The 54,962-nt window shown below is 59.9% G+C and carries 60 protein-coding genes and 3 tRNA genes (1 of these 63 running past the window's edge); 41 read left to right on the forward strand and 22 right to left on the reverse strand.

What is annotated here, in order from left to right; translation table 11 throughout:
* Positions 1-177: 177 nt before the first annotated feature.
* Positions 178-254: transfer RNA gene (locus AOA59_RS11420), tRNA-Asp, on the forward strand.
* Between the two features lie 182 nt (positions 255-436).
* Here AOA59_RS11420 and AOA59_RS11425 read toward each other — a convergent pair.
* On the reverse strand, positions 437-1,720 hold the full coding sequence (locus AOA59_RS11425) for an FAD-binding oxidoreductase (RefSeq protein WP_099487401.1): 1,284 nt from the start codon (positions 1,718-1,720) through the stop codon (positions 437-439).
* 184 nt (positions 1,721-1,904) lie between these two features.
* Here AOA59_RS11425 and AOA59_RS11430 point away from each other — a divergent pair.
* Positions 1,905-1,981: transfer RNA gene (locus AOA59_RS11430), tRNA-Val, on the forward strand.
* Positions 1,982-2,109: 128 nt separating this feature from the next.
* On the opposite strand, the gene AOA59_RS11435 is transcribed toward AOA59_RS11430, so the two are convergent.
* Positions 2,110-2,514, reverse strand: a complete 405-nt coding sequence (locus tag AOA59_RS11435) for a helix-turn-helix domain-containing protein (protein WP_099487402.1) — start codon at positions 2,512-2,514, stop codon at positions 2,110-2,112.
* 100 nt (positions 2,515-2,614) lie between these two features.
* On the opposite strand from AOA59_RS11435, the gene AOA59_RS11440 reads away from it, so the two are divergent.
* The 5 genes from AOA59_RS11440 (at position 2,615) to pcp (ending at position 7,153) form a co-directional block, all read left to right on the forward strand.
* A complete protein-coding gene (locus AOA59_RS11440; protein ID WP_099487404.1) occupies positions 2,615-3,736 on the forward strand; it encodes an NADH:flavin oxidoreductase in 1,122 nt (373 codons plus the stop codon).
* Positions 3,737-4,172: 436 nt separating this feature from the next.
* Positions 4,173-4,598, forward strand: a complete 426-nt coding sequence (locus AOA59_RS11445) for an N-acetyltransferase (RefSeq protein WP_065911803.1) — start codon at positions 4,173-4,175, stop codon at positions 4,596-4,598.
* Between the two features lie 242 nt (positions 4,599-4,840).
* Complete coding sequence (locus tag AOA59_RS11450) at positions 4,841-5,557, forward strand: DUF969 domain-containing protein (protein WP_058419829.1); 717 nt, start codon at positions 4,841-4,843, stop codon at positions 5,555-5,557.
* A complete protein-coding gene (locus AOA59_RS11455) occupies positions 5,554-6,504 on the forward strand; it encodes a DUF979 domain-containing protein (RefSeq protein ID WP_065911808.1) in 951 nt (316 codons plus the stop codon). The genes AOA59_RS11450 and AOA59_RS11455 overlap by 4 nt, the downstream gene beginning before the upstream one ends.
* Positions 6,505-6,511: 7 nt before the next feature.
* Entirely contained in the window at positions 6,512-7,153 is a 642-nt protein-coding gene (gene pcp, locus AOA59_RS11460) for a pyroglutamyl-peptidase I (protein WP_099487406.1), read from the forward strand.
* Positions 7,154-7,168: 15 nt separating this feature from the next.
* Here the strand turns inward: pcp and AOA59_RS11465 are convergent, their stop codons facing one another.
* The 4 genes from AOA59_RS11465 to AOA59_RS11480 all read right to left on the reverse strand — a co-directional run bounded on the left by AOA59_RS11465 (position 7,169) and on the right by AOA59_RS11480 (position 10,421).
* Positions 7,169-8,569: a heavy metal sensor histidine kinase gene (locus AOA59_RS11465; protein WP_099487407.1), complete on the reverse strand. Its 1,401-nt coding sequence runs from the start codon at positions 8,567-8,569 to the stop codon at positions 7,169-7,171.
* Positions 8,566-9,237 (reverse strand): heavy metal response regulator transcription factor, encoded by a 672-nt coding sequence (locus AOA59_RS11470; protein WP_065911817.1) that lies wholly within the window; start codon positions 9,235-9,237, stop codon positions 8,566-8,568. The genes AOA59_RS11465 and AOA59_RS11470 overlap by 4 nt, the downstream gene beginning before the upstream one ends.
* A gap of 42 nt (positions 9,238-9,279) precedes the next feature.
* Positions 9,280-9,540, reverse strand: coding sequence for a DUF2790 domain-containing protein (locus tag AOA59_RS11475; protein WP_065911818.1), 261 nt, complete (start codon positions 9,538-9,540; stop codon positions 9,280-9,282).
* Positions 9,541-9,650: 110 nt separating this feature from the next.
* Positions 9,651-10,421 carry an alpha/beta fold hydrolase gene (locus AOA59_RS11480; protein ID WP_099487409.1) on the reverse strand — a complete coding sequence of 257 codons (771 nt, stop codon included), beginning with the start codon at positions 10,419-10,421 and terminating at the stop codon, positions 9,651-9,653.
* 223 nt (positions 10,422-10,644) lie between these two features.
* Here AOA59_RS11480 and AOA59_RS11485 point away from each other — a divergent pair, with 223 nt between their 5' ends.
* Entirely contained in the window at positions 10,645-11,322 is a 678-nt protein-coding gene (locus AOA59_RS11485; RefSeq protein ID WP_065911826.1) for an HAD family hydrolase, read from the forward strand.
* Between the two features lie 19 nt (positions 11,323-11,341).
* On the opposite strand, the gene AOA59_RS11490 is transcribed toward AOA59_RS11485, so the two are convergent.
* The 3 genes from AOA59_RS11490 to csrA all read right to left on the reverse strand — a co-directional run bounded on the left by AOA59_RS11490 (position 11,342) and on the right by csrA (position 12,400).
* Complete coding sequence (locus tag AOA59_RS11490; RefSeq protein WP_099487411.1) at positions 11,342-11,638, reverse strand: hypothetical protein; 297 nt, start codon at positions 11,636-11,638, stop codon at positions 11,342-11,344.
* Positions 11,639-11,732: 94 nt separating this feature from the next.
* Entirely contained in the window at positions 11,733-11,996 is a 264-nt protein-coding gene (locus AOA59_RS11495) for a hypothetical protein (protein ID WP_065911830.1), read from the reverse strand.
* Positions 11,997-12,205: 209 nt separating this feature from the next.
* Positions 12,206-12,400: a carbon storage regulator CsrA gene (gene csrA / locus AOA59_RS11500; RefSeq protein WP_003192511.1), complete on the reverse strand. Its 195-nt coding sequence runs from the start codon at positions 12,398-12,400 to the stop codon at positions 12,206-12,208.
* Between the two features lie 262 nt (positions 12,401-12,662).
* Between csrA and AOA59_RS11505 the strand changes: the two genes are divergently transcribed.
* Complete coding sequence (locus tag AOA59_RS11505) at positions 12,663-13,028, forward strand: SPOR domain-containing protein (protein ID WP_069786629.1); 366 nt, start codon at positions 12,663-12,665, stop codon at positions 13,026-13,028.
* 31 nt (positions 13,029-13,059) lie between these two features.
* Here AOA59_RS11505 and AOA59_RS11510 read toward each other — a convergent pair whose 3' ends face one another.
* The 3 genes from AOA59_RS11510 to AOA59_RS11520 all read right to left on the reverse strand — a co-directional run bounded on the left by AOA59_RS11510 (position 13,060) and on the right by AOA59_RS11520 (position 15,276).
* Positions 13,060-13,749, reverse strand: a complete 690-nt coding sequence (locus AOA59_RS11510) for an endonuclease (protein ID WP_058419836.1) — start codon at positions 13,747-13,749, stop codon at positions 13,060-13,062.
* Between the two features lie 4 nt (positions 13,750-13,753).
* Positions 13,754-14,002 carry a DUF1654 domain-containing protein gene (locus AOA59_RS11515; protein WP_017138765.1) on the reverse strand — a complete coding sequence of 83 codons (249 nt, stop codon included), beginning with the start codon at positions 14,000-14,002 and terminating at the stop codon, positions 13,754-13,756.
* A gap of 185 nt (positions 14,003-14,187) precedes the next feature.
* On the reverse strand, positions 14,188-15,276 hold the full coding sequence (locus tag AOA59_RS11520) for an asparaginase (protein WP_056861272.1): 1,089 nt from the start codon (positions 15,274-15,276) through the stop codon (positions 14,188-14,190).
* Positions 15,277-15,770: 494 nt separating this feature from the next.
* On the opposite strand from AOA59_RS11520, the gene AOA59_RS11525 reads away from it, so the two are divergent.
* The 7 genes from AOA59_RS11525 to AOA59_RS11555 are packed head-to-tail and all read left to right on the forward strand — an operon-like array spanning position 15,771 to position 22,738.
* Positions 15,771-16,730, forward strand: a complete 960-nt coding sequence (locus AOA59_RS11525) for a sugar ABC transporter substrate-binding protein (RefSeq protein ID WP_099487412.1) — start codon at positions 15,771-15,773, stop codon at positions 16,728-16,730.
* 57 nt (positions 16,731-16,787) lie between these two features.
* Positions 16,788-18,341: a sugar ABC transporter ATP-binding protein gene (locus tag AOA59_RS11530; protein WP_065911833.1), complete on the forward strand. Its 1,554-nt coding sequence runs from the start codon at positions 16,788-16,790 to the stop codon at positions 18,339-18,341.
* Positions 18,338-19,315: an ABC transporter permease gene (locus tag AOA59_RS11535; RefSeq protein ID WP_017138769.1), complete on the forward strand. Its 978-nt coding sequence runs from the start codon at positions 18,338-18,340 to the stop codon at positions 19,313-19,315. Before AOA59_RS11530 ends, AOA59_RS11535 begins: the two co-directional genes overlap by 4 nt.
* Positions 19,316-19,318: 3 nt before the next feature.
* Positions 19,319-20,341, forward strand: a complete 1,023-nt coding sequence (locus AOA59_RS11540; RefSeq protein ID WP_099487414.1) for a LacI family DNA-binding transcriptional regulator — start codon at positions 19,319-19,321, stop codon at positions 20,339-20,341.
* 23 nt (positions 20,342-20,364) lie between these two features.
* Entirely contained in the window at positions 20,365-21,282 is a 918-nt protein-coding gene (gene rbsK / locus AOA59_RS11545; protein WP_069786632.1) for a ribokinase, read from the forward strand.
* Positions 21,279-21,683, forward strand: a complete 405-nt coding sequence (rbsD, locus tag AOA59_RS11550) for a D-ribose pyranase (RefSeq protein WP_056861276.1) — start codon at positions 21,279-21,281, stop codon at positions 21,681-21,683. Before rbsK ends, rbsD begins: the two co-directional genes overlap by 4 nt.
* 26 nt (positions 21,684-21,709) lie before the next feature.
* Entirely contained in the window at positions 21,710-22,738 is a 1,029-nt protein-coding gene (locus tag AOA59_RS11555) for a nucleoside hydrolase (RefSeq protein WP_017138773.1), read from the forward strand.
* A 33-nt stretch (positions 22,739-22,771) separates the two neighbouring features.
* On the opposite strand, the gene AOA59_RS11560 is transcribed toward AOA59_RS11555, so the two are convergent.
* Positions 22,772-22,984: a hypothetical protein gene (locus AOA59_RS11560; RefSeq protein WP_056861277.1), complete on the reverse strand. Its 213-nt coding sequence runs from the start codon at positions 22,982-22,984 to the stop codon at positions 22,772-22,774.
* A 172-nt stretch (positions 22,985-23,156) separates the two neighbouring features.
* Between AOA59_RS11560 and AOA59_RS11565 the strand changes: the two genes are divergently transcribed.
* Both AOA59_RS11565 and AOA59_RS11570 read left to right on the forward strand, forming a co-directional pair.
* Positions 23,157-23,465, forward strand: coding sequence for a hypothetical protein (locus AOA59_RS11565; protein WP_065911918.1), 309 nt, complete (start codon positions 23,157-23,159; stop codon positions 23,463-23,465).
* Between the two features lie 143 nt (positions 23,466-23,608).
* Positions 23,609-23,929 (forward strand): I78 family peptidase inhibitor, encoded by a 321-nt coding sequence (locus AOA59_RS11570; RefSeq protein ID WP_099487416.1) that lies wholly within the window; start codon positions 23,609-23,611, stop codon positions 23,927-23,929.
* Between the two features lie 73 nt (positions 23,930-24,002).
* On the opposite strand, the gene AOA59_RS11575 is transcribed toward AOA59_RS11570, so the two are convergent.
* Both AOA59_RS11575 and AOA59_RS11580 read right to left on the reverse strand, forming a co-directional pair.
* Positions 24,003-24,215: a cold-shock protein gene (locus AOA59_RS11575; RefSeq protein WP_003234260.1), complete on the reverse strand. Its 213-nt coding sequence runs from the start codon at positions 24,213-24,215 to the stop codon at positions 24,003-24,005.
* Positions 24,216-24,504: 289 nt separating this feature from the next.
* Positions 24,505-24,819 carry a hypothetical protein gene (locus AOA59_RS11580; RefSeq protein ID WP_099487418.1) on the reverse strand — a complete coding sequence of 105 codons (315 nt, stop codon included), beginning with the start codon at positions 24,817-24,819 and terminating at the stop codon, positions 24,505-24,507.
* A gap of 365 nt (positions 24,820-25,184) precedes the next feature.
* Here AOA59_RS11580 and thrS point away from each other — a divergent pair, with 365 nt between their 5' ends.
* The 9 genes from thrS (at position 25,185) to AOA59_RS11625 (ending at position 32,637) form a co-directional block, all read left to right on the forward strand.
* Positions 25,185-27,107: a threonine--tRNA ligase gene (thrS, locus tag AOA59_RS11585; RefSeq protein ID WP_065911849.1), complete on the forward strand. Its 1,923-nt coding sequence runs from the start codon at positions 25,185-25,187 to the stop codon at positions 27,105-27,107.
* Positions 27,107-27,658, forward strand: a complete 552-nt coding sequence (gene infC / locus AOA59_RS11590) for a translation initiation factor IF-3 (RefSeq protein ID WP_015884933.1) — start codon at positions 27,107-27,109, stop codon at positions 27,656-27,658. Before thrS ends, infC begins: the two co-directional genes overlap by 1 nt.
* 59 nt (positions 27,659-27,717) lie before the next feature.
* Entirely contained in the window at positions 27,718-27,912 is a 195-nt protein-coding gene (rpmI, locus tag AOA59_RS11595) for a 50S ribosomal protein L35 (RefSeq protein ID WP_002553160.1), read from the forward strand.
* Between the two features lie 27 nt (positions 27,913-27,939).
* Positions 27,940-28,296 carry a 50S ribosomal protein L20 gene (gene rplT / locus AOA59_RS11600; protein WP_003174975.1) on the forward strand — a complete coding sequence of 119 codons (357 nt, stop codon included), beginning with the start codon at positions 27,940-27,942 and terminating at the stop codon, positions 28,294-28,296.
* Positions 28,297-28,405: 109 nt separating this feature from the next.
* Positions 28,406-29,422: a phenylalanine--tRNA ligase subunit alpha gene (gene pheS, locus AOA59_RS11605; RefSeq protein ID WP_034117607.1), complete on the forward strand. Its 1,017-nt coding sequence runs from the start codon at positions 28,406-28,408 to the stop codon at positions 29,420-29,422.
* A gap of 26 nt (positions 29,423-29,448) precedes the next feature.
* Positions 29,449-31,827: a phenylalanine--tRNA ligase subunit beta gene (gene pheT, locus AOA59_RS11610; RefSeq protein ID WP_099487421.1), complete on the forward strand. Its 2,379-nt coding sequence runs from the start codon at positions 29,449-29,451 to the stop codon at positions 31,825-31,827.
* 3 nt (positions 31,828-31,830) lie between these two features.
* Positions 31,831-32,133: an integration host factor subunit alpha gene (ihfA, locus tag AOA59_RS11615; RefSeq protein WP_002553164.1), complete on the forward strand. Its 303-nt coding sequence runs from the start codon at positions 31,831-31,833 to the stop codon at positions 32,131-32,133.
* Positions 32,114-32,470 (forward strand): MerR family transcriptional regulator, encoded by a 357-nt coding sequence (locus AOA59_RS11620; RefSeq protein ID WP_003174972.1) that lies wholly within the window; start codon positions 32,114-32,116, stop codon positions 32,468-32,470. Before ihfA ends, AOA59_RS11620 begins: the two co-directional genes overlap by 20 nt.
* Positions 32,471-32,560: 90 nt before the next feature.
* Positions 32,561-32,637, forward strand: a tRNA-Pro gene (locus AOA59_RS11625).
* Between the two features lie 322 nt (positions 32,638-32,959).
* Here AOA59_RS11625 and AOA59_RS11630 read toward each other — a convergent pair.
* Both AOA59_RS11630 and AOA59_RS11635 read right to left on the reverse strand, forming a co-directional pair.
* The gene (locus AOA59_RS11630; protein WP_371919065.1) at positions 32,960-33,247 is read right to left on the reverse strand and encodes a type II toxin-antitoxin system RelE/ParE family toxin; all 288 of its coding nucleotides are present in this window, start codon (positions 33,245-33,247) and stop codon (positions 32,960-32,962) included.
* Complete coding sequence (locus AOA59_RS11635) at positions 33,237-33,524, reverse strand: type II toxin-antitoxin system Phd/YefM family antitoxin (RefSeq protein WP_099487423.1); 288 nt, start codon at positions 33,522-33,524, stop codon at positions 33,237-33,239. Before AOA59_RS11635 ends, AOA59_RS11630 begins: the two co-directional genes overlap by 11 nt.
* 315 nt (positions 33,525-33,839) lie before the next feature.
* On the opposite strand from AOA59_RS11635, the gene AOA59_RS11640 reads away from it, so the two are divergent.
* A complete protein-coding gene (locus tag AOA59_RS11640) occupies positions 33,840-34,481 on the forward strand; it encodes a glycoside hydrolase family 25 protein (protein WP_099487424.1) in 642 nt (213 codons plus the stop codon).
* Between the two features lie 5 nt (positions 34,482-34,486).
* Here the strand turns inward: AOA59_RS11640 and AOA59_RS11645 are convergent, their stop codons facing one another.
* On the reverse strand, positions 34,487-35,116 hold the full coding sequence (locus tag AOA59_RS11645) for a CatB-related O-acetyltransferase (protein WP_099487426.1): 630 nt from the start codon (positions 35,114-35,116) through the stop codon (positions 34,487-34,489).
* Positions 35,117-35,282: 166 nt separating this feature from the next.
* On the opposite strand from AOA59_RS11645, the gene AOA59_RS11650 reads away from it, so the two are divergent.
* The 12 genes from AOA59_RS11650 to AOA59_RS11705 all read left to right on the forward strand — a co-directional run bounded on the left by AOA59_RS11650 (position 35,283) and on the right by AOA59_RS11705 (position 50,673).
* Positions 35,283-37,688 (forward strand): TonB-dependent receptor, encoded by a 2,406-nt coding sequence (locus AOA59_RS11650; RefSeq protein ID WP_099487429.1) that lies wholly within the window; start codon positions 35,283-35,285, stop codon positions 37,686-37,688.
* A gap of 252 nt (positions 37,689-37,940) precedes the next feature.
* Positions 37,941-38,855 (forward strand): Fe(3+) dicitrate ABC transporter substrate-binding protein FecB, encoded by a 915-nt coding sequence (locus AOA59_RS11655; protein ID WP_371919066.1) that lies wholly within the window; start codon positions 37,941-37,943, stop codon positions 38,853-38,855.
* 2 nt (positions 38,856-38,857) lie between these two features.
* Positions 38,858-39,847 carry an iron-dicitrate ABC transporter permease FecC gene (gene fecC / locus AOA59_RS11660; RefSeq protein WP_065911865.1) on the forward strand — a complete coding sequence of 330 codons (990 nt, stop codon included), beginning with the start codon at positions 38,858-38,860 and terminating at the stop codon, positions 39,845-39,847.
* Complete coding sequence (locus tag AOA59_RS11665; RefSeq protein ID WP_099487432.1) at positions 39,844-40,812, forward strand: iron chelate uptake ABC transporter family permease subunit; 969 nt, start codon at positions 39,844-39,846, stop codon at positions 40,810-40,812. The genes fecC and AOA59_RS11665 overlap by 4 nt, the downstream gene beginning before the upstream one ends.
* 4 nt (positions 40,813-40,816) lie before the next feature.
* A complete protein-coding gene (gene fecE, locus AOA59_RS11670; RefSeq protein WP_099487434.1) occupies positions 40,817-41,608 on the forward strand; it encodes a Fe(3+) dicitrate ABC transporter ATP-binding protein FecE in 792 nt (263 codons plus the stop codon).
* 503 nt (positions 41,609-42,111) lie between these two features.
* Complete coding sequence (locus AOA59_RS11675; RefSeq protein ID WP_099487436.1) at positions 42,112-44,505, forward strand: TonB-dependent siderophore receptor; 2,394 nt, start codon at positions 42,112-42,114, stop codon at positions 44,503-44,505.
* 25 nt (positions 44,506-44,530) lie between these two features.
* Positions 44,531-45,496 carry an amino acid ABC transporter permease gene (locus tag AOA59_RS11680; protein ID WP_056861288.1) on the forward strand — a complete coding sequence of 322 codons (966 nt, stop codon included), beginning with the start codon at positions 44,531-44,533 and terminating at the stop codon, positions 45,494-45,496.
* Positions 45,489-46,262, forward strand: a complete 774-nt coding sequence (locus AOA59_RS11685; RefSeq protein WP_099487437.1) for an amino acid ABC transporter ATP-binding protein — start codon at positions 45,489-45,491, stop codon at positions 46,260-46,262. Before AOA59_RS11680 ends, AOA59_RS11685 begins: the two co-directional genes overlap by 8 nt.
* A gap of 18 nt (positions 46,263-46,280) precedes the next feature.
* Positions 46,281-47,204 (forward strand): ABC transporter substrate-binding protein, encoded by a 924-nt coding sequence (locus AOA59_RS11690; RefSeq protein WP_099487439.1) that lies wholly within the window; start codon positions 46,281-46,283, stop codon positions 47,202-47,204.
* A 10-nt stretch (positions 47,205-47,214) separates the two neighbouring features.
* The gene (locus AOA59_RS11695; protein ID WP_099487441.1) at positions 47,215-48,798 is read left to right on the forward strand and encodes an FAD-dependent oxidoreductase; all 1,584 of its coding nucleotides are present in this window, start codon (positions 47,215-47,217) and stop codon (positions 48,796-48,798) included.
* Between the two features lie 10 nt (positions 48,799-48,808).
* A complete protein-coding gene (locus AOA59_RS11700; protein WP_099487443.1) occupies positions 48,809-49,231 on the forward strand; it encodes a RidA family protein in 423 nt (140 codons plus the stop codon).
* A 281-nt stretch (positions 49,232-49,512) separates the two neighbouring features.
* The gene (locus AOA59_RS11705; RefSeq protein WP_256593045.1) at positions 49,513-50,673 is read left to right on the forward strand and encodes an EAL domain-containing protein; all 1,161 of its coding nucleotides are present in this window, start codon (positions 49,513-49,515) and stop codon (positions 50,671-50,673) included.
* A gap of 32 nt (positions 50,674-50,705) precedes the next feature.
* On the opposite strand, the gene AOA59_RS11710 is transcribed toward AOA59_RS11705, so the two are convergent.
* A complete protein-coding gene (locus AOA59_RS11710) occupies positions 50,706-51,212 on the reverse strand; it encodes a hypothetical protein (RefSeq protein ID WP_178076259.1) in 507 nt (168 codons plus the stop codon).
* Positions 51,209-52,123: an NAD synthetase gene (locus AOA59_RS11715; RefSeq protein WP_099487447.1), complete on the reverse strand. Its 915-nt coding sequence runs from the start codon at positions 52,121-52,123 to the stop codon at positions 51,209-51,211. Before AOA59_RS11715 ends, AOA59_RS11710 begins: the two co-directional genes overlap by 4 nt.
* A gap of 185 nt (positions 52,124-52,308) precedes the next feature.
* On the opposite strand from AOA59_RS11715, the gene AOA59_RS11720 reads away from it, so the two are divergent.
* The gene (locus tag AOA59_RS11720; protein WP_099487449.1) at positions 52,309-52,797 is read left to right on the forward strand and encodes a type VI secretion system tube protein Hcp; all 489 of its coding nucleotides are present in this window, start codon (positions 52,309-52,311) and stop codon (positions 52,795-52,797) included.
* 15 nt (positions 52,798-52,812) lie between these two features.
* Here the strand turns inward: AOA59_RS11720 and AOA59_RS11725 are convergent, their stop codons facing one another.
* Both AOA59_RS11725 and AOA59_RS11730 read right to left on the reverse strand, forming a co-directional pair.
* Positions 52,813-53,649, reverse strand: coding sequence for a 5'-nucleotidase, lipoprotein e(P4) family (locus AOA59_RS11725; RefSeq protein WP_099487450.1), 837 nt, complete (start codon positions 53,647-53,649; stop codon positions 52,813-52,815).
* 179 nt (positions 53,650-53,828) lie between these two features.
* Positions 53,829-54,962, reverse strand: partial view of a fimbria/pilus outer membrane usher protein gene (locus AOA59_RS11730; RefSeq protein ID WP_099487452.1) — the 3' portion only. It continues 1,377 nt past the right edge of the window; the window shows 1,134 of its 2,511 coding nt (coding positions 1,378-2,511); the start codon falls outside the window, past its right edge — the gene reads right to left on this strand; its stop codon occupies positions 53,829-53,831.

The following is a 54,962-nucleotide window of genomic DNA, read 5'->3' on the forward strand; positions in this document are numbered from 1 at the left end:
GGTAGTTCAGTCGGTTAGAATACCGGCCTGTCACGCCGGGGGTCGCGGGTTCGAGTCCCGTCCGCTGCGCCATATTTTCCAGGTCCGATTTATCGGGTTTGAGATTGAACAGCTTGGGCTGATCATTCAGATGTTTAAAGACGGTTGAGCGTTCAGGCTCAGCTGGTCAAGCGATACGCAGCGGTAGTTCAGTCGGTTAGAATACCGGCCTGTCACGCCGGGGGTCGCGGGTTCGAGTCCCGTCCGCTGCGCCATATCTGTTTCAAGGCCCACTGAACGCCTTGGAACACAAAGTAAGCGTTAAGCTGCTTTGATCCGATAGCAAACACCCTGGTCGAAAGACCGGGGTTTTTTGTGTCTGCGATTTGGCTTTATGTGGGAGCGGCGGTGCGACGATTCGACTTGCTCGCACCGCCGCTCCCACAGTTGGATTGCCTCAGAACCCCAACTTATCCCGCAGCCCGTAATACCACGCCCCCAGCGCCGCAAACGGTGTTCGCAACAGTTGCCCGCCCGGGAACGGGTAGTGCGGCAGGTCGGCAAACGCGTCAAAACGCTCCGCCTGGCCTCTCAACGCCTCTGCCAGCACCTTGCCGGCCAGGTGCGTGTACGTTACGCCGTGGCCACTGCAGCCTTGTGAGTAATAAATGTTGTCGCCCAGGCGACCCACCTGTGGCAGGCGCGACAGGGTCAGCAGGAAGTTACCGGTCCAGGCGTAGTCAATCTTCACATCCTTGAGCTGCGGGAAGGCCTTGAGCATCTTCGGGCGGATGATCGCTTCGATGTTGGCCGGGTCGCGTGCGCCATACACCACGCCGCCGCCGAAGATCAGGCGCTTGTCACTGGTGAGGCGGTAGTAGTCCAGCAAGTAGTTGCAGTCCTCGACGCAGTAATCCTGCGGCAGCAAGGTCTTGGCCAGTTCATTGCCCAGCGGCGCGGTGGTGATGACCTGGGTGCCGCACGGCATCGACTTGGCCGCCAGCTCCGGCACCAGATTGCCCAGGTAGGCATTGCCCGCCACGATGATGAACTTGGCCCTGACCTTGCCCTCGGCGGTGTGCACCACCGGGTTGGCGCCGCGCTCGATGCGCACCGCCGCCGATTGCTCGTAAATCGTGCCGCCCAGGGATTCCACCGCCGCGGCTTCGCCCAGTGCCAGGTTGAGCGGGTGAATGTGCCCGCCGCTCATGTCCAGCAGGCCGCCGACATAGTTGTCACAGGCCACCACTTCGCGGATACGGCGCTCATCCAGCAGCTCAAGCTGCGTATGGCCGTAGCGCTCCCACAGGCGCTGCTGCGACTCCAGGTGGCCCATGTGCTTGCTGTTGAGTGCAGCGAACACGCCGCCGTCCTTCAGGTCGCACTGGATCTGGTACTTGGCCACGCGCTCACGAATGATCCTGCCGCCCTCAAACGCCATCTGCCCCAACAGTTGCGCCTGCTTGGGGCCAACGCTGCGTTCGATCACGTCGATGTCGCGGCTATAGCTGTTGACGATCTGCCCGCCATTACGGCCCGAGGCGCCAAACCCGACCTTGGCGGCTTCCAGTACCGTTACGCGAAAACCGTTCTCCAGCAGAAACAGCGCGCTGGACAGGCCGGTGTAACCGGCGCCAATCACGCACACATCGGTTTCGACTTCACCTTGCAGCACCGGGCGTGGCGGAGCCGCATTCGCGGACGCGGCGTAATACGACTGGGGGTAGGGGGTGTTCGCCATCCTGGAACCTCTGTTTTATATTTTTTACGAGTGCGCCGATCCTACCTGAGTTGAAAATTGCCTGCCAGCCACCCAAAAATCCCAGGCATGCCTTTCACAAATAAAAAATTCGCATATTCATAGGGTTAGCTGCAAAAAAGAGGTTGACACACCCTCGGAATTCCGTAGAATGCCGCCTCACAGCAGGCACGTAGCTCAGTTGGTTAGAGCACCACCTTGACATGGTGGGGGTCGTTGGTTCGAGTCCAATCGCGCCTACCAAACAAAATCCGCTCTGCTGGGCGGTCTGGAAGGGCTCACCGAAAGGTGGGCCCTTTTTTGTTGTCTGCGATTTGTAAAACTCCCTTCTCAACACTCTCGCCGCCATCGTTAAGCGTTTACCCGTCGTGTTACTGCTCTTCTGCACGTTTATCGAAGGCCTCCTGGGCGTTCTTGACCGCGTCAGAATATTGGAGCGTCCACCTGTACAACGCACGAAATGGCTCTTCCAGCGTATGCCCCAGGTCGGTAACGCTGTATTCGACGGCCACCTGAGAAGAGGGAATGACCCGGCGCGACAAAATGCCGTTACGCTCCAGGCGACGCAGGCTTTGCGTGAGCGCTTTTTGCGTTATGCCATCGAGTCGACGTTTGATTTCGTTGAAGCGCAGCGGGCTTTTACACAGCGTTGCCAGTATCAATACGGACCACTTGTCCGCGATCTGATCGAGCAATACCCGGCTTGAGCAATCAGCGGCGTAGACGACTGGAGAGCTCCGGTTTTGTTCCAGCACCTGAATACCTTGTTCCTGCATGTGGTTTCCTCGCGTAAACCTGAGCACTTAGAAGTGCCTTATTGATATTAGGTATACATCTTATACCATCAGATCTCCTTTTCGCTCGGAGCATCTTTCCATGAGTTCTACCCAGCTCGACTCTCTGTTTCAGCCGTTCACGATCAAGTCTTTGAGCCTGAAGAATCGAATTGTAATGGCCCCTATGACGCGGGCTTTCGCCAAGGGCGGTGTGCCTGACGAGCAAATTGCCGCCTATTACCGCAAGCGCGCGGAAAACCAGGTCGGGTTGATTCTGTCTGAGGGGACCGTCGTGGATCGTCCTGGCGCGCGTAACATGTCGGGGATTCCGTTTTTCCATGGCGATGAATCACTCGCCGGCTGGAAGGCAGTCATCGACGGTGTTCACAGTGCCGGTGGCAAAATGGGGCCGCAGATTTGGCACGTAGGGGCTGCGCCCAGTTTCCAGGAAGACTGGGCACCCGCCGGTGGGTTTGAGAGCCCGTCCGGGCTTGCCGGCCCGCAGAAACCACTGGGGCAGGCCATGAATGATGAGGCGATTGCCGACACCATTGCGGCGTTCGCCAAGGCCGCCGCTGATTCCAAGCGACTGGGTTTCGATACGGTCGAAATACATGGGGCCCACGGATACCTGTTGGACCAGTTTTTCTGGCCGGGTACGAACGAACGCGCCGACCGTTTCAATGGCGTAACGATCAAGGAGCGCTCACGGTTCGCAGCGGAAGTGGTCAAGGCCATTCGCGCAGCCGTAGGCCCGGATTTCCCGGTGATTCTGCGTCTGAGTCAGTGGAAGCAGCAGGATTACAGCGCCCGTTTGGCGACAACCCCTGAAAGCATGTCCGATTGGCTGGTGCCGCTGGTGGAAGCCGGCGCGGACGTTTTGCATTGCTCTCAACGGCGCTTCTGGGAAGCCGAGTTTCCGGAACTGGACGGCGAACAGGGTCTGAATTTTGCCGGCTGGGCCAAAAAGCTGACGGGCGCTGCGACTATCAGTGTCGGCTCTGTGGGCTTGTCCGGCGACTTCCTCGGCGCCTTCAGCGGCGAAAGTTCCCAACCGGCAGCGATCGACAATTTGGTAAAGCGATTGGAGAACGAGGAGTTTGACTTGATCGCTGTCGGACGGGCACTGCTGAGTGACGCGCAGTGGGTAAGGAAAATCCGATCGGGTAACTCGGCCGACTTGAAGCCTTTTGACGTAAAAGACTTGGCCGAGCTGGCCTGAGTTTCGCATCTGCGGCACGTGCAAAACCTTGAGTGTTGAAGGGCTCACCGAACGGTGGGCTCTTTTTTTTGGGCTGGAATTTTGGCAATACCTGCCCGGACCGCTTGGCGGGTTACTGCGTTGAGACGTGGATTAACAGAAAAGCGTCGCCACCGATAACAGGCAGATAATCTGTGCAAACATCTGGCAGCGTATCTCACCATTTGTTGTCGCCATACTTTGTTGTCCGGCGTACATAGCGTTTGCCTCCGTCGGTACTACTGCGCTGTATCGCGCAGCACCCTGCTGAGTATAGGTATGGAACGAGATCCATGCTGTGGAGCCGACTTAAGGTTATTGAGCGCCGCTGGGTTAATGAACCTGGCGCAGATTTACCCGGGTTTGGCGCGCCCAAGGCATACTGAACGGCGATTGAATTCAACCCAGGGAGTCTGTGATGGCATTGGCAATGGAAGTATCGTTCGACGTGACGGCGCAGGAGCGTGAGGCCATCCTCAAGCCGCTGAGGGCTTACAACCGCAGCCACACCGGCAAGATGCCGTCCGAAACGGTCGGCATTCTGCTGCGTGATCCCGCTTCTCAAGAGGTGGTCGGCGGTCTTTACGGCGAGATTTCCTTTGGATGGTTGTTCATTGAGCTCTTGAGCATTCCCGACCAGATGCGCACCCAAGGTACGGGCACACGATTGATGCGTGCGGCGGAAGACTTGGCCCGTGAGCGCGGGTGCGAGGGCATCTGGCTGGACACTTTCAGCTTCCAGGCGCCCGGGTTTTATCGCAAGCAGGGTTTCACTGAGTTTGGCCACATTGCCGATTTCCCGCCGGGCCATAAACGCCATTTTTTCCACAAGCGCTTGAGCTGAACGCCCGCAAAGCGCCGGGCCATCCGGCGCCAATCACCGACAAAATTTATTGGTTTGCAGCAACAATTTTTCTTGTTGGACACCTCCCGCCCCCAAGCAGCACAGTTGCCGCCACTGACGCTCGACCTTCCAGGTCAACAATAAAAAACCACGTCGGGCTGCACGCCACTTTCATGCTGTGAACCCTTTGTTCACATCCTGCCGTCATGGCGCCGCAGCGCGCATTCTAGGACTTTATCGTCATGCAAACTGTTGTGAACCTATGGCCGTTGATCGGCGTACTTGTCATCGTGGTTGGCTTCGTCCTGCGCTTCAATCCGTTGCTGGTGGTGACCGCCGCCGCCATCGCCACCGGGCTTGCCGCCCACTTCCCGCTGGAAAAAATCCTCGCCAGCATGGGCGAAGGTTTCCTTCAGACCCGCGCCCTGCAATTGATCCTGTTGCTGCCCCTGGCCGTCATTGGCCTGCTGGAGCGCCATGGCCTGCGCCTGCATGCGCAGAACTGGATCGCCCGCTTCGAGCGCGCCACGGTGGGGCGCTTGTTGATCATGTATCTATTTGTGCGCGAGTCCACGGCAGCCATGGGCCTCACCAGCCTGGGCGGGCATCCGCAGATGGTGCGCCCGTTGTTGGCGCCGATGGCTGAGGGCGCCGCGGAAAAACGCTACGGCAAGCTGCCGGACAAGGTGCGCCACAAGGTGTTGGCGATGTGTGCGGCGACCGACAACGTCGGGCTGTTTTTCGGTGAAGACATTTTTGTCGCCTTTGGTGCGATTGCGCTGATGCACACCTTCCTGCTCGGTTCGGGAATTGATGTAGAGCCTTTACACATTGCGGTGTGGGGCATTCCGACGGCGATTTGTGCGTTTATCATCCACGCGATTCGTCTGCATCGATTTGACCGCAGGCTGACTCGCGAGATGACGCCCGTCGCCACGCCGGTGGAGGCTGCGCAATGATCATCTCCATCGATTACCTGTACTGGCTGGCCGGCATTCTGTTGTTGATTACCGCCGGCATGATTCTGCTGGATCGAACTCATCCCAAACGCTGGTCCAGCGCGGTGTTCTGGCTGTTATTCGCCATTCCGTTCCTGGTCGGGGAGCGCTTGCCACCGGTGGTTATCGGCGTGGGCGTGGTGATCATGGCCTTGATCGCAGGTTTGGGCGGCGTGGGGCGTGGTACGCATGCCCAGTTGCATGACAAGTCTGCCCGCGCCAGTGCCGGTCGGCTTGGCCACAAGCTGTTTATCCCGGCGTTGGCCATTCCGCTGACCACCGTGATTGGCTCGGTATTGCTCAAGCACACCGAAATCGGCGGTGTGCCGCTGCTGGATCCGAAAAACACTACGTTTGTCTCCCTGGGCATTGGTTGCTTGATCGCCCTCGGCCTGGCCTGCTGGTTGACCCGCGACACACCGGTGCAAGCCTTGCGCGAGTCCCGGCGCCTGACCGAAGCCTTGGGCTGGGCCATGGTGCTCCCGCAAATGCTCGCCATGCTCGGCTTACTGTTCAATGAAGCCGGGGTCGGCACCGCGGTTGCCCATGTCACCACCACCTACATCAACCTGGATTTCAAGCTGGTGGCGGTGATGGTGTATGTATTGGGCATGGCGCTGTTTACGGTGATCATGGGCAATGGTTTTGCCGCGTTCCCGGTGATGACCGGCGGTGTCGGCGTGCCGGTGCTGGTGGGCATCTATGGCGGCAACCCGGCGGTGATGGCGGCGATTGGCATGTTCTCCGGCTATTGCGGCACGTTGATGACGCCGATGGCGGCCAACTTCAATATTGTCCCGGCAGCCTTGCTGGAGTTGCCCGACAAGAACGCGGTCATCAAGGCGCAGCTGCCCACGGCACTGATGATGCTGGTGGTCAATATTGTGCTGCTCTACCTGTTGATGTGAGGCGAGGATGCAAACGTTACTGTTGATGGGCTTCGAGCCCTTTGATCAAGACCCGGTCAACCCGTCCTGGGAGGCCGTGCGCCAGTTGGATGGGATGCTATTGGGTGAGGGTGTGCAGATTGTTGCGCGCCGACTGCCCTGTGCATTTGCCTTGGTGGAGGAGTGCCTGGCTGAGTGGATCACCCAATTGCGCCCGGCGATGGTGATCGCCACGGGGCTTGGGCCTGGGCGCGACAGCATTTCCATGGAGCGGGTGGCGATCAACGTTAACGACGCGCGCATCCCTGACAACCTGGGTGCGCAACCCGTCGATACGCCGGTGGTGGTCGATGGGCCGGCCGCGTACTTCAGCACATTGCCGATCAAGGCCATGGTCAAGGCGCTGCGCGAGGCCGGTGTGCCTGCGGCGGTTTCGCAGACGGCGGGCACTTTTGTGTGCAATCAGGTGTTTTATCTGTTGCAGCATGCGCTGGCCGGCACGGGCGTGCGCAGTGGCTTCATCCATGTGCCGAACCTGCCGGAGCAGGTGGTGGGAACCGGGCTGGCATCAATGCCATTTGTGACAACCGTTGAAGGCCTGCGCCTGGCGGTGCAGGTGGCATGGAGCACACAGGTGGATGTGGTGCAGGCCGGTGGCCAGGTCAGTTGACCCGGCTCGCGGTGTTCAGGCTTCGCGCCTGGGGAAAAACAACTCAAAACAGGTCACTCCGGCCTCACTGGTGACACTGTAGCGACCGTTGTGCAGCTGCATGATGGTCGCCACGATCGACAGCCCCAGCCCATTGGATTGGGCTGAACGTTCCCGCGACTCATCCACCCGGTAAAAACGCTCGAACAGGCGCGGCAAATGCTCGGCGGGAATGGTTTGCCCCTGGTTGCTGACGCGCAGGTTGATACCCTCGGCCTCTGGAATGGCCTGAATCAGCAACTGCGAACGGGGTGCGCCGTACTTGATGGCGTTTGCACATAGATTTGCCAAGGCGCGGCGCAACAGCATGGGTTCGGCCCAGATCAGGCCTTCGCCCTCGGCCTGAATGTGAATATCCACATCGCTCGCCAACCCTTCGAAGTAGTCCGCTATACGCTCCACTTCATCCGCCGCATTCAGTTCCTGGCGTTGGCGCAGTGCGCTGGCCGGGTCGGTACGGGCGAGAAACAGCATGTTGTCGAGCATTCGCGCCAGGCGTTCGAGTTCTTCGACATTGGACGCCAGCAGTTGCTGGTAGCTCTCGACGTTACGGCTCTGTTGCAGGGCAACCTGGGTTTCTCCCAGCAAGTTGTTGATCGGCGTGCGCAGCTCGTGGGCCATGTCGGTGGACACCTGACCCAGTTGTACAAAGCCCTTGGCCAACCGTTCAAGCATGGTGTTGAAGGCGTCGATCATCGGCAGCAGCTCTTTGGGCGCGCCGTGGCTGTCGAGGCGTTCGGCCAGGTTGCCCACGCCGATGCCCTGGGTGTGCACGGCCAGGCGCCGCAGCGGCACCAGCCCGCGGTGCACCAGCAGGTAGCTGACGATGGCGAGGATGACTGCAGCGATGCTGGCGAGGATAAACACGCTTAAGCGATAGCTGGCGAGCATCGCCGTGCGTTCGGTCATCAGGCGCCCGGTGGTGACTTGCAGGCTGCCCAGGTCGCCCGAGGCGATGGACGCGGCCACGGTGGCGAAGGGCACGCCATTGATACCGGGTAAATGGTGTACGTCGGCAAAGCCCAGTTCACGGTTGGTGGGCACAGGCGGCACATCCGGCATTGCAATATTGCCCGGGTTTACCAGCAGCAACGGCTTTTGCCCCGGCGCCGCGATGCTCAGCACCGACTCGCTGTTGCCCAGCATGTTCTGGAACAGCTCCGGCTTGGTCTTGATCAGGTCCAGGGTGTTGCTGTCCTTGAGCAGGTTGCGCAACTGGTCGGCGCGATAGATCAGCGCGGCGTCGTCACGCTTGATCAGTTCACGCTCAAGCTCGCGGTACAACGCAACGCCCAAGGTGGCGAGCAGGGCGAAGGCGAGCAGGGCGAAGATCAACGCCAGGCGCAGGGTCAGCGAATAATGGCGGAGACGGTTCATGGCTGGGTGTCGAAGCGGTAGCCGATGCCCCGCACGCTGTGGATCAACTTGAGCTGGAACGGGTCGTCGATTTTCAGGCGCAGGCGCCGCACGGCGACGTCGACCACATTGGTGTCGCTGTCAAAGTTCATGTCCCAGACCCGCGAAGCAATCATCGAGCGTGATAACACCTGGTCCTGATGCGTGGCGAACAGGTGCAGCAGGGCGAACTCCTTGTTGGTCAGCGTTATGCGCGTGCCGCTGCGGGTGACGCGGCGCTTGAGCACGTCGATCTGCAGGTCGGCGATGTGCAGCTGTTCTTCTTCGCGACTCGGGCCGCGACGCGTCAGGGTACGCAAGCGCGCGACCAGTTCGGCGAAGGAGAAGGGCTTGATCAGGTAATCGTCGGCGCCCAGTTCCAGGCCTTTGATGCGGTCGGCGATGTCATCGCGAGCGGTGAGGAACAGCACCGGCGTGTCGGCCTCTTTGCGCAGGCGGCGCAGCACTTCCCAGCCGTCCATTTTCGGCATCATCACATCCAGCACGATCACGTCGAAGGGCGTTTCCAGTGCCTGGTGCAAGCCGTCTACGCCGTCGCGGGCGAGGCTCACCGAGTACCCCAGTTCCTGCAGGCCATTGAGCAGGTAATTGCCGGCCTTGGGTTCGTCTTCGACTACGAGGATGTTCATGGGAAATGCCCTGGTTCGTTGCGTTGCGCAAGTGTAGCCGGATCAATTGTCACTGGGGCAACCGATGCCTTGTACCTGGTAGTCCAGCACGTGTTCGCGGTCCTGGGAGTCGAGGTATTTGAGTTGCGCCGGGACGATTCCGCATTGGCCGTAGGTGTCGGTGCTCGACAGCACTTTGGCCACGTCCAGGTGCACGAAGAAGCCGGTTTTGTCGTGGATCACGTTAGCGTCGGGGGCGGTGTCGGCAGCGAACGCGGAACCGGTGGCAAGCAAAGCGGCAAAGCCGAAAATAAACAGTTTCATGGCAGTAGCTCTCTTTAAGGGTGGGCTGCCGGGGCTGGCAGTGAGTTCACAGTAACCAGGCACCCCAAACAGCCAACCAACAGGATGATGACAAGTTTGTAATGCGTGGCTTAAGGCTGGCGGCCGGACGCTTCAAGGATCAGGTCGGTGATTTCCTTGGCGTGGGACACCAGCGACAAGTGGCTCGACGGCAGTTCGATGGTGGTGGCGTTCATGCGCTTGGCCAGAAAACGCTCCAGGTCCGGGTTGATGGTCTGGTCATTGCTCGACACCGCGTACCAGGACGGTTTGGTGTGCCAGGCGGCATTCACCGTGCGGCCGCTGAACAGGGTCTTGGCGATCGGCTGTTGTACCGCGTACAGCTCCAGGGCTTTGGCGCGCGGCACGTCGGCGGCGAAGTACTTGAGGAAGGCGTCCTGGTTCAGCGTCAGGTAACCGTCGTGCTCGACGACACCGGCACGCACCGGCGTGCTGGGGTACTTGGCAGACAGGGCGACGAAGTCTTCGTTGGCGTCGGGTGCGCGGGCGGCCACATACACCAGTGAGCTGACCTTGGGGTTCGCCCCGGCATCGCTGACCACGGTGCCGGCGTAGGAGTGACCGACCAGCACGGTAGGGCCGTCCTGTTGGTCCAGCACGCGGTTGGTGGCAGCGACGTCATCGGCCACCGAAGTCAGTGGGTTCTGGACGGCGGTCACATGCAGCCCGGCGGCCTGCAGGCGCGTAATCACTTCGGACCAGCTCGAGCCGTCAGCCCAGGAGCCGTGCACCAGCACCACGTTGTTGGCCTTGACCGGCGCGACAGTGTCGGCCATGGCGGTGCCGGTGCCCAGCATCAACAGGCTGGCGGCGATCAGGCAGAGTTTGCTGGCAGGTTTCATCGTGCGGCCCTTCATCATCAGTGGGAAGTTGTGCCACCCGATGTGGGTGACTGACGACGCCACTGTATGAAGCGAGGGTGCTGACAAGGCTTACAGGTTCATTACAAACCGGTAATCCAAACGCCAGGTCCGCCAGGTGTGCTACTGGCGTTTACAAGCGAGAAGGTGCCCCGTAGATTGCATCGGGCCGATTATTTGTTACCGCCTATGAGGAAGCCACGCAGTGTCCATCCGAGGTTCAGTTGTGTTTAACCAGCGTTACCGCGCCTTCCTGTTCGATATGGACGGTACCTTGCTCAACTCCATTGCCGCCGCCGAGCGTGTGTGGAGCATCTGGGCTGAACGCCACGGTCTGGAGGTGGCGGCGTTCCTGACCACCATTCATGGCGCACGCGCCATTGACACCATTACCCGTCAGGCGCTTCCAGGTGTGGATCCCGACGTTGAAGCGCAGTGGATTACCGAGGCGGAAATCAACGATGTCGAGGGCGTGGTGGCGATTCCCGGTGCTGTCGAGTTTCTCAATAGCGTGCCCGGTGATCAATGGGCACTGGTCACGTCTGCGCCCAAGGAGCTGGCGTTACGTCGCCTGGCAGCGGCAGGTATCGCGCCCCCAGCTGTGCTGGTAACGGCCGAGGACGTTGCCAGCGGCAAGCCGGATCCTGCTTGTTACGTGTTGGGCGCCCAGCGTCTGGGTGTGCCGGTGCAGGATTGCCTGGTGTTCGAAGACGCTGCGGTGGGGATTCGTGCCGGGGAGGCGGCCGGCGCGGATGTGCTGGTCGTCACCGCTACACACCTGACGCCGATCGCCACGGCGCATGCCTGCATTAACGACTATCAGCGGCTGCAGGTTCTGCGCGACTCTGAGGGCACGTTGCGCTTGCAGCGCCTGGAAGGCTGAAACGAAAAAGCCGAGCCCGTTATCGGTCTCGGCTTTGTGAGCAGGAAGGGGGGTGGGGTGGCGCCTGCAGTCGGCTGCTCTTCATGCCTTGGCGCGATAGCACCATTTCCCTGAGGATTTCATTGGCAAGCCGGGCAATCGCCTCGGGGCCACGGTAGTGCGCGCGCACGATGCCGGTAATCGCGAAATGGTCGGTTTCCGGGCAACTCAGGATGGCGGAAAGGGTGCCGTCAGCGTGTAACGTGCAGGTGACCGCATAGCTGGGCAAACGCGCCGCCAGGGCCGCTTCGATTTGAGATTTGCTCAGGGTATCCATCTGCGTCAACGCCTTTCAGAAACCGTGCAAGCCCAAGCATAGATCCTGCCGCCGACCTGTAAATACCGGCAATCTGATAGCAGATTCGCGGTTATCAACGTGCGGTTTTCGGATGCTCGCGTTGCGCGGCACGCTGGCATAATTTGCGCAAAATGGCTTTCTGGATAGGTTGCAGGCAGAACACGAACAGGTAACCGCACAAGAAGAGTGTAAGTTCCATCGACGAACGCTTGCCGGGGTCACTGACTGTTTCGATCTCGAACTTCACGCCATATCCCAGCACCACGAAGGCCAGCCCAATCAGCAGGGCAATCCCCCAGGACTTGGAGACAAGCGGTTGTTTTGCAATCGGCCTCATCGACGTGCTCCTGAACGCACACTGATGGTAGGGTTATAGTCAGTGGATTCGGCCGCGAATTACGCAACAAGTTCCAGTCGCCAAGACGGTTTCATCTTGCAGCGTAGCTGAAAGCACAGAGCGCGCCGGTCATACAGGAACCGCGAGCGTGAGGAAGGGTTTTCGCCAGCCATCACAGTGAACGAAAAGGCTGGCTACTGAGTGAAGCGTCAAGGAGTCTGGTTTTTGTCCGGAGCGGTCAGGCCAGCCTGAATGCGCTGGTAGATCTCCTCGCGATGCACGGCAACATCCTTGGGGGCGTTGATGCCGATTCGTACTTGCTGGCCGCTGACGCCCAGGATGGTGATCGTAATGTCATCACCGATGTTTATGCTTTCACCAACTTTGCGGGTGAGTATCAGCATGGACTTCTCCTTGATTACTTTTAAGGACACATGTTTCAGACAGGGCAGGTGTCGGATGTGTGTAGCTTACTGCTAAGCGCTTCCCTGTGACTGCCTCTTTTAGGACGCATAGAGGCGACATTAATTCCCATGGCGGCATCATACAGGTCTGCGATACATCATTCGCATTGTTTAAGCCAACGTTTATGACGGCCAGAATAGACAGTGAATGATAAAGTTGCCTCTTTATCCTTAAAGGAGCAGGGCAGTGCGTAAAGTAGCGATGGCAATTGCGGTGTTGGCGTTGGCCGGTTGCGGGGAAGGTAAACCGGTCGACGCTCCCAAGGCCAAGCCTGCCGTGACCGAAAGCCAGCCACAAACCGGGGCGATTGCCGCTCAGGAATGGGACGTGTGGGTAGGCCCGCCGGGCCATAAGCTGCAAGCAATCACCGACTTGACTGCCTGGCTGCTTGAACATGGTTTCAATTTTTATATCGTCAAAACAGACGGCAAGGACGAGGTGTATCTAGGCCCGTTCGCGAGCAAGGCCGAGGCTGAAGCCAAGCAGGCGCTGCTGACCGAAAAGCTCGCACGTGCCAAGAAAAACGATACCGAATCCGAGGTTATCGAGCACAAGGCTGCGCAATAACCGACAGAGTGGGCGGCAACCCCGCCCACGCTTAACCGCAGGTCTTAAGGTTCACCGGGCCGACAAATTCGTTACCGCGCCCCATCACGCACGCCACAGTCTGGTTGCGCTGGCGCTCCCAGGGTTGCACCGGGTAGGTCTTGTTCCAGGCTTCATACAACTGGCGGTCCTGTTTTGACAGGCGCAAGCCGTATTGTTTGCTCATGTAAAAATACGTTCGGGCGATCATTCCGCGAATAGACGGGCGCGGCATGACTTTTTTGGCCTTGAAATCTACCTGGGTCAGGCATGAACCGTACTGCCCACGTTGCGCCGGCAGCCAGCCGAAACTGAAGTTGTTACGGTCGCCATTGACCTCGCCAATGCTCGGCACCAAGTTGTGCAGGTCGGCCTCGGCGCGCTTGAACACATCATCATGACGCGTGCAGTTTTTGCGCCCGCCGGCTTGCCAGCACTGGCGTTGATGCCCGATCTGCCAGGCCGGGACGATATGTTCCCATTCGATACGTGCGGCACGGTTGGCATTTTTGCGCGGTACGTAACCGCAGGCTTTCAAATCCACGCGGTTACCGGTGTATTTGCAGCCACAGTAGAATTCCGTGGATTGCGGGGCGTAGAGCTTCCAGGCGACTTTCTTGGCCTCGCTGAAGGTTCGAGGCGCCTGGGCGTTGGCGGTAACGGCAAAAAACAGGCAAAAAACAGCAATAAAACGGCCACTCATTGAATCAATCTTCCTTCGGCACAACCCAGAAAATCTGCACGCCGCCGTCATCCCGGTAGGCGAGGGTGACGTTGTCGTTCTCCGCAATCTCCTCCAGCAAGCGCGCCCATTCCTCCTCAGGCTCATCCGGCAAGCGGAAGATCAAGGCTGCCTTGGCTTTCTGGGCATTGGTCGAATTGATGATTTTTTGCACGCGAACGGCAAGGCGTGCGTACGCGTCAGGGGTTGGCGCTGCAGAAGAGGACGTTGCCACGGAGTATTCCTTAGTGTGCTGTACGGGCATACAGTATTTAACTGTTACGATTTTCGCAACTGCTTAAAATTCAGGAGCTTTGTCTGGCAGCGTTTTCAGCGAGGTCATGCAGCGCGGGGAGTTGTATCGAGGTGTAAGAGGAGAGGTAGAAGCGGGTGAACCCGCCTCTACCCGTGTTAGGGGGATCAGTATTCCCAGAACATCCGTTGCAGCTCTTTGCTGTCCTGGGTCTTGGTCAGGGCAACCATCGCCAGAATCCGGGCTTTTTGTGGGTTCAGGTCATGTGCGGCGACCCAGTCGTACTTGTCGTCAGGCTGTTCGGCATTGCGCAGAACGAAACCGCCGGCATTCACGTGGGAAGAACGAATGATCTGCACGCCTTGCTTGCGCAGTTCCTGCAGGGCCGGCACGACCTTGGAAGACACCGAACCATTGCCGGTACCGGCATGGATGATGGCTTTGGCACCGGCCTGGGCCAGGGCTTTGACCGCGGTGTCGCTCACGTTGCCGTAACCGTAGGCGATTTCCACATCCGGCAGGCTCTTGATGGTCTTGATGTCGAATTCGGAATCCATGGTGTGACGCTTGGCAGGCAAGCGGAACCAGTAGGATTTGCCTTCAACCACCATGCCCAGCGGGCCCCATGGGCTCTTGAACGCTTCAGTCTTGATGTTGATCATTTTGCTGACGTCGCGACCCGATTGGATCTCGTCGTTCATGGTCACCAGCACGCCCTTGCCGCGCGCGTCTTTGCTGCCGGCAACGGCCACGGCGTTGTACAGGTTGAGCATGCCGTCCGCCGACATGGCGGTACCAGGGCGCATGGAACCGACCACCACGATTGGCTTGTCGGTTTTTTCCACCAGGTTGAGGAAGTAAGCGGTTTCTTCCAGGGTGTCGGTGCCGTGGGTGATCACGATACCGTCCACGTCCTTGCTGTCGGCCAGCTCGGCAACGCGGCGGCCCAGCTGCAGCAGATTTTCGTTGTTGATGCTTTCGGACGCAATTTGCATCACTTGTTCGCCGCGTACGTTGGCGATCTGACTAAGCTCAGGAACGCCGGCGATCAGTTGTTCGATGCCGACTTTGGCCGCCTGGTACGTGGCACTGTTGGCCGCACTGGCGCCGGCGCCAGCAATGGTGCCGCCGGTGGCGAGGATCACCACATTGGACAGTTTGGTCTTGGTTTCAACTTCCTTTGCCTGAGCGGCAACGGGGAACAGCAGCAGGAGGGCGAGGGCGCCCGGAACAAAAGTCTTCAGTGCAGATTTCATTATTTTTCTCTCTGGTTTTTGATGAGTGCTGTAGCAGGTTCATCGAGAACACCCGGGCCGTTCTGAATGCCACGAGGTGCTTGGAAAGAGCAGGATTTGTACCAAGCCCATGATGTTCGCGGTCATAAATTAACGTGTTGATTTAAAACAACTTATATTGAGTTTTAAGCTGGGTTGGCGACATGCTCGTCCGGCATTCCGAACAGCAGGGTGGTATTGCGTTCGGTTGTCCGAAAACCCTGATGGAATATCAACGGTGAGTGTGTGACTTGGGCGCCATAGCCTGTCGTTTTAGACAAGGACGGGGAGAGGCTGAGGTTTAATCCTGCGACCCGCAGGGTGTAAGGGAAACTAACGGAGCGCCTGGATGAAAGACGCTTTTCACCCGTTGACAAATCTCGACAAGGTTCTCATAGTTTGAACAACGCAAACGTTTGCGAGATGTTTCACAGTGCAAGCGTTGCTCACAATAATCATAAGATCGGAGTGAACCCATGAAGCTGCCATTTGCTGGACGTCTTCTTGCTGTCGCTGTGCTTGCCGCCGCATCCGCTGCTCTGCCCCTTTCCTCTGCCTTTGCCGATGACGCCGCCGCCAAACCCAAGGTCGGCCTGGTGATGAAGTCTCTGGCCAACGAATTTTTCGTGACCATGCAGGACGGCGCCAAGACTTATCAGAAAGAACACGCTGCCGATTTCGACATGATCACCAACGGGATCAAGAACGAAACCGACACCAGCGCGCAGATCGATATCGTCAACCAGATGATCCTCGCCAAAGTAAACGCCATCGTGATCGCTCCGGCTGATTCCAAGGCGCTGGTCACCGTGTTGAAAAAGGCCTCCGATAAAGGCATCAAAATCGTCAACATCGATAACCGCCTGGATGTCGACGTGCTGAAAAGCAAATCCTTGAATATCCCCTTCGTAGGCCCTGACAACCGCAAGGGCGCGCGCCTGGTCGGTGAAGAACTGGCCGAGCACCTCACCAAGGGTGATGAAGTCGCCATCATCGAAGGCGTATCCACCACCACCAACGCCCAGCAACGCACCGCGGGCTTCAAGGATGCGATGGATGCCGCTGGCATGAAAATCGTGTCTACCCAGTCCGGTGAGTGGGAAATCGACAAGGGCAACTCGATTGCCGCGGCGATGCTCCAGGCAAACCCGAACATCAAGGCACTGCTGGCCGGTAACGACAACATGGCACTGGGCGCCGTCTCCGCCGTGCGTGGCGCAGGCAAGGCAGGCAAAGTACTGGTTGTAGGCTATGACAACATCGAAGCTATCAAGCCGATGCTGCAAGACGGCCGTGTACTCGCAACGGCCGACCAGGCTGCTGCCCAGCAAGCGGTGTTCGGTATCCAGAACGCGCTGAAGCTGATCAAGGGTGAAAAAGTCGACGCGGTTGACGGCATGATCGAAACCCCAGTCGAACTCGTCCTCAAGAAGTAATCCTGGCAGCACCCAACAGCGCCCGCTCGTCCTGAGCGGGCGCCTGGAGATTTTCCTATGTCATCTTCCGCCCCGAACGCTGTCCTCTCGGTCAGCGGTATCGGCAAGACCTATGCCCAACCGGTGCTGTCCGACATCACCCTGACGCTCAATCGCGGGGAAGTGCTGGCGCTGACCGGTGAGAACGGCGCAGGTAAAAGCACCTTGTCGAAAATCATCGGCGGGCTGGTCACGCCGACCACCGGGCACATGCAGTTCAATGGCCAGGATTACCGTCCGGGCAGTCGCACCCAGGCCGAAGAGCTGGGCGTGCGCATGGTCATGCAGGAACTCAACCTGCTGCCGACCCTGACCGTGGCCGAAAACCTGTTCCTGGACAACCTGCCCCGCAACTGTGGCTGGATCAACCGCAAGCAACTGCGTAAAGCCGCGATCGAAGCCATGGCCCAGGTGGGCCTGGATGCGATCGACCCGGACACTTTGGTTGGAACGCTGGGCATTGGTCATCAACAGATGGTCGAGATCGCCCGCAACCTGATCGGCGACTGCCATGTACTGATCCTCGACGAACCCACGGCCATGCTCACCGCCCGTGAAGTCGAGATGCTTTTTGAACAAATCACCCGTCTGCAGGCTCGGGGCGTGGCGATTATTTATATTTCCCACCGGCTTGAAGAACTCGCCCGGGTTGCCCAGCGCATCGCAGTACTGCGCGACGGCAAGCTGGTGTGCGTCGAGCCGATGGCCAATTACAACAGCGAGCAGCTGGTGACCTTGATGGTCGGCCGCGAGCTGGGTGAGCACATCGACCTGGGGCCGCGCACCATCGGCGGCCCGGCGCTGACGGTCAAAGGCTTGACCCGTTCGGACAAGGTTCGCGATGTGTCCTTTGAGGTGCGTGCCGGTGAGATCTATGGCATTTCCGGCCTGATCGGCGCCGGCCGTACGGAGTTGCTGCGTCTTATCTTCGGTGCCGACCTGGCCGACAGCGGCACCGTGGCTCTGGGTTCGCCAGCCCAGGTGGTGAGCATTCGCTCGCCGGTGGACGCGGTGGGCCATGGCATCGCGCTGATTACCGAAGACCGCAAGGGCGAAGGCCTGCTGCTGACCCAATCCATCAGCGCCAACATTGCCTTGGGTAACATGCCGGAAATCTCCGGTGGCGGCGTGGTCAACAGCCGCGACGAAACCGCCCTGGCCAAGCGCCAGATCGACGCCATGCGCATCCGCAGTTCCAGCCCGGCGCAGTTGGTGTCCGAGTTGTCGGGCGGCAACCAGCAGAAGGTCGTGATTGGCCGCTGGCTGGAGCGCGACTGCGCGGTCATGCTGTTCGATGAGCCAACCCGTGGCATCGACGTCGGCGCCAAGTTCGACATTTATGCCTTGCTCGGCGAATTGACGCGCCAGGGCAAAGCGCTGGTGGTGGTATCGAGTGACCTGCGCGAATTGATGCTGATCTGTGATCGCATCGGTGTGCTGTCCGCCGGGCGTCTGATCGAGACCTTCGAGCGCGACAGCTGGACCCAGGACGAATTGCTCGCCGCCGCCTTTGCCGGCTATCAGAAACGTGACGCGCTGCTCAACGACGCAGTGCTTAGGGAAACCCCATGAAAACCACCTCTTCCCCGGGCAAAACCGGCGGCAACTTCTACGGCCTGGGCACCTACCTGGGGCTGGCCGGCGCCTTGCTCGCGATGATTGCGCTGTTCTCGGTGCTCAGCGACCACTTCCTGTCCTATGACACCTTCAGCACCCTGGCCAACCAGATCCCGGACCTGATGGTGCTGGCCGTGGGCATGACGTTCATCCTGATCATCGGCGGCATCGACCTGTCGGTGGGCTCGGTGCTGGCATTGGCTGCCTCGGCGGTCAGTGTGGCGATTCTCGGCTGGGGCTGGAGTGTGTTGCCGGCCGCGTTGTTGGGGATGGGCTGCGCCGCACTGGCAGGCACCATCACCGGTTCGATTACCGTGGCCTGGCGCATTCCGTCGTTTATCGTGTCCCTTGGCGTGTTGGAAATGGCGCGTGGCGTGGCCTACCAGATGACCGGCTCGCGCACCGCCTATATCGGTGACTCCTATGCCTGGCTGTCAAACCCGGTGGCTTTCGGGATTTCGCCGTCGTTCATCATTGCCCTGTTGGTGATCATCGCGGCTCAGCTGGTGTTGACCCGAACCGTGTTCGGCCGCTACCTGATCGGCATCGGCACCAACGAAGAAGCCGTGCGCCTGGCCGGTATCAACCCCAAGCCCTACAAGATCCTGGTGTTCAGCCTGATGGGCCTGTTGGCCGGTGTGGCGGCGCTGTTCCAGATTTCCCGCCTGGAAGCGGCGGACCCGAATGCTGGCTCCGGCCTGGAGCTGCAAGTGATCGCCGCCGTGGTGATCGGCGGCACCAGCCTGATGGGTGGACGTGGTTCGGTTATCAGCACCTTCTTCGGTGTGCTGATTATTTCGGTACTGGCCGCCGGCCTTGCGCAGATCGGCGCGACGGAGCCCACCAAACGCATCATTACCGGCGCCGTAATCGTGATTGCCGTGGTCCTCGACACCTACCGCAGCCAGCGCGCCAGTCGGCGGGGCTGAACCATGGCAACGATCAAGGATGTGGCCGCGCTTGCAGGTATTTCCTACACCACCGTGTCCCATGTGGTGAACAAGACGCGGCCGGTCAGCGAGCCTGTGCGCATCAAGGTGGAAGCGGCGATCAAGCAATTGGACTACGTGCCGAGTGCCGTCGCGCGCTCGCTCAAGGCCAAGACCACTGCGACCATCGGCCTGCTGGTACCCAACAGCCTTAACCCGTATTTTGCCGAGCTGGCGCGGGGTATCGAGGATTACTGCGAGCGTAATGGCTATTGCGTGATCCTCTGCAACTCCGACGACAACGCCGAAAAGCAGCGCAGCTATTTGCGCGTGTTGCTGGAAAAGCGCATCGACGGCCTGATCGTGACTTCGGTAGGCGGCGACGACAGTGGCCTCGCCGCAGGCTTGAGCGCGGTGCGCACGCCCATGGTGATTGTCGACCGCGCACTGGACGGCATTGATGTCGACCTGGTGCGCATTGACCATGAGCAGGGTGCCTACCTGGCGACCCGGCATTTGCTGGAGCTCGGTCACCGCGACATCGCCTGCATTGGTGGCCCCAGTCATACACGGGTGGCGCAAATGCGCCTGGCCGGCTATCACCGCGCGCTGCGTGAGGCGGGCGTGGAAGTGGCAGCCAATCGCACCCAGGAAAGCGACTTCACCAGCACCGGTGGTTATGCAGCGGCGGTACAGCTGCTGTCGGAAAACCCGCCCAGCGCGATTTTCGCAAGTAACGATATGATTGGTTTCGGCGTGTTGCGTGCAGCAGCCGAACGCAATATTCGCGTGCCAGGCGAGCTGTCGGTGATTGGTTTTGACGATATTCAAATGGGCCGTTACGTGTACCCGGCGCTGACGACGGTCGGGCAGTCGATCGTGCAACTGGGCGAGACGGCGGCCGAGCTTTTACTGCGACGAATTGCAACACCCCAACTGCCGATCGATCAGCGCATCGTGACGCCGAGCATTGTTTTGCGTGAGTCGACGGCGCCGTTTGCCGGTGTGTTCGCCCAATACCGCTGAACCGAATTGATGAGTACTGATGTATGCCAGCAAAAGTAGTGGTAATAGGCAGCTTGAACATGGACCTGGTGACCCGCGCCAGTCGCTTGCCGCGCGCCGGTGAAACCCTGATCGGCCAGACGTTCTCCACCGTTCCGGGTGGCAAGGGCGCCAACCAGGCGGTGGCCTCTGCACGCCTTGGCGCTGAGGTGGCGATGATCGGCTGTGTGGGCACGGACGCCTACGGCGCGCAATTGCGTGACGCGTTGCTGGTGGAGGGTATCGATTGCCAGGCCGTCAGCACGGTGGATGGCTCCAGCGGCGTGGCGTTGATCGTGGTGGATGACAGCAGCCAGAACGCGATTGTGATCGTGGCCGGCAGCAACGGTGAGCTCACGCCTGCGTCGTTGCAGGCAGCTGATGCGGTCGTGCAGGCGGCAGACGTCATCGTCTGTCAGCTGGAAGTGCCGATGGACACGGTTGGTCAGGCGCTCAAGCGCGGTCATGAGTTGGGCAAGACCGTGATCCTCAACCCGGCGCCGGCCAGTGGCCCGCTGCCGGAGGAATGGTATGCCTCGATCGATTACCTGATCCCCAACGAAAGCGAAGCCAGCGCCCTGAGTGGTGTGACGGTCGATTCCCTCGACAGCGCCAAGGTGGCTGCGACGCAGCTGCTCAAGGCGGGCGCCGGCAAAGTCATCATCACCCTGGGTGCCCAGGGCGCGTTGTTTGCCGATGGCAAAGGCTTCGAGCATTTGCAGGCGCCCAAGGTCAAGGCGGTGGACACCACGGCTGCCGGTGACACCTTTGTCGGTGGTTTTGCCGCGGCGCTGGCCAACGGTAAAAGCGAAGCTGAAGCTATCCGGTTCGGCCAGGTGGCTGCCGCGCTGTCGGTCACTCGGGCCGGTGCGCAACCCTCTATTCCTACGCTGCAGGACGTACAAGGTTTTATGCCCTCATGAAAAAGACGCCATTGCTCAATATTGCGCTGTCGCGCGTGATCGCATCCCTTGGCCACGGTGACATCCTGGTGATCGGTGATGCCGGCTTGCCGGTGCCGCCAGGTGTCGAGTTGATCGACCTGGCGCTGACCCAGGGCATTCCGGATTTCATCAGCACCTTGCGCATTGTGCTCAGCGAGATGCAGGTAGAAAGCCACGTGCTGGCCGAGGAAATCCTGCTCAAGCAGCCACCTGCGCTGACGCCGCTCAATGTGTTAACCGAACAGGCCGCCTTGGGCGAGCGCCGTTTGGTCAGCCACGAAGATTTCAAGCAGCTCAGCCGCAAGGCCCGCGCGGTGGTGCGCACGGGCGAGTGCCAGCCGTATTGCAATATCGCGCTGGTGTCCGGCGTTACCTTCTAGAGTTTCCCTACGACAAGGAGTGTTTTATGCAACGTGGTCTCCCAACCCTGAAGAATCTATTTCGGAGTGTCCTGCTTTTGTCCGCACTCACCGCAGCCAGCGCCCACGCGGCGGAAAAAATCGACCTGATCATCGACACCGACCCAGGCGCCGATGACGTCGTGGCGTTGCTGTTTGCCATGGCGTCCCCGCAGGAGCTGAGCATTCGTGCGCTGACCACCGTCGCCGGTAACGTGCGCCTCGACAAGACTTCCCGCAACGCGCGCCTGGCCCGCGAGTGGGCAGGGCGCGAGGACATCCCGGTATACGCCGGCGCGCCAAAACCCATGCTGCGCACGCCGATCTATGCGGAGAACATCCACGGCAAGGAAGGCATTTCCGGGGTCGCCGTGCATGAGCCGAAAAAAGGCCTGGCCGAAGGCAATGCCGTTGACTACCTGATCAAGACCCTGAGCACCGCCAAACCTCACAGCATCACCATCGCCATGCTCGGCCCACAGACCAACCTGGCACTGGCGTTGACCCAGGCGCCGGAGATCACCCAAGGCATCAAGGAAGTGGTGGTGATGGGCGGGGCGCATTTTAATGGCGGCAATATCACCCCGGTAGCTGAGTTCAACCTGTTCGCAGACCCTGTTGCGGCTGAAATCGTGCTCAAGAGTGGCGTCAAGCTGACTTACCTGCCGCTGGACGTGACCCACAAGGTGCTGACCAGTGATGCGCGTCTGAAACAGATTGCCGACATCAAGAACAATGCGAGCAAGGTGGTGGGCGATATTCTCAATGAATACGTCAAGGGCGACATGGAACACTACGGCATCCCGGGTGGCCCGGTGCATGACGCTACCGTGATTGCCTACCTGCTCAAGCCTTCCCTGTTCAGCGGCCGTGAAGTCAACGTGGTGATCGACAGCCGCGAAGGCCCGACCTTCGGCCAGACCGTCGTCGACTGGTATGACGGCCTCAAGCAGCCGAAGAACGCATTTTGGGTCGAGAACGGCGACGCCCAAGGCTTCTTCGATCTGCTGACCGAGCGCCTGGCCCGTCTGAAGTAAGCTGTTTGCCGGTCGGCGCTCGCCGGCCGGGTCTTATTCGCGCTCGGGGTTGTGGGCGCCCATGTGGTCGGCCGGGTATTTCTCGAATACCTGGCCGATGAAGGCCTGTGCGGCCTGCGTGCCGAGTTCCTTGACCAGCAGGTCGATTCCGATGATGGCCAACTCCTCCGTGCTTCCGGGGCTGTAGGAGCTTTGTCCTTGAGGCCACTTGGCTTTGATGTCGGCTTGGAGGGTTACGGTGCTCATGGTCGGGGCTCGCGGGGCTGGAATGCTGGACAGTGCGCTGGAGCGCGCTTCTAACCGGGGCAGTTAACCATTTTTGCGCAGCGTTTGGCAGTGCTACTTAGGCATGAGACGTTTCGGGATGAGGCCGATGCTGTGCGACACTGTTGCCCTATTCAACTACCGGGGACACCAGGTGCAGATCGATTTGAACAACCCCGATAACCTCACGCTGGATGCCGTGCGCCAATTGCTCGCCAGCGCCAGTGACGACGAACATACCCAGTTGCGGGTGACCAAGGGCGGAATCGCCTATATTTCGTCCGGGACGGCCGTAGGCGGAGTCGACATCGACGGCCTGCTGTTTCGCCTCGAGACCTGGGCCAAAGGTTCGGGTTATGTTGGTAACGTCGCCGCCAGCGATGAGGTCTGGGTCCGGCAGATTTTCAATGCGCTCCAGCAGAACTGGCCAAAGCCACCGTTTGACTACATCGATATCTACTGAATTCGTTCATATCTGGTGACGATTGATCGGGCGAATGCTCGCCGTGAGTCAGGCAGACTTACCCTTCGGCGATTTACGTCTTGAAACCAAACCGCCAGATCGCTGTCGCACGATCTCTGTCCATTTTTTTCATAGGAGGCTTCATGCCTTGGAAGCTCGCATCATTCGGTACTTTGTTGGCAGCACTCGCGTTGGCGGGTTGCAGCACCCCGGGTGCCCCTGAGCCAGGCAAGGATGCCGCCGTTGCCGGTGCAGGTCACACCCGCTGCGAATCGAAGGCCGCCGAATTCGCCATCGGCCAGAAAGCCTCGCCTCAATTGCTGGAGCAGGCACGTACCCGTGCCGGCGCGCAGAATGCACGGATCCTCAAGCCTAACGACATGATCACCCTGGAATACCGCTCCGACCGTCTGAACCTGAACACCGACGACAACCTGGTGATCACGCGGGTCAACTGCGGCTGATCGCCCTGCGGCTTTTGCAGCGCCCATAAAAAACCCCGTCACATGGACGGGGTTTTTTTTGCTCAGCGGAGAATTACTCGCCGCGAACCTGTGCAGCTTGCATACCCTTTTGGCCTTTCTCAGCCACGAAGGAAACGGTTTGGCCTTCTTTCAGGCTTTTGAAACCGTCGCTTTCGATAGCTTTGAAGTGTACGAACAGGTCGTCACCGCCACCTTGAGGAGTGATGAAGCCGAAGCCTTTTTCATCGTTGAACCATTTAACGGTGCCGGTTTGGCGATTAGACATGGTGTATCTCCAAGAAACATATATTTTCAGTAGTGCTGTGCTGCTCAGGCCAACTGGGCACACCGGGGTATCATAGTCGAAATGTTCGGCTTGTAAGCCCCCCCAAGGCATTGTTTGCTAATCAATAGCGTTGCGTTTAGTGCCTTGGTCGGCTGAAAGCCCCGATTTACGGGGCTTTGCTGCGAAATATCAGCTGTTAAAAAAAGCCGTAAAAGCTGCGTAATTTGTGCGAAATGGCAGTTTTCAGGCTGTTTTTTCAGTCAAATGGCCGTCTGATCAGAGGTCGTGGTTATTTTTTCTTCACGACTTTGCAGGACGAAATCGCCGCGACAGCTTTGTTTTTCAGCTCCGGCTTGGCGTTCTGGTTGGTCATGAGTTCCTTGATTTCGGCAGTGCTCAATTCGGCATTGATCTTGTCGGCGCCGCATTCGCAATGGTCTTTGGCGGTTTTGGCATCAACGCTCTGGCTGGCGGCGGCACTGCAATCTGCAATGAAGCTGTCGCGGGCACCGGCTGGCCAGTTCGACGGGGCGGCAGCCTGCGCGCCGAGGGAAAGGAGGGTCAGGGAAGCGGCGAGAGCGAGGGTCGAGGTAAAGCGCATCATGAAGTGCTCCTTTGATTCGTGGGCAAACAGCGATTCTCAGCGGGTTTGAGGGCTTTCGTACAGCCCAAGTTCACTTTTGCAGGCATCAAACACGGGATTTTATGTTTCATCAGGCGCGGCAGGCGCGATGACCGTTCATCTGTGCTAGCATCCTCGGCTTGGCTATTTCCAGGCGCGCCCATTGCCGCCTTGCCATGTTCTTTGAGTTCACTCCAGTCACTCTGGTTCGATTATCGGTTGGCCGAAAGGCTCCTGCCGCTGTAAGGCAGGCGTTCATCACTGAACGGCCTGGTGTTGGATCTTGTACTGGCTCATCCCAACCCACGTGACCTTTGGTAGGGGTCACCACTAGGAGAGGAGGCGCCATGCCAACTATTACTCTTCCCGACGGCAGTCAACGTTCATTCGATCATTCGGTTTCCGTAGCCGAGGTCGCCGCATCCATTGGTGCAGGTCTTGCCAAGGCCACCGTGGCCGGCAAGGTCGACGGTAAGCTGGTGGATGCCAGCGACCTGATTACCACTGATGCCAGCCTGCAAATCATCACGCCCAAGGATCAAGAGGGGCTGGAGATCATTCGCCACTCTTGTGCGCACCTGATCGGTCATGCGGTCAAGCAGCTTTACCCGACGGCAAAAATGGTGATCGGCCCCGTCATTGACGAAGGCTTCTATTACGATATCGCCTATGAGCGTCCTTTCACTCCGGACGACCTGGCGGCTATCGAAGCGCGCATGCACGCGCTGATCGAAAAAGATTACGACGTGATCAAGAAGGTCACGCCACGCGCCGAAGTCATCGACGTGTTTACCGCCCGTGGCGAAGACTACAAGCTGCGTCTGGTGGAAGACATGCCGGACGAACAGGCCATGGGCCTGTATTACCACGAAGAATATGTCGACATGTGCCGTGGCCCGCACGTGCCGAACACGCGCTTTCTCAAGTCGTTCAAGCTGACCAAGCTGTCGGGTGCCTACTGGCGCGGTGACGCGAAGAACGAGCAATTGCAGCGGATCTACGGCACGGCCTGGGCTGACAAGAAGCAGCTGGCGGCCTACATCCAGCGCATCGAAGAAGCTGAAAAGCGCGACCACCGCAAAATCGGCAAGCGCCTGAACCTGTTCCACCTCCAGGAAGAGGCGCCGGGCATGGTGTTCTGGCACCCGAACGGCTGGACCCTGTACCAGGTGCTCGAGCAGTACATGCGCAAGGTTCAGCGCGACAACGGCTACCTGGAGATCAAGACGCCTCAGGTTGTTGACCGTAGCCTGTGGGAGAAATCCGGGCACTGGGCCAACTACGCCGACAACATGTTCACCACTCAGTCGGAAAACCGCGACTACGCCATCAAGCCGATGAACTGCCCGTGCCACGTGCAGGTGTTCAATCAGGGCCTGAAGAGCTACCGCGAGTTGCCGATGCGCCTGGCCGAATTCGGTGCCTGCCACCGTAACGAGCCGTCGGGTGCGCTGCACGGCATCATGCGTGTGCGTGGCTTCACCCAGGACGACGCCCACATTTTCTGCACCGAAGAGCAGATGCAGGCCGAATCCGCCGCGTTCATCAAGCTGACCATGGACGTTTACCGCGATTTCGGCTTCACCGAAGTCGAGATGAAGCTGTCCACTCGTCCGGAAAAACGTGTTGGCTCGGACGAACTGTGGGATCGCGCTGAATCCGCACTGGCCGCTGCGCTAGACAGCGCGGGCCTTGCGTACGATCTGCAGCCGGGTGAGGGCGCCTTCTACGGTCCGAAGATCGAGTTCTCGCTGAAAGATTGCCTTGGTCGCGTCTGGCAGTGTGGTACCCTGCAGCTCGATTTTAACCTGCCGATCCGTTTGGGAGCCGAATACGTCTCCGAGGATAACAGCCGTAAGCACCCGGTTATGCTGCACCGGGCGATCCTCGGCTCGTTCGAACGGTTCGTGGGTATCCTGATCGAGCACTACGAGGGTGCATTCCCTGCGTGGCTGGCTCCGACCCAGGCAGTGATCATGAATATCACTGATAAACAGGCCGATTTTGCCGCTGAAGTTGAAAAAACTCTCAACGAAAGCGGATTTCGTGCCAAGTCCGACTTGAGAAATGAAAAGATCGGCTTTAAAATCCGTGAGCATACTTTGCTCAAGGTTCCCTATCTTTTGGTTATCGGAGATCGGGAAGTCGAGATGCAGACTGTCGCTGTGCGTACTCGTGAAGGTGCTGACCTGGGCTCGATGCCCGTCGCCCAGTTCGCTGAGTTCCTCGCGCAAGCGGTTTCCCGGCGTGGTCGCCCAGATTCGGAGTAATTATTATTAAGCGTGAAATGAGACAAGATAAACGAGCTGCACCGAAAGCCCCGATCAACGAGAATATCTCGGCACGCGAGGTTCGGTTAATTGGCGCTGACGGCGAGCAGATTGGCATCGTCTCGATTGATGAAGCGCTTCGTATTGCTGAAGAGTCCAAATTGGACCTGGTGGAAATCTCCGCCGATGCAATCCCACCTGTTTGTCGGGTGATGGACTACGGCAAATCGATCTTCGAGAAGAAGAAACAGGTTGCCGCAGCGAAGAAGAACCAGAAGCAGATTCAAGTAAAAGAAATCAAGTTTCGTCCAGGGACGGAGGAAGGGGATTACCAGGTAAAACTGCGCAACCTGGTACGTTTCCTGAGTGATGGGGACAGGGCCAAGGTATCCTTGCGATTCCGCGGCCGTGAGATGGCCCACCAGGAGCTGGGGATGGAACTCCTCAAGCGGGTTGAAGCTGACCTGCTCGAGTACGGTTCGGTCGAACAGCATCCTAAGATGGAAGGACGCCAGCTTATTATGGTCATCGCCCCGAAAAAGAAGAAGTAATTAACAGGGCACGGCAGGCCTTCTGATTATGTTTATCAACTGAATGCGGAGTACCGAACATGCCAAAGATGAAAACTAAAAGTGGTGCTGCTAAGCGGTTTCTGAAAACTGCTAACGGTATCAAGCACAAGCACGCTTTCAAGAGCCACATTCTGACCAAAATGTCGACCAAGCGTAAGCGTCAACTGCGCGGTAGCAGCTTGCTGCATCCGTCTGACGTGGCAAAAGTCGAGCGCATGCTGCGCCTTCGTTAATTTTAGTCAAGAATAGAGGAATAACTCATGGCTCGTGTAAAGCGTGGCGTCATTGCCCGTAAGCGTCACAAAAAAATTCTGAAACTTGCTAAAGGCTACTACGGCGCGCGTTCACGCGTATTCCGTGTTGCCAAGCAAGCGGTAATCAAGGCAGGCCAATACGCCTACCGCGACCGTCGTCAGAAAAAACGTCAGTTCCGCGCTCTGTGGATCGCTCGTATCAATGCTGGTGCACGTGTTAACGGTCTGTCCTACAGCCGTTTCATCGCTGGCCTGAAAAAAGCGTCCATCGAAATCGACCGTAAGGTTCTGGCTGAACTGGCCGTGAACGAAAAAGCGGTGTTTGCTGCGATTGTCGAGAAAGCTAAAGCCACTTTGGCTTAAGTACCCCCGACAGTCACCCTGGGCTGCTCCTGTAGCCCAAGGTGGTAAACGTCATAAATAGGGGAAGAGCCTTCAAGCTCTTCCCCTATTTTGTATCTGGAGTCTGTACATGGAAAACCTGGATGCGCTCGTTGCCCAAGCTCTTGAGGCTGTGCATAGCGCTGAAGATGTAAATGCCCTGGAGCAAATCCGGGTTCACTACCTTGGCAAAAAAGGTGAATTGACTCAGGTGATGAAGACCCTGGGGAATTTGCCGGCTGAAGAGCGCCCGCAAGTCGGCGCGCTGATCAACGTTGCCAAGGAGCGTGTCACCGAGGTGCTCAATGCGCGCAAGGCGTCGCTCGAGGAGGCCGATCTTGCGGCCAAGCTCGCCGCCGAGTCCATTGACGTCACCCTGCCTGGTCGTGGCCAGGCCTCGGGCGGTCTGCATCCGATCACCCGGACTCTGGAACGTATCGAGCAGTTCTTCACCCACATCGGCTACGGCATTGCCGAAGGCCCCGAGGTCGAAGACGACTATCACAACTTCGAGGCGCTCAACATCCCAGGCCATCACCCGGCCCGGTCGATGCACGACACCTTCTATTTCAACGCGAACATGCTGTTGCGCACCCATACCTCGCCGGTACAGGTCCGCACCATGGAAGCGAACAAGCCGCCGATCCGCATCGTCTGCCCAGGCCGTGTGTACCGCAGCGACTCGGATATCACCCACTCGCCGATGTTCCACCAGGTCGAAGGCCTGCTGGTCGATCGCGACATCAATTTCGCCGACCTCAAAGGCACCATCGAAGAGTTCCTGCGGGTGTTCTTCGAGAAAGAGCTGGCGGTGCGTTTCCGTCCATCGTTCTTCCCGTTCACCGAGCCATCCGCTGAAGTCGACATGGAATGCGTGATGTGCAGCGGCAAAGGCTGCCGCGTCTGCAAGCAGACCGGCTGGCTGGAAGTGATGGGCTGCGGCATGGTTCACCCTAACGTGCTGCGCATGTCCGGGATCGACCCGGAAGAGTTCTCGGGCTTTGCCTTCGGCATGGGCGTTGAGCGCCTGGCCATGCTGCGTTACGGCGTGAACGACTTGCGTCTGTTCTTCGACAACGACTTGCGGTTCCTCGCGCAATTTCGCTAGTCGTAACGAATCTTTAGGAGAGCAGGATGAAATTCAGTGAACAATGGCTGCGTGGCTGGGTAAGCCCGCAGGTAGATCGCGACGAGTTGGTTGCTCGTCTGTCGATGGCCGGCCTTGAGGTCGATAGCGTCACGCCGGCCGCCGGTGTTTTCACCGGCGTGGTGGTGGGCGAGGTGCTGAGCACCGAGCAGCACCCCGATGCCGATAAGCTGCGTGTGTGCCAGGTCAGTAACGGCGCAGAAACCTTCCAGGTCGTGTGCGGAGCGCCTAACGTGCGCCCGGGCCTGAAGATCCCTTTTGCCATGATCGGCGCCGAACTGCCGGGCGACTTCAAGATCAAGAAAGCCAAGCTGCGTGGCGTTGAGTCCAACGGCATGCTGTGCTCCCAGGCTGAACTGCAAGTCGGCGAGGGCAATGATGGCCTGATGGAACTGCCGGCCGATGCGCCAGTGGGCCAGGACATTCGTGTCTACCTGGAACTGGAAGACGCCAGCATTGAGGTCGACCTGACCCCAAACCGGGGTGACTGCCTGTCTCTCGCTGGTCTGGCCCGTGAAGTGGGCGCGCTGTACAACGCCCCGGTCACCCGCCCAGTGGTGGCCGCAATCGCTGCAGTGCATGACGAAGTGCGCCCTATCGACGTACTGGCGCCAAACGCCTGCCCACGTTACCTGGGTCGTGTGATCCGCAACGTCGACCTGTCCAAGCCAACCCCGCTGTGGATGGTTGAGCGCCTGCGTCGCGCCGACGTGCGCAGCATCGATGCTGCCGTGGACATCACCAACTACGTGATGCTGGAGCTGGGCCAACCGCTGCACGCCTTCGATCTCGCCGAAATCAATGGCGGCATCCGCGTGCGCATGGCCGAAGAAGGCGAGAAGCTGGTACTGCTCGACGGCCAGGAAGTCAGCCTGCGCGCCGATACCCTGGTAATTGCCGACCATTCCCGCGCCCTGGCGATTGCCGGCGTGATGGGTGGCGAGCACAGCGGTGTGTCCGAAACCACCCGCGATATTTTCCTTGAGAGCGCGTTCTTCGACCAGATCGCCATCGCTGGCAAGGCCCGTTCCTACGGCCTGCACACCGATGCGTCGCACCGCTATGAGCGTGGTGTGGACTGGAAGCTGGCCCGTGAAGCCATGGAGCGCGCCACTGGCCTGCTGCTGGAAATCACCGGCGGCGAAGCCGGCCCGATCACCGAAACCGTCAACGAGCAGTTCCTGCCGTCGGTTGCACCGATCACTCTGCGTGCCAAAAGCGTCGAGCAAATGCTTGGCCTGGTGATTGATCCTGCACAAATCGAGCAACTGCTGTCCGCACTCGGCCTGGGTATTTCCGCCGGTGGGGAAGGGCAGTGGCACGTAGAAGTGCCAAGCCATCGTTTCGATATCAGCCTGGAAGTCGACCTGATCGAAGAGCTGGCCCGCCTGTACGGCTACAACCGCCTGCCGGTTCGCTACCCGCAAGCGCGTTTGGCACCGCAACCCAAGGCCGAAGCGCGTGCGCACCTGCCGGAGTTGCGTCGCCTGCTGGTTGCCCGTGGCTACCAGGAAGCGGTGACTTACAGCTTCATCGATCCAAAGCAGTTTGAACTGTTCAACCCAGGTGTTGAGCCGTTGCTGTTGGCCAACCCGATCTCCAATGACATGGCCGCCATGCGTTCGTCGCTGTGGCCGGGTCTGGTCAAGGCACTGTCCCATAACCTGAACCGTCAGCAAGACCGCGTGCGCATGTTCGAAAGCGGCCTGCGTTTTGTCGGTCAACTTGACGACCTCAAGCAAGAGCCGATGCTGGCGGGTGTTGTCTGCGGTAGCCGCCTGCCAGAAGGCTGGGCACAGGGCCGCGATGGCGTGGACTTCTTCGACGTTAAAGCCGATGTGGAAGCGGTGCTCGGCTTTGCCGGTGCACTGGATGACTTCACGTTTGTGCCTGGTAGCCACCCGGCATTGCACCCGGGCCAGACTGCACGTATCGAGCGCGAAGGGCGTTTGGTGGGTTTTGTCGGTGCCATCCACCCAGAGCTGTCGAAAACCCTGGGTCTGGACCGTCCGGTATTCGTTTTTGAGCTGGTTCTGGCTGAAGTGGCGTCGGGCAAGATGCCTAAATTCAGCGAGTTGTCGCGCTTCCCTGAAGTGCGTCGTGACCTCGCGCTGATCGCCGACCGTGAAGTGGCCGCCACTGCCGTTCTGGACGTAATCCGTGAAAATGCAGGGGAATGGCTGACAGACCTCAGGCTATTTGACGTCTATCAGGGTAAAGGCATTGATCCGCATAGAAAAAGCCTTGCAGTTGGCTTGACCTGGCAGCATCCATCGCGCACTCTTAATGACGATGAGGTGAATACCACGACACAAAATATCCTCACCTCGCTCGAACAAAGGTTGAACGCCACGTTAAGGAAGTGACGTATGGGGGCTTTGACGAAAGCTGAGATGGCGGAACGTCTGTACGAAGAGTTGGGTCTGAACAAACGCGAAGCCAAGGAATTGGTCGAGCTGTTCTTTGAAGAAATTCGGCACGCTCTGGAAGACAACGAACAGGTCAAATTGTCCGGTTTCGGCAATTTTGACCTGCGGGACAAACGCCAGCGGCCTGGCCGCAATCCAAAAACGGGAGAAGAAATCCCGATCACGGCTCGCCGTGTGGTCACCTTTCGTCCAGGGCAGAAGTTGAAGGCCCGAGTTGAGGCTTATGCTGGAACCAAGTCATAACGACGAACTACCCGTCATCCCAGGCAAACGCTACTTCACCATCGGTGAAGTCAGCGAGCTTTGTGCGGTGAAACCGCACGTGCTGCGCTATTGGGAGCAGGAGTTTCCTCAACTCAACCCCGTCAAACGCACCGGGAACCGTCGGTATTATCAGCGCCAGGATGTGCTGATGATCCGACAGATCCGTGCGTTGCTGTACGACCAGGGTTTCACCATCAGCGGCGCGCGCCAGCGTATGTCCGGTGATGAAGCCAAAGACGACACCACCCAATACAAACAACTGATCCGCCAGATGATTTCGGAACTCGAAGATGTGCTGGTGGTGTTGAAGAAGTGATACAAGCTTTTAAAATACTTCCACATTTCAAAAGCTTGCGGTATATTCCGGATCGCTTCGTTACGAAGCAAACCCAGTAACACGCCTAGTCGGGGCGTAGCGCAGTCCGGTAGCGCACTAGCATGGGGTGCTAGGGGTCGAGTGTTCGAATCACTCCGTCCCGACCATATTATTCAATGATTTAGCCCAATCTGAAAAGGTTGGGCTTTTTCATGCGCGCTGCTTTTAGATAACTGATTCGGAAATCTATGCTTGAAGAGGCCTCTCGACAGTTCTACGACTCCAAAACAGAAAGACTCAAAGGGTTTGCCACTGCTAATGAGGCAGCAGTGTCAGGGATCACTACGACCGGTGAAGAAGCGCAAAAACTCGTGGTAAGCGCACGACGCAAAACTGCCGAGTAGCGCCTTGATGGCTTCTGCCGAGAGCTGAGGGTTGCTTTCAAAATCATAGCCTGGCCCAGAGCCGGGCTTCTTTTCTTGTATCTGCCTACCGCTTCCCCGCTTGCTCATACACCGAACTGCGCTCTCGCTTGCCTACGGCCAGCACCAGAATGACAATCCTCTCATCCTCTACGCGATACACCAGCCGATACCCGGCTCCGCGCAATTTGATCTTGTAGCAATCCTTCATGCCGTGAAGCGCATCACCTGGTACTCGCGGGCCTTCCTGCCGCTCTTGGAGCTTTTTCAGAAATTGGAGGCGTATTGTGCCGTCGAGCTTACGCAATTCCTTCAGCGCTTTCGGATCCCACTCGATTTCGTAATCAATGGCCATTGGCGATATCTGCCTGCGCCTCGCCAATCAGATCGTCGAGGGATACTCGAACGGGTGTTTCGTTGGCGTCGAGCCGAGCCTTGACCAGTTGCACCAGCTCCAGCTCGTCCAGGCGCTCTACCATCGCTTCGTAGACATTTGCCGGAACCATGTAGCCCATGACGCGGTTGTGGTTCAGTACGGCTACGGCCTGGCCGTTGGCGTCGCTCAAGACGGAGGAGGGATTCTTCTTGAGTTCGGAAACGCTCACCGCCACATCAGCCAGGATATATTGCATAGATAAGACTCCTAAATAGGTCTTTATTCTGGTCTTTTTGTTCGCGGTTTACAAGTGCATAGCAAATCTGCTCGAGCTTCTTGGTCGGCTACTTTCAGTGATTGCACTTTCTAAGTGGAGCCCGCTGAGTACGGCGATGTTTCTCGTCCCGCTGAGTGGCTCACTGCGCTGGGCGCTCGGATAAGCAGGACTGGGAACGGGTGCACCCGAGATATCCCTACGCAGGCAGTATTCATATACGGTTTTTCCGCGCCTAAGGATGAAAGTATCCGAGATGAAAGGTTGCATAACGCACCCGGCGTCTTGGAGAAACTCATGAGTTGTGAACAGCAAACCCCAACCACCCATGCTCTTGGCATTGATGTATCGCGCTGGCAAGGAGAGATCGACTGGCGCCGCGTCGCGTCAGCCGGTGTCACCCATGCCGTTGTGAAGATGACCGAAGGTGGCACCTACACTGACCCTCGGTTTGCGACGAACTTTGCCGGGATGCTGGCCCAGGGTATGACTGCGGGGGTTTACCACTACTTTCGTGCCCTGAGCAGTACCCCGGGCGAACAACTGGCCAATATTCGGCAGCGGCTCTGCGAGGCCAACTTCGAGGTCGGGAAGCACATCCTGGCCATTGATGTAGAAACCTCGCGCAATGAAACGGCGAGCCCGGATCAGATGGCCGATACCTTGCACGAACTGGTAACGCTGCTCAGCACGCAGGTGCTCGATGGCGCGCATCCCTACATCTACACGTCACCGAGCATCTGGGCTGACCGTGTGGCGTGGCGAAAGTACGATTTCAGCCCGTGCCCGTTGTGGATCGCCCACTGGGATGCCAGGCAGCCGACGGTGCCCGAAACCTGGCGTAGCCACGGCAAGAGCTGGCTCTGGTGGCAGCACAGCAGCAAAGGTCAGGTTGATGGCATTCAAGGGGCGGTGGATCTGGATTGGATCAAGCGCTGAAGGCTTCAGCCAGCCGAACGCGTTCGCTGGCTGAGGTACTCCACAAACGGCGCAATATCCGTACTGCACAGCAAGTGCGCCACCTCACGCACCTCCGCCTCCGGCCAATCCCACCAAGCGGATTGCTCAAGGATCAACCGAGTCGGCTCGTCAAAACGCCAGCGGATATGTTTGGCCGGGTTGCCGCCGACGATGGCGTAAGGCGCCACATCCTTGGTCACTATCGCGCCTGCTGCCACGACTGCGCCATTGCCGATCGTCACGCCCGACAGAATTTTCGCGTGGGAGCTGATCCAGCAATCATTGCCAATGATCACGTCGCCTTTGCTGCCACCAAAGTCGGTAATGTGCGCGAGGCTTTTCATCTTGGCCGGGAAGGGGTAGCAACTGAGCCAGTCGGTGCGATGATGGCCGCCCAAATACACGTCCACATTGCCGGCAATCGAGGTGTAGGCGCCGACACGCAGGGTCGTGCCCTCATGCCAGTCGTGCACCTTCAAATCGCCGTAGGTGCCTATGCCAAAGCTGTAGTTTGGATAGCGGTTGCGCAGTTTTTGCGTAGAGCGCTCCAGCGGGGAGAGCGCGCGTATTGCCTTGCGCGCTTTTTTTTCGCGCCATTTACGCAATAGCTTCATGCGGTGAGCCTTTATGCAGAGATTGAAAACAGGCGACATCGTGAGCAATGGCTGCCCTCGATGCAAGACGAAGGCTTTATCTTCTGAAAAAATCGCCAGCCCCTGTCCCTTTTTTGCGCCTCGCCTGTCATTGCAGGTAAGTGAACAAAATCGAGAGCTTCTCCCCATGCCCGCAGTCCGACCCATGCGCTTGCGCCCGTTGCTGAACCTGAGTCTGATGCTGAGCCTCGGTGCCAGCCCGTTATTTGTCCCACTCAGCTATGCCGAAGACAGCACCGCCCGCCGCAGTTACCAGGTGCCGGCCGGTAGCCTGAGCGCCGCATTGACGCGCTTCGCCGGGCTCGCCGGGGTCAACCTGTCGGTGGACCCGGCGCTGGTCAGCGGTCGCAGCAGCGCCGGTTTGTCGGGTGAATACGGCGTGGAGGAGGGCTTTGCCCAGTTACTGACGGGCTCGGGCCTGCAATTGCAACCGATGGGCGCGCAGGCCTACAGGCTGATGCCGGTGCCGGAAAGCGGCAGCCTGCAATTGGCACCCACGTCCATCGTCGGCACCACTGGGTTGGCCGATGGCGATACCTACGCCGGTGGCCAAGTGGCGCGGCGTGGCTCGCAAGGCCTGCTCGGCTCGCGGGACTTTATGGAAACCCCGTTCAGCATGACCACCTATACCGCCGAGGCGGTCAAGAACCAGCAGGCGCGTACCCTCGGCGACCTGGTCGCCAGCGACCCGTCGGTGCGCGCCACCAACCCGGCGGGCGGGCGCTACGAGCAGTTCACCATTCGCGGGTTCAGCCTGTTCAACAGTGATGTGGCCTACAACGGCCTCTATGGCGTACTGCCCACCTACACCATCGACATGGAGATGGCTGAGCGCGTCGACATCCTCAAAGGCCCGAGCCAGTTGATCAACGGCATCTCGCCGCGCGGCAGTGTGGGCGGCGGGATCAACGTGGTGCCCAAGCGCGCCACCGACAAGGACATCACCTCGCTGACCGGCACCTGGGCGTCCGGCAGCCAGGCCGGTGGCGCGGTGGATGTGGGGCGGCGCTTTGGTGAGGACAACAAATTCGGCATTCGTTTCAATGGCGTGAAGCAGTCCGGCGATACCGAATGGGATCACCAGAGCGTCGACCGTGAAATGGCGGTGCTGGGCCTGGATTTTCGCGGCGAGCGCCTGCGCCTTTCCACGGATATCGGCCACACCGAACGCGACACCGACGCGCCGCAAGAGCGTGTACAAGTCGGCGCCAATGCCAAGGTGCCGAGCGCCAATGACGTACGGCATAACTACGCACAGCCCTGGAGCAAAGCCCGTACCGATGACACCTTCGGCACGGTCAACGGCGAGTTCGACCTCAGTGACAGCGTGATGCTGTATGGCGGCGTCGGTGCGCGTAAAAGTAACCACGACTTCTTGCGTCACGCGGTGTCCGTCACTAACAACGCCGGGGATTTCAGCGTATTGCCACGGGATTTCACCCGCGATGAAAACGTGCGCACCGCCACCGCCGGCGTGCGCAGTTGGTTGCATACCGGGCCGGTCAGCCATGAGATCAACCTGGCGGCCAGCTACTTCTACATGGACTTTGAAAACGGCGGCGCCCGGTACGCAGCGGCGCCGAGCAACCTGTACAACCCGGTAGAAACCCCAACCCCTTCACGGCCGACACGCCTGGATTCCAAGGTCTACACCGAGAACCGCTTCAGTGGCGTGGCGCTGTCCGATACCCTGGGCTTTTTCGACGAGCGTTTATTGCTGACCCTCGGCGCGCGCTGGCAGCGGGTCAAGGTCGATGACTGGACCGACAACGTCAAAGGCGCTACGGCCTACGATGAGGAAAAAGTCTCGCCCTCCGGCGGCATCCTGTTTAAAGCCACCGACAAACTGTCGCTGTACGCCAACTACATGGAAGGCCTGAGCCAAGGCAAAATCGCGCCGTCGACCTCGATCAACGAAGATGAAATCTTTCCGCCGTTTGTCAGCCGCCAGGTGGAAGTAGGCGCCAAATACGACGCCGGCGCTTTTGCCGTGACGGCTGCGGTGTTCCGTATGAAGCAGCCGGCCTACGAAACCAACGCCATTACACGGGTGTTCGGCCCCAACGGCAAACGCCAGAACGACGGCGTGGAACTGAGCGTGTTCGGCGAGCCGCTCAAGGGCGTGCGCCTGCTGGGTGGCGTGATGTTTATCGATAGCGAACTGACCCACACCACCAACGGCACTTTCGACGGCAACCGCGCGCCGGCCACGCCCAAGTACAACGTCAACCTGGGCGCCGAGTGGGATGTGCCGACGGTGGAGGGCTTGACCCTGACCAGCCGGGGTATCTACTCAAGCTCCCAATACCTGGACCAATCCAACGTCAAGGAGATCGATGCCTGGACCCGCCTTGACGTCGGTGCGCGCTATGCCTTCAAGGTCGACGATAAGCACATCACCTTGCGGGCGAACGTCGAGAACGTCGCCGATAAACGCTACTGGAGTTCGGCGGGTGCTTCGGATGACAGTGAGCCGGGCCTGACCCTGTCCACGCCGCGCACCTATTTGCTGTCGGCCACGGTGGACTTCTAAACGCAGGGATTATGTGGGGAAGGCCAATGTTGGAGCTGGCTTGCCTGCGATACAGACACCTCGGTCTGTCAGTAAGACCCGGTCGATGCTATCGCAGGCAAGCCAGCTCCCACACAAGCCAGACCACACCCTAAAATTGCTGCGTTAATAAGAATGTTTTTTGATTGCATCGCCTCAATATGGAATAGTACCCGCCGTTTTCCCCAGCCCGTCCAGCCGGGGTGTTTTAACGCCGAGGTCTTTGTCATGCGAATGCTGCGCTCCATCCCGACCCTTGCCGCCTGCCTCCTGGCGTTGTCTTCCAGCGTGTTGAACGCCGCGCCCATTGACCTCAATGACGGCCAGCACGCGGTGCACTTGCCGGATGCGCCCAAGCGCGTGGTGGTGCTGGAGTTTTCCTTTCTCGACAGCCTCGCCGCCGTCGACGTCACGCCGGTCGGTGCTGCGGACGATGGCGATGCCAACCGCGTCTTGCCGCGTGTGCGCCAGGCTATCGGCCAATGGAAGTCGGTGGGCCTGCGTTCGCAACCGAGCATCGAAGAAATCGCCCGGCTCAAGCCGGACTTGATCGTTGCCGACCTCAATCGTCATCAGGCCTTGTACAGCGACTTGGCGAGCATCGCGCCGACCCTGTTGCTGCCATCACGTGGGGAAGATTACGAAGGCAGCCTTAAATCCGCCGAACTGATCGGCACGGCCTTGGGCAAAAGCCCGCAGATGCACGCGCGCATCGCCCAGAACCGGGAGCACTTGCAGGCGATTGCCAAGCAGATTCCGGCGGGTGCCAGCGTGTTGTTCGGGGTTGCTCGTGAAGACAGCTTTTCCGTACACGGGCCAGACTCCTACGCCGGCAGCGTGCTGCAAGCCATCGGCCTGAAAGTGCCTTTGGTACGCGCAAAGGCCGCGCCGACTGAATTTGTCAGCCTGGAACAATTGCTCGCGCTTGACCCTGGCTGGTTGCTGGTCGGTCACTATCGCCGCCCAAGCATCGTCGACACCTGGAGCAAGCAGCCGTTGTGGCAAGTGCTCGGCGCGGTGCGTAATCATCAAGTGGCCGAGGTCGATGGCGACAGTTGGGCGCGTAACCGAGGTGTATTGGCGTCGGAGCAAATCGCTGAAGACACTCTGGCGATTCTCAAGGGCGGCAAAGCCGTATTGAGCCAATAACCGTGCAGCGCAGTTTCGCGGCGGCAGGCATAGTGCTGCTGGGTGCCGTGTTGTTCTGGTACTCGCTGTACAGCTGGTCGCCGTTCACCATCACTGCGACGGATGCATGGAACGGCCTGGTTCATCAGGGCAGCGTGGGCGGCAATATGGCCTATATCGTGGCGCAGCTGCGCGTGCCGCGTGCGTTGTGCGCGGCGTTGGTCGGTGCCTGCCTGGGCCTGGCCGGAGCACTGATGCAAGGCATCACCCGCAACCGCTTGGCATCGCCGTCGTTGTTCGGCGTGACGGCGGGCGCGGCATTGGGATTGGCCTTGTTTTCCACCGGTTTGGTCGCGCCGCCCTTTGCCGGTGGCGCCCTGTTGATGACCTGCCTGGGCGGTGCGCTGGCCTGGGTCACGGTGTTCAGCCTGGGCGGCGCGTGGTCGCCGACCACCGCCCAAGGTCGGCTGGTGTTGGCCGGTGTGGCGGTTGCGGCGCTGTGCGCGGCCTTGACCCGGCTCACGGTGATTCTGGTCGAGGCCCAGGCCCAAAGCGTGCTGAACTGGCTGGCCGGGTCGCTGGCCAATGTGGGAGCGGCCCAGGTGCAACTGCTCTGGCCATGCACGCTGATCGGCGGCGTGTGGGCGCTGTGGTGTGCGCCGCGCCTGAACCTGATCAACCTCGGCGAAGACGCCGCGCGCTCGTTGGGCGTCGGTATCGCCAGCCTGCGCTTGCAGGTGTTTGTCGCCAGCTTGTTGCTGGTGGGCGCCAGCGTGTGCGCGGTCGGCCCCATTGGCTTTGTCGGGCTGATCGCGCCGAATATCATTCGCCAGTTTCTCGGTAACGACTACCGCTGGCTGATCCCGCTCAGTGCCGCATTGGGCGCGGTGATCGTGCTGGGCGCCGACTTGCTCAGTCGCGCGGTGGCCTTTCCAGTGGAAACCCCGGCGGGCGTGGTCACTGCATTGATCGGCGCACCGTTCTTTCTGTTTCTTGCCAGGCGCACCCTATGATTCGGCCACGATTGCGCTTATGGCTGTTGCTGGGCTTGCTGCTGGTGGCGCTGCTGGCGAGCCTCAGCGCCGGTACGGTGTGGCTTAAACCCGCCACCGTGCTGGAGCGTCTGCTGGCCCACGACGCCCTCGATTTTGAAGTGTGGAACCACCGCCTGCCGCGCAGCCTGATCGCCATTCTGGCCGGCTGCGCCTTCGGCCTGGCCGGCGCGATTGTGCAGGGCGTGATCCGCAACCCGCTGGCCTCGCCGGAGATTCTCGGTGTGACCCAGGGCGCCGGGCTGGCGCTGACCGTGGCGATCATCAGTTGGCCACACCTGCCGATTGCCTGGCTGCCGCTGGTGGCCTGTCTGGGCGGCGCCGGTGGGGCCTTGCTGCTGGCGCTGTACAACACCGGCGTGAGTTTTTCCGGGGTGCGGTTTGCGCTGTCGGGGGTGGCGATTGCGGTGACCTTGTCCAGCGTCACCGAGTTTTTGATCCTGTCCCATCCGTTGGATATCAACACGGCATTGCTCGCGCTGACGGGCAGTTTGTGGAGCCGCAATTGGCACCATGTGGCGCTGGTGCTGCCGTTTCTGCTGTTGATCCCGTTGGGCTTGTGCCTGGCTAAACCTTTGAACCTGATCGCGCTGGGCGATGAGGCCGCCCATAGCCTGGGTACTGCACTTGGCCGCACCCGCGGGTGGGCGATGGCCTGCGCGGTGGTACTCACCAGCCTGGGTGTCGGCGTGATCGGGCCGATAGGTTTTATCGGCCTGGTTGCACCGCACATGGCGCGGCGCCTGGTGGGCGGGCATCACCAGTATCTGCTGCCGGCTGCGATGTTGATTGGCGCGTTATTGCTGGTGCTGGCCGACACGCTTGGGCGCACGTTGATCGCGCCCAGCGAGATCCCGGCGGGCGTGCTTACGGCGGTGATCGGCGCACCGTATTTTCTTTGGTTGCTGGCACGGTTCAAGGGTTGATGACATGAGTATTTTGCAGGCACACCAACTCGACATCGGCTACGGCGCCACGCGCATTGTGCAGGGCCTTTCGTTCGCACCGCCGACAGGTCGCGTCACCGCGCTGATCGGCCCCAACGGCTGCGGCAAGTCCACCTTGCTCAAGGCGTTTGCACGCATCCTCAAGCCGACCCAGGGCGAGTTGACCCTGGATGGCCACGCCTACGCCAGCTTGTCCGCGCGCCAACTGGCGCGGCAGATCGCCTTTTTACCGCAGGTATTGCCGGTGCCAGAAGGCGTCAGCGTGCGCCAGTTGGTCGCCTATGGCCGCAGCCCGCATAACTCGTTGTGGGGGCGCCTGAGTGGCAACGATCAAGCCCAGGTGACCCAAGCCATGCAGCGCCTGGAGCTGGACAACCTCGCCGACCGCGCGTTGGCGGATTTGTCCGGCGGCCAGCGCCAGCGTGCCTGGCTGGCCATGGTGCTGGCGCAAAACGCGCCGGTGGTGCTGCTCGACGAGCCCACCACTTACCTCGACATCAGCCATCAGGTCGAATTGCTCGACCTGATGGGCGAACTGGCCGCCGAGGGCAAAACCGTGATCACCGTACTGCACGATATCAACCAGGCCTGCCGCTACGCCGACCATCTGGCGGTGATGCACGCCGGCAAGTTGGTGGCCGATGGCGCGCCCGCCCAGGTGATCAGTGCCGAGTTGATGCGCCAGGTGTTCGACGTGCAAGTGCAGATCCTGCAGGAGCCGGTTTCCGGCACGCCAATGTGCCTGGTGGAAAAAAGCACCCGCACCCACGCCTGACACTGCTCGCTCTCACGCACTAATGCTCCTTCCCACGCTCCGCGTGGGAAGGCCTCATGGGATTCTCCGCGTCCCGCCCTACAACTGGGAACCTTGTGACGCGGAGCGTCACGGGCTGCATTCCCACGCGGGGCGTGGGAACGATCAGTCGATCAGTAAAAAACATTATTAAAATGAATAAAATTATTCATTCATAATGAAAGTAGAGAATATTAGCTTATGCCCAAATAGCATTATATTTTTAAAATCCATTCCGTTATGTTTGATCGCAACAGCCTACCCCTGACCTCGGATGGTACCCAGCGTGATTCAGATTCTGCGCGCCATAACCGGGTAAAGACCCCGCGGCAGAATCGTTGGAAGGGAGTTCAACGTATGTTGCCGATTCAAACCCCTCGCTCACTCCACACCTAGTTCCCCATCGCAGCGACACCCTGAAAAACGAGCACCGCGCCCGCCCGCGCGACTGCCCGACTTCGCGATTCGGAAAGCCTGGAGTGGTCATGAAGCCAGTTTTACCCCCCACCGCCGCACTCACGCTGGCCCTGTTGGCCGGCACTGCCTCCGCTCAGGACGACAGCACCCTGTCCACCGTGGTGGTCACCGGCAACCGTGGCGCCGAGCAGCGCACCGTCACCAGCAGCCCGGTGCCGATCGATGTGGTCAGCGCCAGGCAACTGCAAAGCACCGGCAAGCCCGGCTTGATGGAAGCCTTGAGCGCGGTGATCCCGTCGCTGACCCTGCCGGAAAAAACCGGCTGGGACGCCAGCGGCATTGCCCGTGCGCCCAACCTGCGGGGCTTGAGTGCTGCCGAAGTGCTGGTGCTGGTCAACGGCAAACGCCGCCACACCAGCGCCACGTTGAACATCAATGGCATCAACACCGGCGCGGCGCCGGCTGACCTGGATCTGATCCCCATCAGCGCCATCGACCATGTGGAAGTGCTGCGCGATGGCGCTGCCGCCCAGTACGGCTCGGATGCCATCGCCGGGGTCATCAATGTGATCCTCAAGGCCGATACCAGCGGCACCGCCGTCACCAACGTCGGCCAGGGCTACGACGGCAAGAAGCAAACCGTGCAGCAAAGCCTCAACAAGGGTTTTGAAATCGGCAACGGCGGCGTCGTGCAATTGGCCCTGGATGCCCGCAGCCAGAATGACGACAACAAAGCCAGCGCCAACGGCTACACCTATGAGCAAGCCTACAACCAGGCCGGCAGGGCTACCTACGGCGGTTACGGCACGCCCAAGACCAACCTGCTGACCCTGGGCTACAACGCCGAGCTGCCGATTGATGACAGCCTGAGCCTGTATTCCTTCACCACCTACTCGCGACGCAAGGCCGAGCAGGGCCAGAACTACCGCCTGCCGACCATCACCAACACCATCACCACCGGGCCGAATGGCTACCCGGCCGGGTACACACCCACCTGGTCCATCGACGAAGATGATTTTCAGGCCGCGTTCGGCGGCAAAGGCACCGTCGGCGCGTGGGACTGGGACTTGTCCACCACCTACGGGCGCAACGAGGCGGAGCAGGGCACCACCCACAACCAGAACCCGTCGCTGGGCGAGTACACGCCCAACCGCTTTACCTCCGGCACCTGGATTTCCACCGAGCTGACCACCAACCTCGACTTCAAGCGTGGCTTTGATGTGGGCCTGCAAAAACCGTTGGACCTGTCCTACGGTTTCGAGCATCGGCGCGACACCTATGAGGTGCAGGCCGGTGACTACGCGTCCTATGCCAATGGCGGCTACTGCGTGGCGCCGGGCAACTGCGCGTCATCCGGGGCGCAAGTCACCAACGGCATTTCGCCGGACGAAGAAAGCAGCGCCTCGCGCAACAGCCTCGCCAGCTACGTCGATGTGGGCTTCAACCCGCTGCCGGACTGGTACATCGGCACGGCCTTTCGCTACGAGCATTACAACGAAGGCGTCGGCGCCACCCGCAGCGGCAAGCTGACCACGCGCTACGATTTCACCCCGCAATTTGCCGTGCGCGCCACCGTCAGCAATGGCTTTCGCGCGCCGTCCCTGGCCAACAGCCTGTTCAGTGCGCGCTCCACCACCTATGGCGTGGTCGACGGCGTGTATCAGTCGATCAACTACGGCGTATTGCCGGTGGGTTCGGCGGCGGCCAAGGCCCTCGGCGCCCAGGAGTTGAAGCCCGAGCGCTCGACCAACTTCAGCCTGGGTTTCACCCTCACGCCCACCGACCGCCTGAACTTCACCGCCGATGCCTACGTGATCAACCTGCGCGACCGCATCACCCTGACCGGCACCTTGCTTGGCCCTGAAGTTACCCAGGTACTGCAAGGCAACGGCATCAACTCCACCTCCGGCGGCCAGTACTTTATCAACGGCGCCGACACCCGCACCAAGGGCGTGGATCTGGTCAGCAACTACAACCAGGACCTTGGCCCGTTCGGCGCCTTGAAGTGGACTGCGGCGTTCAACTGGAACCAGACCAAGATCCTCAACTACAAGGCCTCCACCGACATCCTCGGCACGCCCTATGACCTGATGGACCGCCAGGCCCGTGGCCTGATCACCGATGTGCAGCCCAAGACCAAACTCATCCTCGGCGGCGACTGGAGCATCGACCGCTTCAACCTCAACCTGGCCCTGACCCGTTACGGTTCTTACAAAGAGGTCAACGTCTCTGCCGACCGCAGCCTCGACCGCGTCTACAGCGCCAAATGGATCACCGACCTCGACCTTGGCTACAACCTCACCAAAGCCCTGAACATCGCCGTCGGCGCCAAGAACCTGTTCGACCTTTACCCCAAGAAACAAGGCGTGCCGAGCAGCACCATGCTCGCCAGCTACGGCACGTATTCGCCCTACGGTTTTACCGGCGGGTACTACTACACCCGGCTGACTTACGCCTTTTAAGGCCGCAACCCGCGAGGAATAGAACATGCCCATTGTCGCCAAATCCTATGACCTGATCGACGAGGTCAGCCCGGTTCGTCAACGCCGCGTTGCAACGCCGATCAAGGCCCTGCAAGTGGTTCCCGCCCGCCACCCGTGGCGCTGGGCCGGGTCGATCTTTGCCGCGCTGGTGCTGCTCGCCATCGTGCACTCGCTGGCCACCAACCCGCGTTGGGAGTGGGGCGTGTTCGGCCAGTGGTTCTTTTCTGCCTCGGTGCTGCGCGGCCTCGGCCAGACGCTGCTGCTGACGCTGCTCAGTACCGTGTTCAGCATCCTCTTCGGCACTGCATTGGCGCTGGCACGGCTGTCGGGCTCGCCATTGCTGGCGGCGTTGGCCTGGGGCTATATCTGGTTTTTCCGCTCGATGCCGGCGCTGCTGGTGCTGATCATCCTCTACAACTTTGCCTACCTGTATGACCACATCGTGCTCGGCGTACCGTTCACCAGTGTGGTGTTCGCCGAGTGGTCGACCGTGGATGTGCTCAGCCAATTCACTGTGGCGGTGTTGGGCCTGAGCCTGATGCAGGCCGCCTACGCGGCGGAGATCATTCGCGGCGGTTTGATTGGCGTGGACGCCGGTCAGCATGAAGCGGCGGCGGCCCTTGGTTTGCCGGCTTCGCGACGGATTTTTCGCATCATCCTGCCCCAGGCGCTGCGCTCGATCCTGCCATCGGGGTTCAACGAAATCATCGGTTTGGTCAAGGGCACGTCCATCGTCTACGTGCTGGCCTTGCCGGAGCTGTTCTACACCGTGCAGGTCATCTACAACCGCACCCAGGCGGTGATCCCGCTGCTGGTGGTGGCGACCGTGTGGTACCTGATCATCACCACGGTGCTGACCAGCGCCCAGTACTACGTCGAGCGCCACTTTGCGCGCGGTACGGCGCGGGTGCTGCCGCCCACACCGCTGCAACGCCTGCGCGGCTGGCTCAAGGAGAAAACCCATGGCTGAAGCACGCGCCGGGCGCATTCAGATCCAGGGCGTGGGCAAACGCTTTGGCAACCAGCAGGTGTTGAAAGACATCGACCTGACCATCGACCCCGGCAAGGTCACGGTGATTCTCGGGCCGTCCGGCTCGGGCAAATCCACCTTGCTGCGCACCATCAACCACCTGGAAAAAATCGACAGCGGGCACATCACCATCGACGGTGAATACGTCGGCTATCGGCGCAAGGGTGGCCTGCTTTACGAATTAAAAGAACGCGAGATTCTCAAGCGCCGCATCGACGTGGGTTTTGTGTTCCAGAACTTCAACCTGTTCCCGCACCTCACCGCCTGGGAAAACATCGCCGAAGCACCGCTGGCCCACAAGCGCTGGAGCAAGGCCGAGGCGCAGGCCAGGGCCTGCGAGCTGCTGGCCAAGGTCGGCCTGGCCGACAAACTCGATGCCTACCCACGCCAGCTCTCCGGCGGTCAGCAACAGCGCGTGGCCATCGCCCGTGCCCTGGCGCTGGCCCCCAAAGTGCTGCTGTTCGATGAACCTACCTCTGCCCTCGACCCGGAACTGGTGGGCGAAGTACTCGACGTGATCAAGGGCCTGACCCAACTGGGCGTGACCCTGGTGATCGTCACCCACGAAATCGGGTTTGCCCGTGAGGTGGCCGACCACGTGGTGTTCCTGTGTGACGGCCAACTGATCGAAGAAGGCCCGCCCGAACAGATGTTTCGCCAACCCCGACATCCCCGCACCGTGGCCTTTCTGGGCAAGGTGCTTTAGTTCAAGGAGTGACTGCCCATGTTCATCAATACTGCCCGCGTGGCCTTGCTGACGCTTGCCGTGAGTACCGCGCAACAGGTTTTTGCCGTGCAACAGGTGGATTTCAGCCCCGATCGGGTGCGCATCCATGTGCCGCGCAATGAAGCGGCGATCGCGCAGATCCCGCCGGGCTTCAAGTTCGCCCAGCCTGGCAAATTCACCGTCGCCGTGTCCGGCGTGGCCGGGCCGCCGCTGGCGTTGTTGGCCAACGACGACAAGACCACCATCGGCAGCGAAGCCGATACCGCGCAGTTGGTGGCCGACAGCCTTGGCCTGCAACTCAATGTGGTGCAAACCAGTTGGGAGGACTGGCCCTTGGGCGTCAGCTCCGGCAAGTACGACGCGGTGATCAGCAACGTCACCGTGACCGAGGCGCGCAAGAAGCGTTTTGACTTCGCCACCTATCGCCAGGATGTGCTCGGCTTTTACGTCAAGAGCACCAACAACATCACCGAGATCAAACAGGCCGCCGACATCGCCGGGCTGAAGATCATCGTCGGCTCCGGCACCAACCAGGAGAAGGTCCTGCTGGCCTGGAACGAGGCCAATGAAAAGGCCGGTATCAAGCCTGCGCTCCTGCAATACATCGACGACCAGGCCGCCGCGCAACTGGCGGTGCAGTCCGGTCGCAGCGATGCGCTGTTCGGGCCCAACTCGGTGTATGCCTACTCGGCGGCGGTCACCGGTGGCATCAAACTGGTGGGCACGGTGAACGGCGGCTGGCCGTTGAAGGCGGATATTGCCGTGACCACCCGCAAGGACAACGGCCTGATCCAGCCGATCCACACCGCCCTGCAAGGCGCGATTGCCGGCGGCCAATACGAACAGGTGCTGCAACGCTGGGGCCTGAACGTCGAGCGCGTCGACACCTCGCTGATCAACCCACCGGGCCTGCCGGACTAGGAGAATCGACATGGGACTGACACGCCGTGAAGCGCTGTCGAGCATCGCCGCTGTAGGCGGTGAAAAGGCCGTCAAGGATGCACTGGCCGTATTGGGGTTGGGGCCGTCGTCACATCGACGGCCGCAGCCGCTGAAACTCAAGCCTGGTCTGGGGCAGGGTACCCGCGTGCTGGTGCTGGGCGCCGGGATCGCCGGGTTGGTGACGGCACTGGAGCTGAGCCGCGCCGGCTTCAGCGTGCAAGTACTGGAGGCCCGCAACCGCGTGGGCGGGCGCACCTGGACCCTGCGTAATGGCGACCGCGTGGACTACAAGGACGGCCGCACGCAAACCGTAGCGTTTGATAAAGGCCTGTATTTCAACGCCGGCCCCGCCAGGATTCCGAGCCAGCACCGTACGATTCTCGACTATTGCAGCGAACTGGGTGTGCCACTGGAAGTGCTGGTCAACAGCAGCCACGGCGCCCAGGTGCGACCCGATCTGCAACAGTCGGCGTTTACCGTCGGCCAGGCGATCAATGACACGCGCGGGCATCTGTCCGGCTTGCTGGCCAAAGCCGTACAGCGCGATGCCCTCGATGATGTGTTGAGCAGTGAAGAGCGCACGCGTTTGCTGGCGTTCTTGCAGGTGTATGGCGACCTGTCCCAGGAATTGGCCTTTGAAGGCAGTCTGCGCTCCGGCCACCTGGAGTCGCCTGCCCACCCCGGCGCGCTGCCCGCCAGCCGCAGCCCGCTGGGGCCGGGCCGGCTGCTGCATCCGGAGTTGTGGGGCGCGTTATTGCACACCGAATTCCCGGAATTTTCCGCCACCATGTTCCAACCCGTCGGTGGCATGGACCGCATCACCGACGCCTTCTACCAACGCGTGCGCGAGCACGTGCAACTGGGCGCCCAGGTGCGGCAGATTCGCCAGCTTGAAGACGGCGTGGCGGTGACCTACCACGACCAGCACAGCGGCCGCGAACAGGTGGTGCGCGCCGATTACCTGGTCTCGACCTTGCCGTTGCCGCTGCTGGCCAAACTCGATACCGACTTCAGCGACCCGGTCAAAGCCGCCTTGCTCAGCACCCGCAGTGATCAGGCGACCAAAGTGGCGTGGCAATCGCCGCGCTTCTGGGAAACCGACTACCGCACCTATGGCGGCCTGTCGTGGATCGAACACCCGGCGCGCCTGCTGTGGTACCCGAGCAACGACCTCAACACCCGCGACGGCTTGTTGGTGGCTGGCTACGTGACCGGGGAGGGCGCCGACGTGTTTGGCGCCAAGCCGTTCGACCAGCAATACGCCACGTCCAAAGAAGCCGTGGAGCTGCTGCATCCGGGTTATTCAAAACACCTGCGCCACCCGCTGGCGGTGTCCTGGGAGCAGATCCCCTACAGCGAAGGCCCATGGTTGCAACGCGAACACTTCCCGGCCGATGCCAGTGCCTTGCTCGAGCAGGCCCACGGCCGCGTGTACTTCGCCGGCGACGGTCTGGTGCAAAGCGGTGTGGGCATCTGGCAGGAATCGGCAGCCAACTCGGCGCGCCATGTGATTGCGCAACTGGCTGAGCGCGTTACCCAACAACAACAGCGTGCGGCACTCGCCGCCTCCTGAGGACACTACCATGAGCGACAGCATTCAACGCACCAGCGTCGGCGATTTTCCCATCTCGCAAACCGTCACCGTACCGGCCTCGGCCAGCCTGATTTTCGTCAGCGGCACCTTGCCCGATCTGGTCGACCCGAACGTGCCAGGGATTTACGGCAACACCGAAGTGCAGACGGTGTCGGTGTTCAACAAACTGCGCAAGATCCTCCAGCAGCAAGACCTGGACCTGGGCGATATCGTGCAATTGCGCGTGTTTCTGGTGGGGGCCGAAGAGACCGATGGCAAGCTCGACTTCGCCGGGTTCCAACGTGGTTACACGCAGTTCTTCGCCACGCCCGAGCAGCCGAACAAACCCACGCGCACGGCGTTGCAGGTGGTGGCATTGCCGTTGCCGGGAGCGCTGGTGGAAGTGGAGGCGATTGCGGCCAGAACAGCCTGACCCGTTATCCAGGAGGACTGAGCGTATGGTGGCCAGTAGGCTTGTGAACAGAACATCTGAACACATCCAGCCTCGGTGACGATTGGCCGCTGCCCTTACCCCCATCAACGGCCATGGCTGCTTGAGATTGCTGGCCACAGCTCGTAGCAACGCTGATATTTTGAGAAATATCCTACATCCATAGAGGATTAGTCATTCCCGTTTTTGCAAGGCGTTTTTAGACAATCGTTGACTCCACCGTCAACGAGCCCACGGCAATGATGAGCCAGCCTTTACGCATTATGATCCTTGGGGATCATGCCTCTCAGCGCGCTATCGTGGTCAGTCTGTTCAGACGGCTGGGGCATGCGGTGCTCGAAGCGACACATGCCATTGAAGCCCTGGCCATTCTCGAAAGCGTGGGTGGGGTGGATGTCGTGCTGTGCGACTTGTCCATGTCCGACATGGATGGTCTGGAGTTTTTGCAACATGCTGCGCAACGAGGGTGGCTGCATGGCGTGATTGTCAGCGGCCACCAGCCGCCCGGAATCAACCAGGCCCTGCAACAGTTCACCCGCTTGCTCGGCGTGCGTTTGCTGGGCCATGTCGACAAGCTGGCGACCCTCAATCAGCTCGAAGAGGTCGTGCATCGTCATCAGCCTGTTGGGGACGTAGCGCCTGCGATTTCGCCTGAGCTGCCATTGTTTACTCAAACGCAGGTGTGCGATGCATTAGCGGCCGGCCAGCTGCACGCGTACTACCAACCCAAATTCAGCCTGTGGACCCAGGAGATGGTCGGCGTGGAAGTGTTGAGCCGCTGGCAGCACCCGCTTTACGGTCTGTTACCCGCAATGGCCTTCATGCCGGTGCTGGAGCGTGGCGGGATGCTCGACGACTTGTTGTTTGCGCAGATGCACCAGGCCTTGACCCTGCAACAACACGTCAGGGCAAGCGACATGGCCTTGAACCTGGCGTTCAACCTGCACGCTCAGCAACTGGCTCAGGGCGGGTTGAGCCGCAAGATCGAAGACGTCATGGCGACGTTCAAGGTGCCGCACGCCAGCGTGACGTTCGAGCTGACCGAAAGCGGCCTGCTGGAAGCCTCGGCTAGCAGCCTGGCGTGCCTGATGCGTTTGCGCTTGCTCGGTTGCAACCTGTCCCTGGATGACTTCGGCGCCGGGTATTCATCCTTGCAACGCCTGTGTCAGCTGCCGTTCAACGAGATCAAGCTGGATGCCGAGTTTGTGCGCGGCATGACCGCCGACCCACGTTGCCGCGCAGTGATCCACAGCACCCTGGCGCTGGGCGACAGCCTGGGCATGACCGTGGTGGTGGAAGGCATCGAAACCCGGGAGCAACAGCGGCAATTGCTGGCGATGGGCTGCAGGGTGGGCCAGGGCTACGTGTATGCGCAGGCGATGAGTGGCGAGCAGTTGTTGTGGCGGTTGCAGAACGTGGCTTGATGGGTGTTGAGCGAATGCAGATGGTGGGTGGCTCACCACCATTTCCAGCGGCCTTGTTTTTTCAGGGTGGCGATGATGTCTTCGCGCTTGCGGCGGATTTCCACCATCTTGTGGCGCAGTTCGCGGCAGCGGTTGCTGTTGAGGATCAGCAGGCCGGTCAGTGGGCTAAGAAGGGTCATGGAGTAGAGGTGGAAGTTGGGGCGGTACGCGATGGCGGGAAGTGATACCAGCAGACATATGAGGTATATCGCGACGTTTAGCCAGACCCAGTGTATGCGGCCGTACAGCACTTGGTATTTGGCAATGGCATAGACAGCGCCAAGCCCGGTCGCGCTGAAAAAAAATGGCTTGGTCGCAAAGCTTATGGGGTACGACGAAAGGTAAGTGAGCATTGTCAGGGTAGCCGTCAATGCTATCGAGGCGCATGCGACGAGAAGGTCGGCACTGATTACCGGCGTGTACCGTTTGATGATTTGCCAAGGGTTTTCAATGAAAACAGTTGAGCAATACTCGTTTTTTACTTCGCCCTTTTCGGTCACGGGTTGACCTCCTCGTAGACGCCGACTGCCAACGTCTTGAGATTTCCGTTGGTTGCACTGCTGGTAAAGCTGAGCGATGCAGCCAACACATCCATGATGTGGGTAGCAGTTGCATGCTGCATTTGCGTAGCGCTGATACGTTTGGAAAGTTTGCCGTTAGCTTTTTCCAACTTAAGCAGTCTGCTCGTTAACCTTGGGTCACGGATCTTGAGCAACTCATTATTCAACTTTGCCCGCTCTTGCCGAGTCAGGCCTTTGAGCACCTGGCGAATGGGTTTCCCTGTTACCTGGGTAGTTGTAATGATGGCTTTCACGGTGACCAACATCGAAGTTGCAACGCCCAGTAGCGCTACACCATCCAGTACTGCCGTCGCGTCTTGATACCAGGGTTCGCTATCTAAATAGTCATTAAACTCAGGGAATGCAGCTTCTGACGCAATTCGCAGAGCGCCGGCGATACACTGAACCGTACCCGCTGCCGCTGCAGCCTGGCCGATAACCGTGATCACCGCACTCGTCCCCGCCGTGAATGGCATCAACATCACACCACTCGTAACCACAGCCCAACTCAATAACGCCCCCGCACAAGTGATCGTCGTGTTTAGTGCCTCAGCCACCAAACGGGACTCGCGAGGCTCATGCTCCAACATCCGCTTGAACTCCACCGGCCCCACATACTTCGGCGCCTCACGCAGCACGACCTTGATCGGTCGCACACTGCAAATCGCCTGAAACTCGCGCAGTACCACCACGTTAAACATGTCATCGATATACACCACCGCCGCGCCAATCAGCGCCGGGTCGCTATCAATGGCAAAGAACAACTTACGCAGATCGATGCTGCTTTCAATCCGCTGACGCGTGGTGCGGTGGGCCGAAGGGAATCCATCTTTAAGCAGGGAAGCCGTCATCCTTAACTCCTGTTTTTGCGGGAGTCGAGAGCGTAAAGATGAGGAGGTGGCGCTGAATGTCGGAAGGTTCGCCATTTCACGTCGGGTGCGTCTCTAACCGGCGTTAGCGTCTTGCGTGCACCGCGGCGGCTGAGGAAAAGTGCGCCCCACGTTACTACCGACGTATACCAAGGCAGGGAGCAAACATGGCAGTCGATATGTTTTTGAAGCTGGGTGATATCAAGGGCGAATCAAGGGACCAGGCCCATCGCGACGAGATCGACATCACCCAATGGGCATGGGGCATGTCGCAGTCGGGGTCGATGCACAGCGGTACGGGCGGCGGTGCGGGCAAGGTCAATATTGCCAACCTGAATCTGACCAAACCGCTGGATAAATCCAGCCCCAACCTGATGATGGCCTGCGCCAGCGGCAAGCATTACCCCGAGGCCAGGTTGGTGGTACGCAAGGCCGGCGGTGCCAGCCCGGTGGAGTATCTGGTGATTACCCTGAAGGAAGTCATGGTGGTGTCCTACAGCACGAATGCTGAACACACCACCGACGTCGTGCATGACCGCTTCGCCCTCAATTTCGCCAGCGTCGACGTCAGCTACCAGCCGCAGAAAGCCGACGGCGCCAAGGACGGCGGGCCGGTGAAGTTTGGCTGGAACATTCGGCAGAACATCAAAGCCTGAGCCCCAGCCAGCCTCCTATTCTTCCAACTGCAATGCCTGCTGTTTGAACCTGCGTTTTTGTTCAAACGGCAATTTCTCATCATCCCCATACGGCGAGCTGTACCAGTTGCCGTAACTCGGGTTCGGCAGCAAAAACCAGCGCTGGCCCAGCCAGCTCACATAGGGTTCCACCGCTTTGCGTTGGGCGGCGAGGGTGTTGTGTTCGGCCTGCACGAAATCACCCAGCGAGTCACCGGCCATCAGCAATACGCGGGCATGGCCGGCGACCCACTGGCGGCGACACGTCTTGCCGTAGCCGGCGCTTTCGCAGTGGCCGGTAGGCGTGCTGGCGGCCAGGACCTGCGTGTCGCTGGTCACCGGAAAACCGCGCAGGCGCAGGTTGGCGACGGTGGCCGCGACCTGGCTGTGTTCGCGGTTGGTGAGGTAGTAAACCTTGATGCCTTTTTGCTCGGCGGCGTGCAGGAAAGCCACTGCGCCCGGCAATGCCTGGGCCTTGGCCTGGTCGACCCAGGTGTTCCAGCGATCGTAGGAATAGATTTGATTATTGATGATATCGCGCGCGTTCAGCGGCACGTTGTCCAGCAGGGTTTCGTCGATATCCATCACCACCGCTGGAGGCAAGCCGTTCAGATTGCGGGGTGGAAAGGGCAGGGCATCCCAGGTCGGATCGGCCAGGGCCACGTCGAGTTGGCGGGTGGCATTGGCGAACAGCTGGCGGTAGATCAACTCGTGTTCGATGGAGGTCTGGGTCCAGAGCACGGCGTCGAGTTGGTCGTTGGCCGGCGGGGTCTGCTGGCAGCCAGTCAGGGCGGTGGTCAGCAGGCAGACGCTGGCGAAAATCAGGTGGCGCATGGGATGTCTCTGAGGTGGACGCGTGTGGGCAGCACCTTAGCCTAATCAGGCTATACATCAATCCCGAAGGTGGGAGCTGGCTTGCCTGCGATAGCATCAACTCGGTGTACCTGACACACCGAGTTGATGCTATCGCAGGCAAGCCAGCTCCCACAGAAAAGCAAACAAGCCACCACCCACTAAGGCCCACACACCAACGCCTGCCGCTCATAGTTCAGCGCCTTGTTCTGCGGCGCCAACGCATAGCGTGCACTGCAACGCTGCTCGCCCCACTTGATGATCAGCGTGCCCTGATCCTGTTCCACCAGCGCCAGCGCATTCCCGTTCGGGTCCGCAATCGCCAGTTGCTTGCCCGCCGAGTCCTCCAGCGAAGTCCCGAACGACAACGGTTTGTGCTGCGCATCAAACAACTCAAACAACACCCGTCGCCCGGTGGTGCCGCTGTAACGCGCCACCACGATAGCGCCACGGCGCGGCACCAGCTGCTGGGTGGCGTTGGTGATCTCCACATCGCCGCCCAGGTCGCGGGTGTCCAGGCTGATCCAGTTCACCCGGTAAGGTTGCGCCGTGGGGATCACCGCATAGCCGTTGTAGCCGGTCTCGACGCCGCTGTAGCTGCCGATTTTAGCCCCCGAGATACCCGGCACTTCGGCCAGGGCGAAGGTTTCGCTGACGGTCTGCCCCAGGTTGATGCCGCCTGCGTGGGCAACCACTGAACCCGCGAGGTTAAGGTTCTGCGAGTTGTAGCCCTGGCCCTGGCTGTAACCCAGGCTCACATCCGCCATGGAGGTGCGGCTGTTGATATTCACCGAGCCGGAGTCGCCACTCGCATCGCTATGGCCCGCCTGCACCGAATAGAAGGTGTCGCTGGTATCGGCGACGTAACCGTTGATACCGGCTTGTGTGGTGGTGTCGCCATGCTGATGGCTGGTGGTGACAAAGGCTCGTGGCGCACGGGCCTGGCTGCCCAGTGGGAACGAGACGGACAGGTTCACCTGGGTGTCGCTGCTGGGCTCGCCATAGGTGACGATTTGCTGGGTGCGCGTCACGCCAAGGTTGTAGCTCAGGTCGCCCCAGTTACCGGTGTAACCGGCAGACAAACTGCGCGAACCGTCACGGTTCCAGTAGCGCTGGTCGCTGGCATTGACGTACAGGCTGCCGAACTGGCTGTTACGCCCCAGGCTCTGGTTGATGGTCAGGTCGGTACGGGTTTTCGAGTGGCCGGTGCGCACGCGCACGTCTTCACTGTTGTCTTCCACGTGGTCGGTGAGGGTGCGGTAGCCCTCGGTGGAATAACGGTAGGCGGCCAGGGT

Origin of the sequence: Pseudomonas sp. 2822-15, assembly GCF_002742515.1 — a bacterium.
Lineage (GTDB): Bacteria > Pseudomonadota > Gammaproteobacteria > Pseudomonadales > Pseudomonadaceae > Aquipseudomonas > Aquipseudomonas salomonii.

Coding starts and splice junctions, on each gene's coding strand:
- AOA59_RS11540 (WP_099487414.1), top strand. CDS start 19,319: ATGGCAACGATCAAGGATGTGGCCGCGCTTGCAGGTATTTCCTACACC.
- AOA59_RS11450 (WP_058419829.1), top strand. CDS start 4,841: ATGCAAACTGTTGTGAACCTATGGCCGTTGATCGGCGTACTTGTCATC.
- AOA59_RS11480 (WP_099487409.1), bottom strand. CDS start 10,421: ATGAAACCTGCCAGCAAACTCTGCCTGATCGCCGCCAGCCTGTTGATG.
- AOA59_RS11705 (WP_256593045.1), top strand. CDS start 49,513: ATGATCCTTGGGGATCATGCCTCTCAGCGCGCTATCGTGGTCAGTCTG.
- rpmI (WP_002553160.1), top strand. CDS start 27,718: ATGCCAAAGATGAAAACTAAAAGTGGTGCTGCTAAGCGGTTTCTGAAA.
- AOA59_RS11715 (WP_099487447.1), bottom strand. CDS start 52,123: ATGACGGCTTCCCTGCTTAAAGATGGATTCCCTTCGGCCCACCGCACC.
- AOA59_RS11445 (WP_065911803.1), top strand. CDS start 4,173: ATGGCATTGGCAATGGAAGTATCGTTCGACGTGACGGCGCAGGAGCGT.
- AOA59_RS11650 (WP_099487429.1), top strand. CDS start 35,283: ATGCCCGCAGTCCGACCCATGCGCTTGCGCCCGTTGCTGAACCTGAGT.
- AOA59_RS11580 (WP_099487418.1), bottom strand. CDS start 24,819: ATGATGCGCTTTACCTCGACCCTCGCTCTCGCCGCTTCCCTGACCCTC.
- AOA59_RS11465 (WP_099487407.1), bottom strand. CDS start 8,569: ATGAACCGTCTCCGCCATTATTCGCTGACCCTGCGCCTGGCGTTGATC.
- ihfA (WP_002553164.1), top strand. CDS start 31,831: ATGGGGGCTTTGACGAAAGCTGAGATGGCGGAACGTCTGTACGAAGAG.
- AOA59_RS11620 (WP_003174972.1), top strand. CDS start 32,114: ATGCTGGAACCAAGTCATAACGACGAACTACCCGTCATCCCAGGCAAA.
- AOA59_RS11520 (WP_056861272.1), bottom strand. CDS start 15,276: ATGAAATCTGCACTGAAGACTTTTGTTCCGGGCGCCCTCGCCCTCCTG.
- pheS (WP_034117607.1), top strand. CDS start 28,406: ATGGAAAACCTGGATGCGCTCGTTGCCCAAGCTCTTGAGGCTGTGCAT.
- AOA59_RS11725 (WP_099487450.1), bottom strand. CDS start 53,649: ATGCGCCACCTGATTTTCGCCAGCGTCTGCCTGCTGACCACCGCCCTG.
- rplT (WP_003174975.1), top strand. CDS start 27,940: ATGGCTCGTGTAAAGCGTGGCGTCATTGCCCGTAAGCGTCACAAAAAA.
- AOA59_RS11630 (WP_371919065.1), bottom strand. CDS start 33,247: ATGGCCATTGATTACGAAATCGAGTGGGATCCGAAAGCGCTGAAGGAA.
- AOA59_RS11680 (WP_056861288.1), top strand. CDS start 44,531: ATGCCCATTGTCGCCAAATCCTATGACCTGATCGACGAGGTCAGCCCG.
- fecE (WP_099487434.1), top strand. CDS start 40,817: ATGAGTATTTTGCAGGCACACCAACTCGACATCGGCTACGGCGCCACG.
- AOA59_RS11675 (WP_099487436.1), top strand. CDS start 42,112: ATGAAGCCAGTTTTACCCCCCACCGCCGCACTCACGCTGGCCCTGTTG.
- rbsK (WP_069786632.1), top strand. CDS start 20,365: ATGCCAGCAAAAGTAGTGGTAATAGGCAGCTTGAACATGGACCTGGTG.
- AOA59_RS11640 (WP_099487424.1), top strand. CDS start 33,840: ATGAGTTGTGAACAGCAAACCCCAACCACCCATGCTCTTGGCATTGAT.
- AOA59_RS11555 (WP_017138773.1), top strand. CDS start 21,710: ATGCAACGTGGTCTCCCAACCCTGAAGAATCTATTTCGGAGTGTCCTG.
- AOA59_RS11560 (WP_056861277.1), bottom strand. CDS start 22,984: ATGAGCACCGTAACCCTCCAAGCCGACATCAAAGCCAAGTGGCCTCAA.
- AOA59_RS11685 (WP_099487437.1), top strand. CDS start 45,489: ATGGCTGAAGCACGCGCCGGGCGCATTCAGATCCAGGGCGTGGGCAAA.
- AOA59_RS11510 (WP_058419836.1), bottom strand. CDS start 13,749: ATGAGTGGCCGTTTTATTGCTGTTTTTTGCCTGTTTTTTGCCGTTACC.
- AOA59_RS11570 (WP_099487416.1), top strand. CDS start 23,609: ATGCCTTGGAAGCTCGCATCATTCGGTACTTTGTTGGCAGCACTCGCG.
- AOA59_RS11530 (WP_065911833.1), top strand. CDS start 16,788: ATGTCATCTTCCGCCCCGAACGCTGTCCTCTCGGTCAGCGGTATCGGC.
- AOA59_RS11470 (WP_065911817.1), bottom strand. CDS start 9,237: ATGAACATCCTCGTAGTCGAAGACGAACCCAAGGCCGGCAATTACCTG.
- AOA59_RS11505 (WP_069786629.1), top strand. CDS start 12,663: ATGGCAATTGCGGTGTTGGCGTTGGCCGGTTGCGGGGAAGGTAAACCG.
- AOA59_RS11440 (WP_099487404.1), top strand. CDS start 2,615: ATGAGTTCTACCCAGCTCGACTCTCTGTTTCAGCCGTTCACGATCAAG.
- pheT (WP_099487421.1), top strand. CDS start 29,449: ATGAAATTCAGTGAACAATGGCTGCGTGGCTGGGTAAGCCCGCAGGTA.
- AOA59_RS11720 (WP_099487449.1), top strand. CDS start 52,309: ATGGCAGTCGATATGTTTTTGAAGCTGGGTGATATCAAGGGCGAATCA.
- AOA59_RS11490 (WP_099487411.1), bottom strand. CDS start 11,638: ATGGATACCCTGAGCAAATCTCAAATCGAAGCGGCCCTGGCGGCGCGT.
- AOA59_RS11525 (WP_099487412.1), top strand. CDS start 15,771: ATGAAGCTGCCATTTGCTGGACGTCTTCTTGCTGTCGCTGTGCTTGCC.
- AOA59_RS11435 (WP_099487402.1), bottom strand. CDS start 2,514: ATGCAGGAACAAGGTATTCAGGTGCTGGAACAAAACCGGAGCTCTCCA.
- AOA59_RS11495 (WP_065911830.1), bottom strand. CDS start 11,996: ATGAGGCCGATTGCAAAACAACCGCTTGTCTCCAAGTCCTGGGGGATT.
- thrS (WP_065911849.1), top strand. CDS start 25,185: ATGCCAACTATTACTCTTCCCGACGGCAGTCAACGTTCATTCGATCAT.
- AOA59_RS11695 (WP_099487441.1), top strand. CDS start 47,215: ATGGGACTGACACGCCGTGAAGCGCTGTCGAGCATCGCCGCTGTAGGC.
- AOA59_RS11700 (WP_099487443.1), top strand. CDS start 48,809: ATGAGCGACAGCATTCAACGCACCAGCGTCGGCGATTTTCCCATCTCG.
- AOA59_RS11665 (WP_099487432.1), top strand. CDS start 39,844: ATGATTCGGCCACGATTGCGCTTATGGCTGTTGCTGGGCTTGCTGCTG.
- AOA59_RS11645 (WP_099487426.1), bottom strand. CDS start 35,116: ATGAAGCTATTGCGTAAATGGCGCGAAAAAAAAGCGCGCAAGGCAATA.
- AOA59_RS11455 (WP_065911808.1), top strand. CDS start 5,554: ATGATCATCTCCATCGATTACCTGTACTGGCTGGCCGGCATTCTGTTG.
- AOA59_RS11655 (WP_371919066.1), top strand. CDS start 37,941: ATGCTGCGCTCCATCCCGACCCTTGCCGCCTGCCTCCTGGCGTTGTCT.
- csrA (WP_003192511.1), bottom strand. CDS start 12,400: ATGCTGATACTCACCCGCAAAGTTGGTGAAAGCATAAACATCGGTGAT.
- AOA59_RS11475 (WP_065911818.1), bottom strand. CDS start 9,540: ATGAAACTGTTTATTTTCGGCTTTGCCGCTTTGCTTGCCACCGGTTCC.
- AOA59_RS11635 (WP_099487423.1), bottom strand. CDS start 33,524: ATGCAATATATCCTGGCTGATGTGGCGGTGAGCGTTTCCGAACTCAAG.
- rbsD (WP_056861276.1), top strand. CDS start 21,279: ATGAAAAAGACGCCATTGCTCAATATTGCGCTGTCGCGCGTGATCGCA.
- AOA59_RS11535 (WP_017138769.1), top strand. CDS start 18,338: ATGAAAACCACCTCTTCCCCGGGCAAAACCGGCGGCAACTTCTACGGC.
- pcp (WP_099487406.1), top strand. CDS start 6,512: ATGCAAACGTTACTGTTGATGGGCTTCGAGCCCTTTGATCAAGACCCG.
- AOA59_RS11690 (WP_099487439.1), top strand. CDS start 46,281: ATGTTCATCAATACTGCCCGCGTGGCCTTGCTGACGCTTGCCGTGAGT.
- AOA59_RS11575 (WP_003234260.1), bottom strand. CDS start 24,215: ATGTCTAATCGCCAAACCGGCACCGTTAAATGGTTCAACGATGAAAAA.
- AOA59_RS11425 (WP_099487401.1), bottom strand. CDS start 1,720: ATGGCGAACACCCCCTACCCCCAGTCGTATTACGCCGCGTCCGCGAAT.